The 44,635-nt window shown below is 64.0% G+C and carries 39 protein-coding genes; 33 read left to right on the top strand and 6 right to left on the bottom strand.

Features of this window, described 5'->3' with window-relative positions; translation table 11 throughout:
- Positions 1-410: 410 nt before the first annotated feature.
- From ENJ37_04385 to ENJ37_04280, 22 genes are all read left to right on the top strand, one after another.
- Positions 411-2,957 (top strand): TIGR03960 family B12-binding radical SAM protein, encoded by a 2,547-nt coding sequence (locus ENJ37_04385; GenBank protein ID HHL39721.1) that lies wholly within the window; start codon positions 411-413, stop codon positions 2,955-2,957.
- 185 nt (positions 2,958-3,142) lie between these two features.
- Positions 3,143-4,633 (top strand): Rne/Rng family ribonuclease, encoded by a 1,491-nt coding sequence (locus ENJ37_04380; GenBank protein ID HHL39720.1) that lies wholly within the window; start codon positions 3,143-3,145, stop codon positions 4,631-4,633.
- A gap of 291 nt (positions 4,634-4,924) precedes the next feature.
- Complete coding sequence (locus ENJ37_04375; GenBank protein HHL39719.1) at positions 4,925-6,535, top strand: hypothetical protein; 1,611 nt, start codon at positions 4,925-4,927, stop codon at positions 6,533-6,535.
- A 106-nt stretch (positions 6,536-6,641) separates the two neighbouring features.
- Positions 6,642-7,112, top strand: coding sequence for a hypothetical protein (locus ENJ37_04370; GenBank protein HHL39718.1), 471 nt, complete (start codon positions 6,642-6,644; stop codon positions 7,110-7,112).
- 150 nt (positions 7,113-7,262) lie between these two features.
- Complete coding sequence (locus ENJ37_04365) at positions 7,263-7,892, top strand: cytochrome b6 (GenBank protein ID HHL39717.1); 630 nt, start codon at positions 7,263-7,265, stop codon at positions 7,890-7,892.
- A 53-nt stretch (positions 7,893-7,945) separates the two neighbouring features.
- The gene (locus tag ENJ37_04360; GenBank protein HHL39716.1) at positions 7,946-9,274 is read left to right on the top strand and encodes a DUF1565 domain-containing protein; all 1,329 of its coding nucleotides are present in this window, start codon (positions 7,946-7,948) and stop codon (positions 9,272-9,274) included.
- A gap of 2 nt (positions 9,275-9,276) precedes the next feature.
- A complete protein-coding gene (locus ENJ37_04355; protein ID HHL39715.1) occupies positions 9,277-9,981 on the top strand; it encodes a hypothetical protein in 705 nt (234 codons plus the stop codon).
- Positions 9,982-9,990: 9 nt separating this feature from the next.
- On the top strand, positions 9,991-11,187 hold the full coding sequence (locus ENJ37_04350; GenBank protein ID HHL39714.1) for a hypothetical protein: 1,197 nt from the start codon (positions 9,991-9,993) through the stop codon (positions 11,185-11,187).
- Positions 11,187-12,293, top strand: a complete 1,107-nt coding sequence (locus ENJ37_04345) for a hypothetical protein (GenBank protein HHL39713.1) — start codon at positions 11,187-11,189, stop codon at positions 12,291-12,293. The genes ENJ37_04350 and ENJ37_04345 overlap by 1 nt, the downstream gene beginning before the upstream one ends.
- A 174-nt stretch (positions 12,294-12,467) precedes the next feature.
- Complete coding sequence (locus tag ENJ37_04340; protein ID HHL39712.1) at positions 12,468-13,142, top strand: c-type cytochrome; 675 nt, start codon at positions 12,468-12,470, stop codon at positions 13,140-13,142.
- Between the two features lie 74 nt (positions 13,143-13,216).
- Positions 13,217-13,555, top strand: coding sequence for a cytochrome c (locus ENJ37_04335; protein HHL39711.1), 339 nt, complete (start codon positions 13,217-13,219; stop codon positions 13,553-13,555).
- Between the two features lie 102 nt (positions 13,556-13,657).
- Positions 13,658-14,620: a cytochrome c gene (locus ENJ37_04330; GenBank protein ID HHL39710.1), complete on the top strand. Its 963-nt coding sequence runs from the start codon at positions 13,658-13,660 to the stop codon at positions 14,618-14,620.
- A gap of 77 nt (positions 14,621-14,697) precedes the next feature.
- Positions 14,698-15,231 carry a hypothetical protein gene (locus ENJ37_04325; GenBank protein ID HHL39709.1) on the top strand — a complete coding sequence of 178 codons (534 nt, stop codon included), beginning with the start codon at positions 14,698-14,700 and terminating at the stop codon, positions 15,229-15,231.
- Positions 15,232-15,327: 96 nt separating this feature from the next.
- Positions 15,328-16,287 carry an ABC transporter ATP-binding protein gene (locus ENJ37_04320; protein ID HHL39708.1) on the top strand — a complete coding sequence of 320 codons (960 nt, stop codon included), beginning with the start codon at positions 15,328-15,330 and terminating at the stop codon, positions 16,285-16,287.
- A gap of 204 nt (positions 16,288-16,491) precedes the next feature.
- Positions 16,492-17,271, top strand: coding sequence for an ABC transporter permease (locus tag ENJ37_04315; protein HHL39707.1), 780 nt, complete (start codon positions 16,492-16,494; stop codon positions 17,269-17,271).
- 35 nt (positions 17,272-17,306) lie between these two features.
- Positions 17,307-18,863 (top strand): hypothetical protein, encoded by a 1,557-nt coding sequence (locus ENJ37_04310; GenBank protein HHL39706.1) that lies wholly within the window; start codon positions 17,307-17,309, stop codon positions 18,861-18,863.
- Positions 18,864-18,909: 46 nt separating this feature from the next.
- Entirely contained in the window at positions 18,910-19,875 is a 966-nt protein-coding gene (locus ENJ37_04305; GenBank protein HHL39705.1) for a DUF4340 domain-containing protein, read from the top strand.
- Positions 19,862-21,100, top strand: a complete 1,239-nt coding sequence (locus ENJ37_04300; protein HHL39704.1) for a hypothetical protein — start codon at positions 19,862-19,864, stop codon at positions 21,098-21,100. Before ENJ37_04305 ends, ENJ37_04300 begins: the two co-directional genes overlap by 14 nt.
- 67 nt (positions 21,101-21,167) lie before the next feature.
- Positions 21,168-21,362 carry a DUF2065 domain-containing protein gene (locus tag ENJ37_04295; GenBank protein HHL39703.1) on the top strand — a complete coding sequence of 65 codons (195 nt, stop codon included), beginning with the start codon at positions 21,168-21,170 and terminating at the stop codon, positions 21,360-21,362.
- A 485-nt stretch (positions 21,363-21,847) separates the two neighbouring features.
- The gene (queA, locus tag ENJ37_04290) at positions 21,848-22,906 is read left to right on the top strand and encodes a tRNA preQ1(34) S-adenosylmethionine ribosyltransferase-isomerase QueA (protein ID HHL39702.1); all 1,059 of its coding nucleotides are present in this window, start codon (positions 21,848-21,850) and stop codon (positions 22,904-22,906) included.
- Positions 22,907-23,076: 170 nt separating this feature from the next.
- On the top strand, positions 23,077-23,607 hold the full coding sequence (locus ENJ37_04285) for a hypothetical protein (protein HHL39701.1): 531 nt from the start codon (positions 23,077-23,079) through the stop codon (positions 23,605-23,607).
- 191 nt (positions 23,608-23,798) lie between these two features.
- Positions 23,799-24,023: a DUF433 domain-containing protein gene (locus ENJ37_04280; protein HHL39700.1), complete on the top strand. Its 225-nt coding sequence runs from the start codon at positions 23,799-23,801 to the stop codon at positions 24,021-24,023.
- Positions 24,024-24,167: 144 nt separating this feature from the next.
- On the opposite strand, the gene ENJ37_04275 is transcribed toward ENJ37_04280, so the two are convergent.
- From ENJ37_04275 to rlmN, 3 genes are all read right to left on the bottom strand, one after another.
- Positions 24,168-24,911 (bottom strand): hypothetical protein, encoded by a 744-nt coding sequence (locus ENJ37_04275; protein HHL39699.1) that lies wholly within the window; start codon positions 24,909-24,911, stop codon positions 24,168-24,170.
- A 571-nt stretch (positions 24,912-25,482) separates the two neighbouring features.
- On the bottom strand, positions 25,483-27,153 hold the full coding sequence (locus ENJ37_04270; protein ID HHL39698.1) for a polysaccharide deacetylase family protein: 1,671 nt from the start codon (positions 27,151-27,153) through the stop codon (positions 25,483-25,485).
- A 174-nt stretch (positions 27,154-27,327) separates the two neighbouring features.
- Positions 27,328-28,356 carry a 23S rRNA (adenine(2503)-C(2))-methyltransferase RlmN gene (gene rlmN / locus ENJ37_04265; GenBank protein ID HHL39697.1) on the bottom strand — a complete coding sequence of 343 codons (1,029 nt, stop codon included), beginning with the start codon at positions 28,354-28,356 and terminating at the stop codon, positions 27,328-27,330.
- 102 nt (positions 28,357-28,458) lie between these two features.
- Between rlmN and ENJ37_04260 the strand changes: the two genes are divergently transcribed.
- The 6 genes from ENJ37_04260 to ENJ37_04235 all read left to right on the top strand — a co-directional run bounded on the left by ENJ37_04260 (position 28,459) and on the right by ENJ37_04235 (position 33,566).
- Entirely contained in the window at positions 28,459-29,154 is a 696-nt protein-coding gene (locus ENJ37_04260) for a GntR family transcriptional regulator (GenBank protein ID HHL39696.1), read from the top strand.
- Positions 29,147-29,413: a hypothetical protein gene (locus ENJ37_04255; protein ID HHL39695.1), complete on the top strand. Its 267-nt coding sequence runs from the start codon at positions 29,147-29,149 to the stop codon at positions 29,411-29,413. Before ENJ37_04260 ends, ENJ37_04255 begins: the two co-directional genes overlap by 8 nt.
- A gap of 7 nt (positions 29,414-29,420) precedes the next feature.
- Positions 29,421-30,392 (top strand): RluA family pseudouridine synthase, encoded by a 972-nt coding sequence (locus ENJ37_04250; GenBank protein HHL39694.1) that lies wholly within the window; start codon positions 29,421-29,423, stop codon positions 30,390-30,392.
- Complete coding sequence (gene pgeF, locus ENJ37_04245) at positions 30,254-31,129, top strand: peptidoglycan editing factor PgeF (GenBank protein ID HHL39693.1); 876 nt, start codon at positions 30,254-30,256, stop codon at positions 31,127-31,129. Before ENJ37_04250 ends, pgeF begins: the two co-directional genes overlap by 139 nt.
- 45 nt (positions 31,130-31,174) lie before the next feature.
- Positions 31,175-31,798, top strand: a complete 624-nt coding sequence (locus ENJ37_04240) for a dephospho-CoA kinase (GenBank protein HHL39692.1) — start codon at positions 31,175-31,177, stop codon at positions 31,796-31,798.
- 520 nt (positions 31,799-32,318) lie between these two features.
- Complete coding sequence (locus ENJ37_04235; GenBank protein ID HHL39691.1) at positions 32,319-33,566, top strand: transcription termination factor Rho; 1,248 nt, start codon at positions 32,319-32,321, stop codon at positions 33,564-33,566.
- Positions 33,567-33,941: 375 nt separating this feature from the next.
- Here ENJ37_04235 and rffA read toward each other — a convergent pair whose 3' ends face one another.
- The 3 genes from rffA to ENJ37_04220 are packed head-to-tail and all read right to left on the bottom strand — an operon-like array spanning position 33,942 to position 37,324.
- A complete protein-coding gene (gene rffA / locus ENJ37_04230; GenBank protein ID HHL39690.1) occupies positions 33,942-35,075 on the bottom strand; it encodes a dTDP-4-amino-4,6-dideoxygalactose transaminase in 1,134 nt (377 codons plus the stop codon).
- 54 nt (positions 35,076-35,129) lie between these two features.
- Positions 35,130-36,227: a dTDP-glucose 4,6-dehydratase gene (gene rfbB, locus ENJ37_04225; GenBank protein HHL39689.1), complete on the bottom strand. Its 1,098-nt coding sequence runs from the start codon at positions 36,225-36,227 to the stop codon at positions 35,130-35,132.
- Between the two features lie 29 nt (positions 36,228-36,256).
- Positions 36,257-37,324: a glucose-1-phosphate thymidylyltransferase gene (locus ENJ37_04220; GenBank protein HHL39688.1), complete on the bottom strand. Its 1,068-nt coding sequence runs from the start codon at positions 37,322-37,324 to the stop codon at positions 36,257-36,259.
- 212 nt (positions 37,325-37,536) lie between these two features.
- Here ENJ37_04220 and ENJ37_04215 point away from each other — a divergent pair, with 212 nt between their 5' ends.
- The 5 genes from ENJ37_04215 to ENJ37_04195 all read left to right on the top strand — a co-directional run.
- Complete coding sequence (locus ENJ37_04215; protein ID HHL39687.1) at positions 37,537-38,259, top strand: ABC transporter ATP-binding protein; 723 nt, start codon at positions 37,537-37,539, stop codon at positions 38,257-38,259.
- A gap of 11 nt (positions 38,260-38,270) precedes the next feature.
- Positions 38,271-40,646, top strand: a complete 2,376-nt coding sequence (locus ENJ37_04210) for an ABC transporter permease (protein HHL39686.1) — start codon at positions 38,271-38,273, stop codon at positions 40,644-40,646.
- Between the two features lie 75 nt (positions 40,647-40,721).
- A complete protein-coding gene (locus tag ENJ37_04205; protein HHL39685.1) occupies positions 40,722-41,852 on the top strand; it encodes an efflux RND transporter periplasmic adaptor subunit in 1,131 nt (376 codons plus the stop codon).
- Positions 41,853-42,725: 873 nt separating this feature from the next.
- The gene (locus ENJ37_04200; GenBank protein HHL39684.1) at positions 42,726-43,385 is read left to right on the top strand and encodes a c-type cytochrome; all 660 of its coding nucleotides are present in this window, start codon (positions 42,726-42,728) and stop codon (positions 43,383-43,385) included.
- Positions 43,386-43,401: 16 nt separating this feature from the next.
- The coding region (locus ENJ37_04195) for a twin-arginine translocation signal domain-containing protein (protein HHL39683.1) at positions 43,402-44,635 on the top strand (1,234 nt) is incomplete at its 3' end.

The following is a 44,635-nucleotide window of genomic DNA, read 5'->3' as shown; positions in this document are numbered from 1 at the left end:
CCGGACCCCCTTCAAAGACTTTTAATTCCCTGCGGATCACCCCGATTTTGCTTGCAAAATCGGGGTGATCCGCAGGGCGTTAAAAGTTTTTGGAGGGAGTCTGAGGGAACCTTTTTACAAAAAGGTTCCCTCAGGGTAATTAATCAGAGTTTCCTTAAGTATTGTGTCCCCAGAATTTCCTGTCCCCAGAATTTCCCCAGAATTTTCACTCGGGGGGGCTGTGCCGGGGGGTTCGGGCCGCAAAGGCGTAAAAATCCCGCCTGGCGCGGGCCGAACCCCCCGGTACAGCCGAAGATCCGAATAACATACGATGGGACAGGGGGATCGGCTCGATACCCCGCTAATTTGCTCCGCAGGCGGCAAAAACCGGCTTGTAAGGGTGAGGCTTCGGGTGTTATACTATCCTGCTTATGGACGAGAGGGAGTGGAACGACATACTGCGCCGGGTCAGGCGGCCGAGCAGGTACATAGACCGGGAGCTCAACGCCGTGCGCAAGGACCCCTCGGAGGTGGAGCTGCGCGTGGGGCTCGCCTTCCCCGACGCCTACGAGGTGGCCATGAGCCACCTGGGCATACAGGTCCTCTACCAGATACTGAACGGCATGGAGGGGGTGGCCTGCGAGCGGGTCTTCACTCCCTGGGCCGACATGGAGGCGCAGTTGAGGAGCAGGGGGCTGCCGCTTGCGACGCTCGAGACGTCGGTGCCGCTCTCGGAGCTCGACGTGCTCGGCTTCTCGCTCCAGTACGAGCTCTCATACACCAACGTGCTCGCCATGCTCGAGCTCGGCGGCGTGGCGCTCCTTGCGGCCGAGAGGGGCGAAGGTGACCCGCTCGTCATAGGCGGAGGCCCCTGCACGGCCAATCCCGAGCCCATGGCCCCCTTTTTCGACGCCTTCCTCGTGGGCGACGGCGAGGAGGCGGTGGTCGAGATGGCCCGCGCGCTCATGGAGGCAAAGAGGGGCGGGGCCGACAGGGCCGGGCTCATCGAGAGGCTCGCGGAGATCGAGGGCGTCTACGTCCCTTCCTTCTTCGACGTCTCATACAACGACGACGGCACGGTGGCCGAAATAAGGCCGCTGCGCGAGGGCTGCGGCGTCAGAAGGCGCATGGTGGCCGACCTCAACTCGCTGCCCCTCCCGGTGCGTCCCGTCGTCCCCTACGCCCAGGCGGTCCACGACAGGCTCGCCGTCGAGGTGGCCAGGGGATGTACAAGGGGGTGCCGCTTCTGCCAGGCCGGCTACACCTACAGGCCGCTGCGCGAGCGAGACCCGGCGCTCGTGGAGCGCATCGCAAGGGAGGCGCTCCACAACACGGGCTACGACGAGGTCTCGCTCCTGTCGCTGAGCACGGGCGACTACTCGGCCGTGGAGGAGGTGATGTGCTCGCTCATGCGCGGCTTCGAGCGCGAGCGCGTGGCGCTGTCGCTGCCCTCGCTGCGGGTGGGCACGCTGGGGACGGCGCTCGCCTCGGAGATCAAGAAGGTGAGGAAGACGGGCTTTACGCTCGCCCCAGAGGCCGGCACCGACAGGCTCAGGAGGGTCATAAACAAGGGGATAGACGAGGCCGATCTCATACGGTCGGCGCAGGAGATATTCAGGCTCGGCTGGCGGGCCGTGAAACTCTACTTCATGATAGGGCTGCCCACGGAGAGCGACGAGGACGTCGAGGCCATAGCCGCTCTCGCCGGCGCGGTGCGCGAGGCGGGCCGCCGTGTTACGGGCGGGCGCGCCCCGCAGGTAAACGTGAGCGTCTCAACCTTCATACCCAAGCCCTTCACCCCATTCCAGTGGGAGCCCCAGGTATCGAGGGCGGAGAGCCTCGACAGGCAGGCGAGGCTTCGGGCCCTTGTGCGCCGCCGCAGGCTCAACTTCAGGTGGCACGATGCGCGCATGAGCGAGCTCGAGGGGGTCTTTTCGCGGGGCGACCGCAGGCTCGCTCCCGTGGTGCTGCGCGCCTTCAGGAAAGGCTGCCGCTTCGACGGCTGGAGCGACGAGCTGCGCTGGGAGCTCTGGGAAGAGGCCTTCGCCGAGGAGGGGGTTGACAGGAGCTTCTATACCACCCGCCGCCGCGCAAGGGACGAGATACTGCCCTGGGACCACATAGACACGGGCATAGACAAGGACTTCCTCCTCGACGAGTACGACAGGGCCCTCGCCGTCGAGCAGACGCCCGACTGCCGCTCCGAGCGCTGCACCATGTGCGGCGTCTGCGACTTCAGGACCGTAAAAAACGTGCTCGCCGCGCCAGGAGAACGCGGCGGCGCTCCGCGGCGGCGGCAGCGGCCCGCGAGGGAGGGGGGCGAGCCCCTGCGCGCAAGGCTGCGGTTCAAGAAGACGGGGCCCATGCGCTTTCTGAGCCATCTCGAGCTCGTCGCCGCCGTGCTCCGCGCCGTCAGGAGGGCCGCCCTGCCGGTTCGCTACTCAAAGGGCTTCCATCCGCTCCCCAAGGTCTCCTTCTCCAACCCCCTGCCCGTGGGCATGGAGAGCCTCTGCGAGTACGTGGACATGGAGCTCGACGCCTCGGTCGCCGTCTCTTCGCTCTGCGCAAGGCTCAACGCCGAGATGCCCGAGGGCATAGAGTTCACCATGGCCAGGGTTATCCCCTTGCAAACTCCGGCTCTCTCTGCTATGATCAAAGCCTTTGAGTACCGCGTTCATTTGAAGGAAGGCCTGCAGGGCTTGGATATAGAGTCGGAAGAACTTGCCGGATTTGTCAAGGACTTCATGGAGATGAAGAGCAAGTCGATGCTGCTTGAGAGGGGGAGCAAGACCCGCGAGGTCGATGTCAGGCCCCTTGTCATGCGGCTCGAAGCGGTGGAGGACGAGCAACTCGTGATGACCATAAGGTGCGGCGACGGGGCGAGCGTCCGGCCCCACGAGGTGCTCGCCGCCGTCCTCCATCTCTCCGTGGAAAGGGCCTCGGCGATGCCGGTCGTCAAGACCGGGACCCTGCTTTAGACCCGACCGAATCCTTCCGACCGGCGACCTCCGTCCGGCGGCGCGCGGGAGACCGCGCGCCGCCGCCGGTCCCTGTTCGCATCCCGTATCCATGTCTCCGCCTCCCTGTCGACAAGGCAGCGGTGCGCCCTCGTTATGTTTTTTGATTTCCTTTTTGCCGCCAGCGGCGAAGCCGAGACATGACTATGAAGAAACCGAAGATAGAGATGCTCGTCAACTCCTGTCCCTTCGAGACACGGCTTGCCGTGCTCGAGGACAAGAGGCTCGTCGAGTTCTACGTGGAGAGGAAGAAGGACCGCGGCATCACGGGCAACATCTACAAGGGGAAGGTGGTGCGCGTGCTGCCCGGCATGCAGGCGGCGTTCGTGGAGATAGGGCTTGAGAGGACGGCCTTTCTCCATGTCTCGGACATCAAGAGTTTCTTCGACGACATAGAGGAGGTCGAGGGCGAGGGCGAGCGCGCAAGGGGCGGCTCCCAGGGCGCGCCGACGAGGATACAGGACGTGCTCAAGGAGGGCCAGGAGGTGATGGTGCAGGTGGCCAAGGAGCCCATGGGGACCAAGGGCGCGCGCGTCACGTCCTACGTCTCGCTTCCGGGCCGCTACCTGGTGCTCATGCCCACCTACGACAGGCTCGGCGTCTCCCGCAGGATAGCGGACGACAAGGAGAGGAGGCGGCTGCGCGAGATCGTGGCCTCCATGCGGCCCAAGGGGATGGGCTTCATCATAAGGACCGTCTGCGAGGGGATGCGCAAGGCCGACGTCAAGGCCGACATGGACTACCTGCTCAAGCTCTGGAAGGGCATAACGAGGAAGATGCAGCGCGGGCCGAACCCGTCGATCCTCTACGAGGAGCTCGATCTGACGCTGCGCACCGTGCGCGACAGCTTCTCGGCCAACGTCTCCCGCTTCCTCATAGACGACCGGGCCGAGTACGAGCGGGCGGCCCGCTTCATAGCCGAGTTCATGCCCAACCTCAAGGGACGCATCGAGCTCTACGAGGGCAAGGACTCCATATTCGACGCCTTCGGCATCGAGATCGAGCTCGAGAACGCCCTCAACAAGCGCGTGTGGCTGCGCTCGGGCGGCCACATCGTCATCGATCAGATGGAGGCCCTGACGGCCATCGACGTCAACACCGGCAAGTACGTGGGCCGGCGCAACTCGGAGGAGACGATAGTCAAGACCAACCTCGAGGCGGTGCGCGAGATCGTCACCCAGCTGAGGCTGCGCAACATCGGCGGCATCATCGTCATCGACTTCATCGACATGGCCAAGCAGTCCGACCGCGAGCGGGTCTACAACCTGCTCAAGGAGCTTCTGAAGGCCGACAAGGCGCGCAGCAACATACTCAAGATATCGGAGCTGGGCATAGTGGAGATGACGCGCAAACGGGTGCGCGAGAGCCTGGGACAGTCGCTCTGCGAGCCCTGCCCCTACTGCGACGGCAACGGCATCATAAAGGGCAAGGAGACGGTGGTCATGGAGATATACCGGGACCTGCTCAAGGAACTCCCCGCCAAGCGCCGCAAGGCGGTGGTCTACGCCAATCCCGCCGTGGCCGAGCGGCTCCTCGGCGACGAGGCCGTCATAGGCGAGCTCGAGGAGCGCTTCGGAAAGCGCGTCGTCGTCAAGAGCGTGGACCTCTTCCACCGCGAGCAGTACGAGATAATATGACACTTTTGTCCTTAATATCCGCCCTCCCTCGAAGTGCCCATCTCCGTGGCGGAAAAGGCGTCTCTTTTTTCCTTGACAAGCGTATGTCTATGGTCTATTCTTTGCGCTATCCGCTATTGTCTGTTTTGTTATAGGAAGGAAAAGGAGGTGAGACTGCCGAAAAAGAGGCGCTCCAGATATTAACCACTACATTACGTACGAGGAGGTGAAAAGAACGTGCGAACGAGAGTATTAAGTTATATATTTGCCGCCGCCGCGCTAACGGGGCTCGCTGTCGCTCCGCAGGCGGTCATGGCCGACAGCAGGGACTGGCACGTCACCGAGTCGAGTCCCAACGACGCTCCTCTCAAGGACTCGCAGCTCATGTACAATGCCGGCGGCCTTGACGGGCAGGTGGCGGTCTTCGGCATCCCGAGCATGAGGACCTACCGTCACATCCGCGTGGGCGTGGACCTCCACGAGCCCGTCTTCAGCGCACCGAGCAACGCGGGCAACAAGAACCTCAAGCCCGACGGAAAGTACCTCTACGTCAACGACAAGGCCGCCAACACCATCGGCGTCATCAACCTGCAGCTCGGTACCCTCGAGAGGCTCATATCCCTGCCGTTCCCCTTCGGCGTGCATCACATATCGCTGAGCCAGGACGGCAAGACCCTCTTCGCCACCGGTGAGCTCACCGGCAAGATGGCCAAGATCGACATAGCCACCGGCAAGGCCCAGGTCATCGACTGGGGTCCGGCGCCGAGCGCGCCCGACTACCTGGACGTGAGCAAGGCCGGCAAGAGCGACAAGGAGTACGTCTTCGCGGGCAACTACTACCACTCCACGGTGGGTGTCTTCACGACCAATCCCTTCAAGCTCGTAAAGGAGATACCGGTCGGCAAGAACCCCCACGGCGTGGACACCGAGCCCACGGGACGCTGGGTGCTCGTCAGCGACAAGCTCTCGGCGACGATGACCATCATCGACGCCAAGAAGCTCGAGGTCAAGAAGGTCATACCGACCGGCGCCGGTCCTCTCCACACGGTCATGGACAACGCCGGTGACTTCGCCTACGAGAGCTGCTTCGTCGCCGACTCGGTCGTCAAGGTGGACCTCAACAAGCTGCAGGTCGTCGACGAGTTCCCCATCCACTACAGGATAGGCCACATAGCCATAAGCGCCGACGACAAGTACGTCTTCGCGCTCAACAAGTTCTCGACGGGACTGTTCAGCCCCACCGGCATCCGCTGGCCCGTCAACCACGAGATGCTCGACGTGGATCCCAAGAGCCCGACCTACGGAAAGTCGCTCAAGATCATCCCCGTCGACGGAGAGCCCCACAACGCGAAGGTCATCTTCGCCAACAAGATCAAGCAGTGGGACATGGGGCAGGCCGGTCAGATCGTCAAGGGTGAGCGGAAGGACATCCATCCCCGCCACCATGCCGGCGCCAAGGTCGCCTTCATACCGAGGGATACGGCCAGGCCCGGCATCGTCGAGAAGAACGGCGTGAAGGAGGTCCACATAAAGGCCTTCAGCTACGGCTATGTCCCGAGGAACATCAGGGTCAACAAGGGTGACAAGGTCAGGCTCATCGTCACCAACATCGACAAGGCGGCCGGCATCACCAAGAACCCCGACGTCATCATGGGTCTCACCATCTACGGCCCCTACGGCCTGAGGACCAACCTGACAGCGCCCAGGGGCATCTCGGTGATGAGCGAGTTCGTGGCCGACTACGCCGGTGAGTACGAGATCTACTGTCAGCACTTCTGCGGTCCGCTCCATCTGGAGATGAGGGCGACCTTCTTCGTGGACGGCCCCGAGGGTCCCGCCAACCTCGATACCGGCGACTACCTCGAGGCCCACAAGCAGAAGGAGCTCACGGAGCCCGGTCTCGTCGAGACGCCGGAAATCTAAGAGCGGAAAGAGGCTTATCCCCTTGGTAAGCCACTCTTCGACAGTCAGGCGTGTCCCGGTCCCCAAAGGGCCGGGACACGCCTTTTTAAGAGAGGAAAAAGGAGCCTTGAGTCGACTTTGCCTCTTTTGCCTGGCGCCTTTTCTTCTGCTCGCCGTCACGGCCTGCACGGAGACGAGGACCCCGCCGGTGGAGACGCCGGAGCAGGTGGTCGAGCGCTTCTACGCCTATGTGGCCGAAGGAGGCGGCACCACGCTGGGCGAGGCCTACCGGCTCGTCAGCTCCAAGCACTACAAGCTCGACGAAGAGATATTCAAGAACCTCGTCTCCCGGTACCCGAAGAACATGGGCGTCAGGGTCGTATCCAGCGACGTCAAGGATGTCACCGCCGTGGTGACCATAGAGTATGACCTCGAAAGCTCCTTCGGCGGCACCTTCACCACCCAGACGGACGTATACCTCGAGCTCGACGAGGAAGAGAACGCCTGGAAGATAGACTTTACCGGCGAGAGCACCGACGAGGGGCCCGAGAAGTACGTGGGCCAGAAGGTCGGCGGCGCTCCGGCGATCCCCAGGTAGCGCCGCGCCGGCGGCGGCCCGGCCGCAGGGTCTCCCCCTGCCGCGCGTAGCCCCCGGGCCGGCGGCGACGCCGCCACATCACCCGGATGCGCGGGCTTGCTGCCTTCGACCGTCTCCGTCTCGAAAACATAAACTCTCAGGGGTGCAAAGATGTCATTAGGCGACTGGCTCGAAGAGAGGGCCGGCTTCAAGAGCTGGCTCAGGGCGAAGAAGAACCTGCCCATCCCGAAGCACGTCAATCTCTTCTACTGCTTCGGCGGCATAACGCTCGTAATCCTCCTCCTCCAGGTCCTTTCGGGCTTTTTCATGCTCTTCTACTACGTGCCCAAGCCGCAGGACGCCTTTGAGAGCGTCCTGCGTCTCAGCAACGAGGTCCCCTACGGCTGGTTCGTGCGCAGCATGCACCGCTGGGGCGCGACGCTCATCGTCGCCACCCTGCTCACCCACCTCTTCTCGGTCTTCTACCACAGGGCCTTCCAGAAGCCGAGGGAGCTCAACTGGCTCACCGGTGTGGCCATGTTCCTCATCGTCTGGCTCTTCCTCATCACCGGCGCCATACTGCCATGGAACTGGCGCGGCTACTGGGTGCTCGTCATCTGGACCGACTACATCACCACCTGGCCGCTCATAGGCCCGCTCCTCGAGGGTCCGATCCTCAACACCTTCACCGTCGGCCGCAGCTACGTCACCCACGTGTGGCTGCTGCCGCTTCTGAGCCTCGTTGTCCTCTTCTTCCACTTCAAGATGGTGAGGCGCCACGGCATATCGGGGCCCCTGTGACCGGGGGACCTGCGCGTTCGGCCGAACCAAACACGCAATCGGGAGGGCTGTCAATGATTCTTGTGGCAAAGCGTTTTTTATGGGGTCTGGCGGTGTCGGCGGTCGTCTTGAGCGCCGCGGCGGTCCACGCGGCGGTGCTCAACGTGCCCGGCGACCACAGGACCATCCAGGAGGCGGTCGACAGGGCCGCCCCGGGCGACACGGTGCGTGTTGCGCCCGGCACCTACAGGGGGAACGTGGTCCTCGGGGAAGGCGTCGTGCTCCAGGGCGCAGGCGCCGCCGAGACCACCATAGTCGGCGACGGCACGGGCTCGGTCATAGTCGGCGCCAAGGGGGCCGTCATAGAGGGCTTCACCATAACGGGCAGCGGCACCAAGGGCACTACAGGCACCATGATGGACGCCGGCATATCGGGCAACAACGCGCCCATGACCATAGCCAACAACATCATAAAGGGCAACAACACGGGCATAAAGCTCTATTACTCGCCCTCCTACGTGATAAACAACGTCATCGCCTCTTCGAGGGTCCACGGCGTGTACCTCTCCTACAGCGACGCGAGGGTGCGCAACAACATAATAACCGGAAACGGCGGCTACGGCGTCTACGTCTCCTACTCCACGCCCGAGCTCACGAACAACACCATCTGGGGCAACTCCTTCGGCATCTACAGCGAGGTCTCCTCCGTCGCGGTGAAGAACAACATCGTCGCCCGCAACGAGAAGGCCGGCATATCCTGGGCCGAGCTGCCCGAGGCCCAGGAGGGCGTGGAGCCCCGCCTCTCCCACAACCTCGTCTGGGGCAACGGCACCGACTATGTCAACGTAAGCGCCGGTCCCGGCGGACTCAGCGCCGACCCACGCCTGAAGGACCCCTCGGGCGGCGACTTCCGCCTCGCCTCCGGCTCACCTGCCGCCGGCGCCGGTGAGAACGGCGCGGACCTGGGCGCCTACGGCGGCGAGGAGGCCCAGGCGCATCTGCCCCTCCCGCCGTCGCAGAAGAGCTACGCCTCCCTCAAGCCCGACTTCGGCGCCACCAAGGAGCCGGACTACATGAGCGCCGCCGCGTGGAGCGAGGGCACCGGCTCGGGCCGGGGAAACTTCGACAGCTACTGCGTGACCTGTCACGGCCCCGGCGGAGCGGGAGACGGCATACTGGCCGAAACCCTCGACGTCCGGCCCCGCGACCTGACGAACAAGGAGCTTCTGAGCCAGCGCACCGACGAGTTCCTCTTCAAGGTCATACGAAACGGCGGAGCCAGCGTCGGCTTCTCGGAGAACATGATGCCCTTCAGCAACACGCTCAGCGACGACGAGATAAGGGCCGTCATCTCCTATATCAGGAGCGAGCTCTGCAAGTGCAAGTACGAAGGGGGTGAGTGAGGTTGGCCAGGGAAGAGAGACAGGAAGAGCAGCAGCTTTCGGATCCGCGCTACGCGCCGCCCTATCCGCAGGAATTCTACAGGTTCTGGCCGAGACACGTCCTGACGACGGGCCTTATCGTAGTCGTGCTCATCGCCGTGCTCGCCGGGCTGTCGGCCAAGTTCTACGTGCCCACGGACTTCAACATGGCCTTTCCCGACGACGGCATGTACATACCCGGGCCGGAGTGGTACTTCCTCTTCCTCATGCAGCCCTTCTGGTACTTCGCCGGCGAGTCGCAGGGCTACGCCGTGCTCGGCACCTTCTACGCCCCCCTGCTGATAGTGCTCCTGCTCGTGCTCACGCCCTTCATCTTCAGCAAGCGCAGGCGCCGCAAAAAGGGTTTCCTGGCCGCGGCCCTGCGGCTCGTGCCTCCGGTGGCGCTCTTCGCGGCCATCTTCGTAAGCATATACCTGGTCGGCTCGCCGGCCAAGGTCACGGGCTGCATCGCCTGCCATACGCCCCAGTACGGCATGCGCCAGTACCTGCCGCCCATGGACGTGGCCGCGTACTACGCCACCGAGCGCCAGCGCCAGATAAAGGTCGGAAAGTTCAGGGCCGGCAAGCTCGACAGCGAAGGGGCCGTCGACTTCAGCAGGGCCGCGCAGACCTACAAGGACGCCAACTGGCAGCTTCGTCACTTCTACGAACCGACGTTCACCTGGTAGGGACGGCGTATGGGCGAGGGGCCGAGAGAGGAAGCACTGACGAGGCCGCGGCGCCGCGGCGCCGCCCGCCGGAAGGGGGCCTTTGCGGCCCTGCCGGCCGCGGCGGCCCTCATCGCCGCCTCGCTGCTCGCGCCCTCGCGCAGCGCCGCGGCCGTCATCTCCCATCCGCTGCCCACAGACTTCTCCAACCCCGTCTCCATCGTCGCGGGCGGGGACGGCCGCCTGTGGTTCACCTGCCAGAACGTCCACAAGGTGGTCGCCTTCGACCGGGCGACGGGAGAGTTCACCGAGTACGCCGTCCCCGATGGGGGCAGCCCGGCGGGTATCGCCGTCGGAGCTGACGGCACCGTCTGGTTCGCCCTCGGCGACGAGCGCGTCAACGCCTTAGGAGAGCTCGACCCGGCCACCGGCGCCGTGAAGCTCCACACCGTGCCGCGCCGCGCCGCAGAGCCCTACGACGTGGCCGTGGCCCCCGACGGCGCGGTCTGGTTCACGGGACGAAACGCCAACATCGTGGGCCGCTACCGGGACGGCGCATTCACCGTCTACGACGTGCCCACTCCCAACAGCCAGCCCACGGGCATCGCCGTGGCCCCCGACGGCACGGTCTGGTTCGTCGAGACGACGGCCGCAAGGCTCGCCTCCGTGGACCCCGCGGACGGAAAGATCACCGAGCACCCCCTCGGCGATCGCCTGGCCAACCCCATAGACGTGGCCGTGGCCCCGGACGGTGGGGTGTGGATCGTCGAGTCGCTGGGCAACAGGCTCGAGATGTTCGACCCCCGCACCGGCATCTTCTTCGAGGCCGTCGTGCCCACGCCGGGAGCCGTCCCCGTCTCGCTCGACATATCGGCCGACGGTATCGTATGGTTCGTCGAGAACCGGGGCAACAAGGTCGTAAGCTTCGACCCCGGGAGCGCCCGCTTCGAGGGCCATGAGATACCCACGCCCCGGGCCCTGCCCACGGCGGTGACCGTGGACGCCGACGGCAACCCCTGGTTCCTGCTCTCCGACCGCGACGCAAACAGCCTTGCAACGCTCGGAGCGTCGGCGCGGGTCGCGGCCGAGGAGGGCCGCGGCGAGGCCGCCGCGGCGGTGGAGGAGCCTCAGGCGCGGCGCTCCTCGCCGAGCCCCTGGGCGCTCATCGCCGCCGTCGCGCTCCTTGCGGCGGCGGCCTGGTACATCATCACGAGACAGAGGGGCTGATGACGATGGCCATTAAAACACTGCCGGCCAGGAACGCAGGCCCGCGGACCGCGCCGGTCCCGACGAGGCTGCGGTGGCTGAAGGCCGCGCTCGTTGCGGCGGCACTTGCCCTGTGGGGCGGCCCGCTCCATGCCGACACGGCCGTCACCCTCCACGAGATCCCCACGGCCAAGGCCTTCGCCGTGGCCGTGGCCACCGACTCCAGGGGCGATGTCTGGTTCGTCGAGTCGTCGGCCAACAAGCTCGGTGTCTTCAGGAGGGCGACCGAGAGCTTCGAGGAGTTCGACATCCCCACCTCGCGCAGTCTCCCCGTGGACATAGCCGTCGACGCCGACGACGTCGTCTGGTTCGTCGAGCAGGACGCCAACCAGATAGGCTCTTACGACCCGCGCACGGGGAAGTTCGACGAGTACGAGATACCGACGCCCTACAGCCAGCCCTACCGGCTCGCCATAGACCGGCGGGGGAGGATATGGTTCACCCAGTTCCAGGCCGGCAAGATCGGCCTCTTCGACCCGGCCACGAAGCGTTTCAGGGAGTACGACATCCCCAGCAGGGGCAGCCAGCCCATGGGCATAACGGTGCTCGACTCGGGGCTCGTGTGGTTCGTCCAGGCCTACACCAACAAGATCGCCTCGCTCGACCCCGAGACGGGACGCTTCGAGGAGCACGAAATCATCATTCCTCTGGCCGTGCCGAGCACCCTGGTGAAGGACGGCGAGGGAAGACTCTGGTTCGGCGCGCGCAAGGACAGGAAGCTTGTGAGCTTCGACCCCTCGGACGGAAGCTTCAAGACCTATGACCTGCCGGGCAAGCGCCTGCCCGAGGGGCTTGCCGTAGACGCCTCCGGCTCGGTGTGGTACTGCGACTTCTACGGCGGCAAGATCGGCAGGCTCCACGTGCCGACGGCGACCTTCACGGAGCTTGACCTGCCGGGCTCGGGCAAGCCCTTTGCCGCCGCCATGGACGGAGAGGGTAGGCTGTGGTTCACCGAGGTGCTGCTGAACAGGATCGGCGTCGTCGACACGGCGCACTTCGGCGGGAAGAAGGGCGACAAGCTCGAGATCAGGCTCGGTGTCGGCGAAAAGAAGCTGCTGGGCAGATAGGGAGCCGGGGGATTCAAGACACCCCAATCCTTTTTCGGGCCGCGCAGGCATAGACGTTTGTAATTCAAGGAATATCGGGGAAACAAAGTCCTTGACAAAGGTGTGGTGCTGAGGTAAATTCATCCATGCGTGAGAAAGCGGACATACGGCTACTAAACTCAAGGAGGTCGATGGATGACTCGTAGCGCAACTATCTCGTTTTTTGCGGCCATGCTTCTGGCCGTACTGGCTCTGGGCGTCGGCACGGGCCATGCCGGCTCCGGCGAGGGTCAGAAGATATTCAACGCCAAGAAGTGCGGCGACTGCCACCAGACAAAGGGGCCTGCCGCCGAGAAGACCATATATGACGTGTGGGCCAAGAAGGGCCCCGAGCTCTGGTACGCGGGCAGCAAGTTCAAGGAGGGCTTCCTCAAGAAGTGGCTCGCCGACCCCAAGCCCATCCGTCCCATGCAGTTCTATTCGCTCACCGAGAAGAACAAGGGCGACCACCCCAAGCTCTCGAAAAAGGACGCTGAAGAGGTGGCCGAGTACCTCATGACGCTCAAGAGCAGCGACGTCAAGACGGGGGTCATCAAAAAGCCCAAGAGAAGCGCCAAGGCGAGGATCGTCTTCGAGAAGAAGCAGGCCTGTTACGGCTGCCACCAGGTGAAAAAGCGCGGCAAGGTCAGCGGAGGGCTCACGGGCCCCACCTTCATCGGCGCCGCCAAGCGTCTCAACCCCGACTGGATATACGCCTATCTCTCCAATCCCAAGGTCTTCAAGCCCGTAAAGGACATGCCCGTATATGTCGGGATACTGAACAACGCGGACTTCAAGGCCCTGGCCGCGTATATCGCCACCATGAAGTGAGGCGCACACCAAAATTCTTCTGAAAGGAGCAAGAGATGATCCGCAGGGTTTCATATACGGCAGGGGCCGCGGCCATGCTGGCGGCCGGGCTCTTCGTCTTCAGCGTCGCTGCTGCTACCGACGCCTTCTCTGCCACGGCCGAGGACAACTACAAGTTCTACTGCGCCCAGTGTCACGGGCTCACCGGTGAGGGCAACGGCCCCAACGCCACCAAGGATCAGCCCGTAAGCCCCCGCAACCACACAAACACCAAGGAGATGAAAAAACTCTCCGACCAGGATATAATCAACGTCATCAAGGGAGGGGGCGCGGCCACGAGCAAGTCCACCCTCATGCCCCCCTTCGGCAAGACCCTTACGGAAAAGGAGATCAACGACCTGAAGGATTACCTCAGAAAGCTCTGCAAGTGCTGACCGCAAGGGCAGCGTGGCTGTGGAGACCATGCAGTCGTACCCGAACACTGTTAGTGGCGCAGAACAGGCAATAGCGGACCTTTTCTGGCCATCAAAAAGGAGGTGAAAGGAATGATAATCAGGCTATTGGTTTTGCTGCTCGCCTGCGGCGTGTTCGCCATGCCTGCGGCCGGCCTTGCAGCCGAGAAGAGATGTAAGATCGGCAACAAGAAGGTCGAATGTCCCACCCGGACCAAGGCCGAGCTCGAACAGTCGCTCAACAACTTCGAGAACGAGGCCCTGTCCATGATGCAGGGCAAGGCGGGCTCCACTTACGGCATCACCGGCTTCGACTACCTGACCGGTGTCGGCAAGAGGACCAAGCGCGGCCAGGCGGGCAAGGCCACCCTCGCCGAGGGAGACAGCGGTTACGGCTCCGGCACCGGCAAGACCGAGGTCTGGGACAGGATCAAGAAGCCGGCGGCCGGCGAGGCCATCTACAACCAGTGGACCAACAACTGGTCGCCGACCTTCAAGAAGAGCCTCGTGCCCGGCGCCGACCCCAACGAGGGCAAGCAGTGGTACTACGTCTACTGCGTGGGCTGCCACGGCTGGCTCCTCAAGGGCGACGGACCCAACGCGCCCTTCCTCGATCCCTACCCGAGGGACCTTACGGCCGGCAAGAAGTACATGAACCACAAGACCAACGTCGAACTCTTCGCGGTCATCAAGGGCGGCGGCTCGGCCGTGGACCTCTCCGACGCGATGCCCGCCTGGGGCAACCTGCTCCAGGACCAGGACATCTGGAACGTCATCGCGTGGATAAGGGCCAACGCCGACGCCAAGAAGCCCACGAACCTCGAGGAGTACCTCAACCCGAAGTCGAGCTTCGACCCCAACTCTCCGGCAAACGCCGTAACCCCGCTTAACGCCTCCAAGAGCGCCGAGTTCCTCGATGTCCAGGAGCTGCTCGAAGGCGGCATGGTTGCCGGTCGCGGCAGCAACCTCGTAGGCGGCCAGTTCGTCGAGGGCGGACTTCGCAAGCGCCCCGAGGAGACGGCCAGCAAGGTGAAGAAGGGATATTAAGCATCGGCTTGCAGAGATGCTGACACTTGAAAGGGGCACGGCCTTTTGTCTAAAAAGGCCGTGCCCTGTTTTTGTATATGGCTTCGAAGAGTAAGGGTCTTCTCAAGACAGGCGGCGCCGCCGCTGCAGTCGCCGTCGCGGCCGTCGCGGTCCTCGTCTTCTACGGCGACGCGGTCCTCGGGCGTCTCAAGGCCGACGGCTACCTCCCCTACACGGCGGAGGAGGCGCAGGTCCTGGCCTACGACCTCTGCAGCCAGTGCCACAGCACGGAGAAGATCACCAAGTATTGTTCACGGTGCGGTCCTCCCATAATAGTGGTCGTACACAATATGAAGACCATCACCAGGCTCGACCAGGGGCGGGGCAAACGGGTGGAGAACATGACCGACGCCCAGGCCGTCGCCATAGCCCAGGTCTGGAACGCCCTTGTGGGCAACTGGGAGGACACCTGGAGGAGAAAGGACATCGTCAAGCTCCTCGAGGGGGACGAGGCCCTGCTGGAGCTGCTCGACACCCCCCCCGACTCCCGTCCCATAGAGTCGGCTCTGCGGGAGAAGACCGCTCCCGGCGCCTACAAGGAGGTCCAGGGCGCGCCGCCGTCCTCCAGGTAGCCGGTCCGCCGCGGTGCGGCCCCGTTGCAGGGCGTCCCTCCCGGCGCCTGCGCCGCCGCCGTGCGCCCAAGCTTTCACCGGACACAGGTTCTTGAGATGATCGAGGTAGAAAACCTTACCAAATCATACGGCAATTTCCAGGCCCTCAGGGGGATCTCCTTCACCGTCGGAAAGGGGGAGATCCTCGGCTTTCTCGGCCCCAACGGCGCCGGCAAGACCACGACCATGAGGATCCTCACCTGCTTCTTTCCCGCCACGAGCGGAAAGGCGCGGGTCGCGGGCTTCGATGTCTTCGAGGAGTCGCTGGAGGTGAGGAAACGGCTCGGCTATCTCCCCGAGAGCGTCCCCCTCTACAGGGACATGGCCGCCGAGGACTACCTGCGCTTCGTGGCCGGCATCAAGGGGGTGGCCGCCTCGGAGGTCAAGGGTCGGGTCGAACGTGTCATGGGCGAGGTGGGCATAACCCACATGCGCAGAAAGCTCATCGGACACATGAGCAAGGGCTACCGCCAGAGGGTGGGCCTTGCCCAGGCCCTCATAAACGACCCCGAGGTCCTCATACTCGACGAGCCCACCATCGGCCTCGACCCGAAGCAGATAGTGGAGATACGCGACCTCATAAAGGGGCTTGCCGGCACGAGGACCGTCATCCTCTGCACCCACATACTGCCGGAGGTGAGCATGACCTGCAACAGGGTGCTCATCATAAACGAGGGCCGCGTGGTGGCCGTAGACACGCCTAAGGGGCTCACCGACAGGCTCCAGGGCTCGAACAGGCTCAAGCTCCGGGTGGACGGTCCGGCCCGCGACGTAAAGAGCGCCATAGCGGCCATGGCGGGCGTCAAGGCCGTCGAGCCCGCCGCCGGAGAGGGCGGCCGCCATGGCGGGCGCGGAGCGGACGGCGCCTGCGAGTTCTACGTGGACCTCGAAAAGGGACGGGACGTGAGAAGAGATATCCCGGCGCTCATCGTGAAGCAGGGCTGGGGACTCCTCGAGATGAGGCCCATAGAGCTGAGCCTCGAGGAGATATTCGTGAAGCTCGTTACGAGGGAGTAGGCCGGGGGCGGAGGCCCGCAAGGTCGGGGGGGTCGCCCGAAGAGGCCCGCGAAGAGTCGCAGGCCCGGCCACGACGTTGCTTGCAATGCGGCCCGGCAAGGGCTGCGCACCTGCGAAGAAGCAGAAACCGCCTGCCCGGAAGGACCGCGCCCGACGGCCTTCCCCGCACCGGCCGGGCGGCAGACGAGAGACAGGGAATCGGAGATGAGGAACATATATCTGCTGTTCGTCAAGGAGCTCAGGAGTTACTTCAGCTCCCCCATAGCCTACGTGGTCATAGCCATGTTTCTGGCCATCACGGGCTATCTCTTCTACGGGCTCTTCGCCTACTTCTCGAAGCTGAGCTTCCAGGCCCAGATCGATCCGACCCTTGCCAGGCAGGCGAACCTCCTGAACGTGACCGAGAGCGTCATCCGTCCGCTCTTCGGCATCATAAGCATGATAATGCTCATCATGACGCCGCTTATCACCATGCGCCAGTTCTCGGAGGAGAAAAAGAGCGGCACCATTGAGCTGCTGCTCTCCTACCCCGTTACGGACACGCAGGTGCTCGCGGGCAAGTTCCTCTCCTGCCTCGGGGTGCTCGGGGCCATGCTCCTTGCCTCGCTCATCTTCCCGGCCCTTGTCATGTACTTCGGCGAGCCGGAGACGGGGCCCATCATCACGGGCTACCTGGGGCTCTTTTTGCTGGGCGCCTCGTTCATCGCCTTGGGGCTCTTCGCCTCGTCGCTCACCGAGAACCAGATCATCGCCGCCACGATCTCCTTCGGCGTGCTCTTCCTCTTCTGGATGCTCAGCATGTCGGTCCCCTTCGTCACGCCCGGGATCGGCAGGTTCCTCGCCTACGTCTCCATCACCCAGCACGTGGAGAGTTTCGCCAAGGGGGTCATCGATACGGAGGACGTAATATACTACGCCATCTTCATCTTCCTCTTCCTCTTCCTCACGCTGCGCATGCTCGAGTCTAAGAGGTGGAGGGGCTGAGAGGGTCGACCTGACTGACGGAGGGGTTTGAGGCGTTGAAGCGATACATACTCATTGCAGGACTTGCGGGACTGGTCTTGATGGTGGTCGGGGCGGTGGCCTACATGGTGACGGGCGACATGTCGGCCCCGGTGGCCGGGCTCATCTGGGCCGGCGTGCTCCTGTCGCTGCTCTTCGTCTACGTCAACTTCCCGGAGATAAGGGCCGCGCTCACGGGCCGGTCCGCCAAGTACGGGGCCAACGCGGTGCTCATGGTGCTGGTCTTCACGGTCATACTCGTCATAGTGGCCATGATGAGCATGAAGTACAAGATGCGCCTGGACCTGACGGCCACCAAGCGCTATACGCTCTCGGACCAGACGCTCAAGATACTGGACTCCCTCGACCGCGACGTGGAGGCCATAGCCTTCTACCGCACCGACGAGCGCACGCGCCAGGCCATGGAGGACCTTCTCGAAAGCTACGCCTCCGAGTCGCCGCGCTTCACCTACTGGTTCGTCGATCCCGACAAGAAGCCGGCGCTGGCCGAGAAGTACGGCGTCACCTCCTACAGGACCACGCTTCTGCGCAGCGGCGGGCGCGAGGAGCGCATAGGCTACGAGAGCGAGGAGAAGATCACGAACGCCCTTCTCAAGGTCACGCGCGACTACATGAAGAGCGTCTACTTCCTCAAGGGGCACGGCGAGAACAGCATCTCAAGCGACCGGCAGGACGGCTACAAGGCCGTCAAGGAGTCGCTTGAAAAGGAGAACTTCAGCGTAAAGGAGCTCCTGCTGGTCGAGGAGGAGGCCGTGCCCGAAGACTGCGCCGTGCTCGTCGTAAGCGGTCCCAAGCGCAACCTCCTGCCCTCGGAGCTCGACAAGATTACGGCCTACATCGACGGCGGCGGGAGCGTGCTCTTCATGCTCGACCCTGGCACGGTGCCGGCCCTCGTCGACTACCTCGGCGGCTACGGCTTCCACGTGGGCGACGACATCGTGATAGACACGCTCTCGCAGGTCTTCGGCGCCAACTACCTCGTGCCCGTCGTGACCGCCTACGAGAAGGACCATCCCATAACGGCCGAGTTCAACCTCATGACCTTCTTCCCCCTCGCCCGCAGCGTGGCCGTGCAGCCGAACCCGGAAGCAGGCATCTATATGCTCGCGAGCACGGGAAAGTCGAGCTGGGCCGAGACCGACAGAAAGAGCCTCGAGGACGGCAAGGCGGAGTTCGACGAGGACGAGGACAGAAAAGGTCCGGTGCCGCTCGTATCGGTGGTCCTCGTGGAGACGAAGGTCGAGGGCGCGAAGGAGACGCCCGAAGGCGAGCGCAAGACCTACGCGAAGCTGATAACGGTGGGAGACTCCGACTTCGTGAGCAACACGCACATAAACCTGGCGGGCAACCGCGACTTCTTCCTCAACATCGTCTCCTGGCTCGCCGAGGAGGCCGACCTCATATCGATCAGGAAGAAGCAGGAGGGCATAACCCCGGTCATCCTCACGGCCACCCAGGGGCGGCTCATCTTCTGGGTGGCCGTCGTCATGCCGCCCACCCTGGTGGGCATCGCCGGTCTGGGCGTCTTCTTCAGGAAGAGGCTCGAGAAGTGACCTCCATGGAGGCTCGGAGCGGGACGCGGCTCCGCCCGGATATGCGATGAGATTCTTCAAGAAGACGATCTTCTGGGTCATCATCCTCGCGGCCATTGGAGGCTCCTTCTACATCTTCGACCGCAAGATGGAGGACAAGAAGGCGCAGGAGGAGCTGCAGAGAAGGCTCTTCCTCTTCAGGCCCTCCGATGTCGTATCCTTCACGATAAAGCGCCGCGGCGAGGACGTGGTGAAGCAGGCCCGGCGCACGGAGGACGGCTGGGTCGTCACCGCCCCGGTCGAGGCCGCCGGCGACGGCGAAGAGATCGAGGCCTTCCTCCGCAACCTCGTCGACGCCAGGATGGACGCCGTGCTCTTCGACGAGGCCCCTGCGGAGAAGCTCGAAGAGATGGGCCTTGCCGACCCCTACCTCGTGGTCGAGCTGCGCACCGACTCCTTCACCAGGACGGTGCGCTTCGGCGACAAGGGGCCGACCCACAACGTGGCCTTCGCCATGATAGAGGGGGACCCCAGGGTGCTGAGGATCCACTCGGACATCATGACCGACTCGGACCTCGACCTCTACGACCTGAGGGACAAGTCCATAGTCCGTTTCGAGCCCACGAGGGTGAAGAGCTTCGACGTGCGGTGGCGCGACGGCACGAGGGTCTTTGTCGAGCATCCGAAGGAGGGCGTGTGGAACGCCCTCGAGTTGCCCGAGGGGAGGACGGACTTCGTAAAGGTCATGGAGCTTCTCGTGCAGCTCAAGAAGGGCAAGGTGAAGGCCTTCGTCGACGAAGCGCCTGAGGACCCGGCGGCCTACGGCATGGACGACCCGAGGGTGCGCATCGTCTTTCACGACGAGCACGGCGTGCGCCACACCCTCGAGATCGGCGCCCGCGACAAGGTCAACAGGGGCTACTACGCAAGGCGCGGCGGAGAGCAGGCCGTCTTCTCCGTGGAGGAAGTGCTCTACAACGCCATACCGCGGAAGGTGACGGACCTCGAGGTGAAGGACGATGAAGAGTCGTAGCAGCGTCTTTTCGGCCGCGGCGGTCCTCTCGCTCGCGGTCCTTCTCGTCTTGTCCGGCTGCTCCAGTGAAGAGGAAGAGGAGAAGGGCCCCCAGAGCTTCGAGGAGCTCGTGGCGCAGGTGGTGGTAAAGCCCGAAGAGACGGGGGTGGGCGAGCCGGAGCAGGAGCGCGAACGGCTGCTCAAGGTGGGCGTGCTCGGTCCCAAGACGGGCGAGGACTCGGCCTACGGACTCATGACCTTCGAGGGCGCAAGGCTCGCCGCCGAGTCCTTCAACGGCGCGGGCGGTGTCGACGGGGCCCCCATCGAAATAGTGGAGTACGACAACAGGAGCGAGCAGGGCGCAACGAGGACCGGCATGGACGAGCTCATAAAGCAGGGGGTCGTGGCCATCATAGGCTCGCCGACCGGCTGGTCGACCTTCGCGCCCGTGTACATGGCCAACGAGTCCTCGACGGTCTTCATATCGGCCGGCACGCGCCGTCACATAGGGAGAAGCGGGCCGTTCGTCTTCAGGACCAGCCTGCCGGGCCAGAAGGCGGCCGACGAGCTCATGGAGTACGCCACGGCCGAGGCGGGCCTCAAGCGCTTTGCGCTGGTGACGGTCATGGAGGACGAGGCGCTCAGCGTGGCCAGCTTCTTCAGGATGGCCGCCGCCAAGACGGGCGCCGAGATCAAGGCCGAGGGACACATCTTCACGGCCGACGACGTCGCCGCGGCCGTCGAGGAGATAAAGAGCGCGATGCCCGTGGACGCCGTCATCTTCGCAGGCTCGGACCGCTCGGCCATCGACTTCCTCGAGGCCGCAAGGGCCGCCGGGCTCAGGCTGCCGCTTGTGGGAGGCGAGGAGCTCGGCACCGAGACTTTCCTCGCCGGCGGCGATATCGTGGTGGGCACCCTCCTCTACGCGGGTTTCTCCCCCCTCGCTGATGAGCCGATGGTGCGGGACTTTGTCGAAGGCTACCGGAAGAGGGAGGGACGCCCGCCCGCCACGTTCGTGGCCGAGGCATACGACGCGTTCATGCTCATAGCCGAGGCCCTGAAGGCCGCTGGCACCACCAGGCCCTCGGCGGTGCGCAAGGCCCTTCTCGATATCGAGGGCTTCCACGGTCTCACGGGTCTCATCTCCATGGACGAAGAGGGAGAGGTGGTCAAGAGCCCCTATCTCCTCGAGGTGGTCGACGACGGCGGCTCTCCGGCCTTCTCCATCGTCCGCTCACCGTTCTGAGAGGCGTTCCCTTTCCGTCGCACCGGGTCTTGCGCAGCCGCCGGAGCTGTGCTGCAATGGAGGTGTCGTGGTCTTCGCCTTCACAGTGCTGGCCGTGGTCCTCATCGTCGAGGGCATACCGTACTTCGCCTTCCCTCACAGGGTGAAAGAGTGGGCGCGGCTCCTCGAAGAGATACCGGAAAAGAACCTGAGGGCGATGGGCCTGGCGGCCATGGTCTTCGGGCTCGTCCTCCTCTACGCCCTCAGCTTCTACAGGCATTGACCGGGGGTAACGATCCCCTCCACGGCCGACGGGATAGAGGGGGGAGCCTCTCTCCGGCGAGTCCTCCCAGGGTGGTCCCCCCTGTGGGGCCGAGAGTCTTCTTGGGAAACTCTGATTTATTGCACTGAGGGAACCTTTTTGTAAAAAGGTTCCCTCAGACTCCCTCCAAAAACTTTTAATGCGACTTGGTTTCCCCCTGTTTTGCTTGGCAAAACAGGGGGAAACCAAGTCGTATTGAAAGTCTTTGAAGGGGGTGTCTTTGTCCGCATTGGCTGCCCGGGGTGGCGGTCCTCTGGAGGTTCGGGCCGCAAAGGCGTAAAAATCCCGCCTGGCGCGGGCCGAACCTCCAGAGGACCGCCAAACATCCGAATAGCATACGAGGGGGGTCTTGGGGAGACGTGGGCCTGTGGCCCTTCTACAGAAAGTCTCCCCCAGGGTAATTAATCAGAGCTTCCCTTGTCGTGCGTCATGGAGGTGGCGCAAATATGGGGCCGCAGGACTTCGACTACCGGCTGCCCGCCGAACTCATAGCCCAGCGTCCGGCCCCGGAGCGCGGCGCTTCGCGGCTCATGGTGCTCGACAGGCGCGGCGCAAGGCTCTTCCACCGCAGCTTCGGTGACGTGGGCGAGTGGCTGCGCCCCGGCGATGTGCTGGTGCTCAATGATACCCGCGTCATGCCGGCGCGGCTTGTGGGGCGCAAGGCCACGGGCGGACGGGTGGAGCTACTGGTCGTGGAGCCCGATGCCGCTAAAGGGGGCGAGGGGCCCGGTCTCCGGCGCTGGCGCTGCCTTGTGGGTTCGTCGCGGCCCGTGCGGGAGGGGACGGTGCTCTTCTTCGGCGACAGGGGCGACGTTCTCACGGCGCGGGTGCTCCGGGGCCGGGACGCCGGCGGCCTTCGGCTGGTGGAGTTCGAGGACGGCGATGTGAGGGCCGCCATGGAGCGCGTCGGCCGGGTGCCGCTTCCTCCATACATAAGGCGCGAGCCCGACGGCGCCGACGCCGAGCGTTACCAGACGGTCTTCGCAAGGAACGACGGCGCCGTGGCCGCTCCCACGGCCGGCCTCCACTTCACGGCTGAGCAGATCGAATCTCTCAGGGCGAAGGGGGTTGAGGTGCGTTTCCTGACGCTCCACACCGGGCCGGGCACCTTCATGCCCGTCAAGGCCGACGACGTGAGGGAGCACCGTATGGCCGGCGAGCGCTATCACGTGACGGCCGAGGTCCTCGACGCCCTCAGGAGGGCCCGCGCCGAGGGACGCAGGGTCGTGGCCGTGGGCACGACCGTCACGAGGGCCCTCGAGACGGCCGTTCTCGACGGCTTCGACGAGCCCAGGCTCTCGGGCGTTACGGACCTCTTCATCTATCCGGGCTTCGAGTTCAAGGCCGTAGACTCCCTGATAACCAACTTCCACCTTCCCCGCTCGACCTTGATCATGCTCGTCTGCGCCTTCGCCGGAAAGGACCTCGTAATGGAGGCATACGCCGAGGCGGTCCGCCGCCGCTACCGCTTCTACAGCTACGGCGACGCCATGCTCATACTCTGAGACGGCCGGAAGGGTCCGGCCTCGTCTGGAAAGGGGCGCGGCCCCGGGGCTGCCGCAAGACTCTCAGGCGCGTCGCTTCTGCCGGCGCGGCGCTCTCCGGGAGGTGGGGGCGCGCCAGGCGGGACTTTTACGCCTTTGCGCCCCGACCTCCCGGAGAGCGCGGCAAGGGCGTGCCTGCCGGGAGACTCCATCCAAGGACGTTCAACGCAAGGCGCACGATGGTCGAAGGCGGCAGGTTCATAGCCGACTCCATGCTCGGCAAGCTCGCCCGCTGGATGCGCACCCTCGGCTTCGACGTGGCCTACGAGCGCGCCATAGACGACGCCGTGCTCGTAAGGAGGGCCGTCGAGGAGGGACGCACCATCCTGACGCGCGACAGGCTGCTCATAAGGCGCAGGCTCGCCCGCGGCAGGTCGTTCCTCGTCGAAAGCGACCACGTGGACGCACAGCTCCGGAGCGTGGTGGAGCGCTTCGGCCTGCCGCAACGGGGTTTTCTCACAAGGTGTCTTCGCTGCAACGTCCTTCTTGAGAGGGTCGGGAGGTCGGAGGTCGAGGCGGTCGTGCCGGCCTATGTCTTCGAGACCTGCCGGAGCTTTGCGCGCTGTCCCGGCTGCGGCCGCATCTACTGGGGCGCTACCCACAGGGAACGGATGATCGAGGAGATAGAGAGGATGCTCGGCAAGGGAGCGGTCGACTTCTGAGGAGACGGGGGAAGACTTTCTGTCAACAAGTTCCCGCCTGGCGCGCCCCGCCCCTCCGGGCCACCGCCGGGCAAGCAAAAAAGAGGGCCTGGCGGAACTTCCGGTTTGCCCCTTTCCTTTGCGCATCCTGATTGAGTTTGGGGGAGGGTATGGTAAAATCAGGAAAGACCGCGCAGAGGGGGTGATCTGTTATGGAAATAGCTCCGAGAATAGAGGCGGATGAAAAGGTGCGTTTCGGGAAGCCTGTGATAAAGGGTACCCGCGTTCCGGTTGATCTGGTCCTTGGCAAGCTCGCCGGAGGGATGACTTACGAGGAAGTGATGGCTGAATACGACATTACAAAGGAAGACATCCTGGCGGCCTTGAATTATGCTTCAAAACACCTCTCCGATGAGGAAGTCAGGGTTGTAGGCTGAGATGCCGAGGGGGCAGGGCTGTTAGGTTTTTTCAGTTGCTCAAATCCAAATATTTCCTGAACTTTTCTTTTGCGGGCTCAAACTGCTCTAATAACCATGTTAGTTCTTTTCAGGCGGTCAGATGCAGCGCCTTGTTATACACTACTATGGATCCATAAAGACGAACACTATGCCAAGCACACCAATTGCTGGATAAATAGATCCCCCAACAGAAAGGACGACTCCAATGAAGAACTTGGTCGCCCTCCCACCGTGAAAACGAAATAACTGACCAGTAATTTCTTGCTTTTTTATTACTACATCATCAAACCTTTTTGGTAACTCTATACTTACTATTTTTTCTCTTAGCAAGTTCGCAAAGTTTCGAGTTTTACAGAGAATCGGGACGCCAGTTTTTTTGCTAAACCCGATAATTGTTGCTATTACATCACCCAAAAGATTCAATTTTGGACTCATAGAAATATAGAATTGACGATTTCGAAACATTGAGAGAATAGCATGGTATTCTTGTTTGTCCTCAACATCTTCATCAGAAATTTTCGTGAAAGAAATTTTTTCGATATTATCATAAAATCTCTCCCAGTTACATTGTGACATCTCAGAGTTTCTTCGATTTCGATGACGATAAGGTGAATAAGAGAAATAAAAAAGAAGCTTGCTTAAAAACGCTTTGTATTCATCACTATCTTTAGATAAGGATATTAGTTTATACAAGCTATTTGGGATATACACTTGATAGTTATTATTATATTTTAATTCATGGCTCATTAAGTAATGCAGTACCGAGGGGTCAAATATCAGCTTGTTTGGCGGAATCTCCACATTGCCACGTCCATGAATATGGAAATGCCCACTGCCTCCAGAAAGCATAACTTCAAAATCCATCATGACTTATCCTTTTTGTGTATAACTCTTTATTCCACCCAAAGTCTCCGTTTGTCTTCGTTCCCAAACAAAAACACGCCAAAATTATACATCAACCTCCAGGAAAGTCAATGAAACCTGGCTTTCACCGTCCATAACACTGATATTCCATACTTCTGGAGCTTTGGGGCAGGACAAGGGGGCGCTTCTTTATCGCTGACAATCCTCCTCTATCCGCTCCACCGGAGAGCGGATTTTGCGTCTTCTTTCACCCTTCTTCTTGACCGCTTTCGTGATACGCGGTGGCCCGGGGGGGCGCGCCAGGCGGGATTGTTACGCCTTTGCGCCCCGAACCTCCAGAGGACCGCCCCCCTGGCAGCCAATGCGGACAAAACACCCCCTTCAAAGATTTTTAATTCCCTGTGGGTCATCCCGATTTTGCTTGCAAAATCGGGATGACCCGCAGGGCGTTAAAAGTTTTTGGAGGGAGTCTGAGGGAACCTTTTTTCAAAAAGGTTCCCTCAGTGCAATAAATCAGAGTTTCCAAAAGGTTTCCTCGGGCGAGCGCCCCCTTCGGCTTCCTTCGTACTCTTTGTCAGGAAGGCTCCCTCCAGGGCAGGAGCAGGGTCTCTTTGAGCGGCGGCAGGTAGCCTGGGGTCATGAGGAGGGCGGCCGCGGCGGGCGGTTTCGGACTTCGCGCGACGATTGTCGAGCCCTTTCTTTGTCTGCGGTCCGCCTTCTCCCTCACCCACGCCAGGGCGCGGCCGCCGTCCTTTCTCTTCATCAGTTCCGTCACTCTTACGAAGCGGTAGCCCCGTGAAGCGAGCTCATCGAGGAGCGGGGCCAGCACCGAGGTGAGTCTGTCGTCGCTTCGGGCCGTGCCCAGGTGCATGAGCGCCACGCCTCCGCGAAGCCCTTTTCCCGTCCAGCCGAAGGAGAGCAGGCGGCTCTTCATCTCGAAGGCGCTGCGGTAGAAGGGCGAGCCCCTGTCGGCCACCCAGTCGAGGGTGTCGAGGCTTTCGCGGCTTGCATGGTCCGTCGTCCAGCCGACGTGGACGTAGCCTTCGCCGGCGGCCCACTCCATGAGCTCGTCGTTTATCTCGCCGTAGGGGGCGCGCCAAAGCGGGACCATCTCCTCGCCCGTCGTCTCGCGGAAGAGGCGGGCGGCCCCTTCGAGCTCCCGTGCCAGAAACTCCCTGTCAACGCCGGCGAGGGTGGTATGCCTGAAGGTGGCGGCGTAGTCGGTCAGGTGGGGGTGCGTCATCGTGTGGTTGCCCACCTCGTGTCCCTCCCTCACCATGCGACGCACGAGTTCCGGATAGAGTCTTATGAACCGTCCCGTAAGGAAGATGGTGGTCTTTATCGAGCGTTCTCTGAGGATATCGAGGATCGTCACGGCCTCGTCGGCCTGCGAGCCGCCGTCGAAGGTGAGGGCGAGCTCCATCCTGTCGGTGCGCCCCCTGGTGAAGTGGAGCGACGGCGGCGGCTCCGCCCCCTCCGTCCCGGCCGGCCCCCGGCCTTGGGGCGGCGCCGGGCGCTGCGGCAGCGGCCGGCCGTAGAGCCACGGCGCAGCCGCCGTCGTCAGGACCGGGGAGCCGATGGAGGCGACCCCGGCGGCTGTCGAAGGCGTTATTTCCGTCCCGGCCGCAACCGCGGGCTGGCGCCCGGGAGGAGCCGGCGTGTCGAGACTTGCGGCCGTCACTATGAAGAGGGTCGAGAAGGAGGCGAGTCCCGGCAGGAGAAGCCCTCCAAGGGCTGGCCCGGGGCGAAGCGCATGTTTCAGGGCATGGAGCAGGTGTGCGAAGGAGCGCTCCAGCGAGAGCTCCACTCTGTCGAGGATGCGTCCCGCCAGCCGCATCGCAGAAGCGCCGCGGCATCGCAAGAGATATATCCTGTAGGAGAGGGCGCGCTCAAGGCGCAGCACTGCGGATAGAGAGCCCGCCGCAGCCATGAACGGCAGCAGGCGCGCTACGGCAGCCACCCCGCCCATGGCCTCTGCGGCCCGCACTCTCAGCCCATGGACAGGGGGCGCACTCAGGGCGGCGCGCCTGCACAGGGCGGCGAGGCGGCGGCCCGTGGCGCAAAGAAGCGAGACGGTTGCAAGCGCCGTCAGAGCAAGCCCTACGGTGGCAAACCATATGCGGGGACTCCACCGCAAGCTGCGGCCCGTCGAGTAGGCATCTTCCACCGCGGCTCTCCGACCCGGCCCGCGGGCGGGCGCGCCGTCCAAGCCGCGGCGCCTCTGTGCTGTAGGGCTGCGACCCATCTCCACTTCCCCGCACTTACACGCAAAGCGGCTATTGCGTCCCTCTCCACCAAGTTTACCACCGTCCCACGGGGCGCGTCAAACCCGAAGAAAAGAGCCGGGGGGAACCTTTTACCCCTTTACGCCCGGCCCCCCGGCGACCGCCCTGCCGCCAAGCGGCACGAGCGGCTGTGCTCAAGGATGGAGCGGCCTTGCCGCAAGCTGGCCGCAGGCGGCGTCGATGTCCCGGCCCCTGCTCTCCCGCGTGAAGACGGCATAGCCCGCGTCGAGGAGGCGTTTGTGGAAGGAGGCGACCCGGCTGGGCCGGGGCGGCCTGAAGCGCGAGCCCTCGAAGGGATTGAAGGGTATGAGGTTCACCTTGCAGGGTATGGGACGCAGCAGTCTTGTGAGCCGCGCGGCGTCGTCGTCGCCGTCGTTTACGCCGTCGATCATGACGTACTCGATGGTGATGCGCCGGCCCCGTTTGAGGGGGTAGCGCCCCAGCGCGGCGATGAGCTCGCCTATGGGGTGGCGTCTGTTGACGGGCATGAGGCGGCTTCGCACCTCGTCGGTCGTTGCGTTGAGCGAGACGGCGAGGTTCACCTGCGAGATGGCGCCGAGGCGCTCGATTGCGGGTACGAGTCCCACGGTGGAGAGCGTTACCTTGCGGGCGCCGAAGGCCATGCCCCTCGGGTCGGTGAGCACCTCGAGCAGCCTCGCCACGTTGTCGAAGTTTGCGAGCGGCTCGCCCATGCCCATGAGCACCACGTTGGTTATGCGAAGTCCCTCGGGCGCGAGGCGCTCGGCCTCGAGGACCTGTCCCGCCATCTCGGCGAGCGTGAGGTTGCGCCCCGGCCCCATGGCCGCGGTCCTGCAGAAGAGACACCCCATGGCGCAGCCCGCCTGCGTGGAGACGCACAGTGTTGCGCGGTCCTTCTCCGGCATGAGCACGCTCTCCACGCAAAGGCCGTCGTCGAGGACGAAGAGTATCTTCCTCGTGCCGTCGCCGGAGGCGAGGACCCGGGCCGCCTCGGGCCTTGCGAGGGTATACTCCCGCGAGAGCCTCGCGCGAAGCGCCTTTGATATGTCGGTCATCTCCTCGAAGCCTCGAGCGCCGCGGCGCTGTATCCATGCGTAGAGCTGGTCGGCGCGGAAGCTTCGCTCCCCCATGGCCGAGACCTCGGCGGCAAGTTCGTCGTATGTGAAGTCGAGGAGGTTCTTCATGGGCGTCTTCTTTTGAAAACTATGTGAAATTATTAGGGAAATGGATTCGGTCCCTTTCAAAAGACCTTGACTTTGCCTCCGTTTGAGTGTATACAGTATATCATGGAAAAGGTTAAACTGCTCGACTTTCCGGTGAGCAAGCCCCAGACGCTGCGCGAGCGTATCGTCGACTTCGTAAAGGACGCCGTCGTATCCGGCCGCCTCAAGCCCGGCGACCGCGTGCCCGAGGCCGAGCTCGCCGAGACCTTCGGCATCAGCCGCACGCCCATACGCGAGGCCTTCCGCCAGCTCGAGAGCGAGGGGTTCCTGACGGTCACCCCCCGCAAGGGCGCGGTCATAACGTCCATAACCGACCGGGACGTGCGCGAGTTCTACGCCATCAAGAGCATCCTCGAGGGTTACGCCGCCCGCGTGGCCTGCGAAAGGCTCACGGAGCGCGACATACGGCGTCTTGCTTCGCTCAACGTCCAGATGGGCCGCTGCGCCGACCGCGACGACGTGAAGGGCTTTTTCAGGCTCGACAACCTCTTCCACGAGATATTCCTCCGGGCCTGCGGCAACGAGAAACTCCTGACGCTTCTCGGCCAGCTCGTCCAGCAGTTCGAGCGCCTGCGCATCGCCTCGCTCTCGGTCCGGGGGAGGATGCACACCTCGGTCAGGCAGCACGGCGAGATAATAGATGCCTTCAGGTCCCGCGACGCCGACCTCGTGGAAAGGCTCGTGCGGGCCAACGCCGAGATGGGCGGCGAGATACTGGTGCAAGAGATACTGAGGGAGCAGGAAGACGCCAATGGCTAAGATCACCTCGCCCGAGGCCGCCAAGAGGCTGGCCAGGACCATCATCTCCGACATCGCCATATACAACAGACAGAAGATCCTCGACGGCATAAAGAACGACAACCTCTTCGACCTGCTCAAAGAGGAGCTCGACGAGGGCTACGAGCTCTACTGCGAGCGCGTGGACCAGAGCATCGTCAGCTCCAGCAACTACTACAACAACGCCATCGTCGACATCCTCGTGAAGCGGAGCGGTGACATAGAGAGCGGCATCTGGTAGGGCCGCCATGGAGTCCGTCTCCCGCTTCGAGGTCGGGGCGGCCGAGGCCGGCGTCCGGCTCGACCTCTTCGTGAGCGAGAGGTTCGAGGCCCTCACGCGCACCGCCGCCGGGCGTCTCGTAAGAGAAGGGCTCGTGCTCGTCGACGGCGCCCGCTCCAAGCCGGCCCGCAGGCTCAAGGCCGGCGAGCGCGTCGAGGTGACCATCCCGCCGGCCGTCGAGCCCTCCTGCGAGCCCGAGCAGATACCGCTTGATGTCCTCTACGAGGACCGCTTTCTCGTCGTCGTAAACAAACCGCCCGGGCTCGTGGTGCATCCGGGCGCAGGCCGCACTACGGGCACGCTCGTAAACGCCCTGCTGCACCGCTTCGGCTCGCTCTCCTCGGTGGGGGCGCCGCTTCGGCCGGGCATAGTGCACAGGCTCGACAAGGACACCTCCGGTGTCATGGTGGCGGCGCGCGACGACGCCGCCCACCACGCCCTTGCCGCGCTCTTCAGGGCGCGCCGCGCGCGCCGCCGCTACCGGGCCCTCGTCTGGGGCGACGTGAAAGACGACGAACTCACCATCGACCTCGCCATCGGCCGCGACAGGGTGCAGCGAAAAAAGATTTCACCGCGCTCGGCGAGGGCGAGGAGGGCCGTGACCCACCTGCGCGTGCTCCGCCGCTACGGTCCGGTCACACTCGTAGAGCTTCGCCTGGAGACGGGCAGGACCCATCAGGTGCGCGTCCACCTCTCGGCCATAGGCCATCCCGTGGTGGGAGACCCCCTCTACGGCAGGCGCGCCGTCTGCGCTGGGCTCGACAAACCGGTCTTCGATGCGTTGCGGGCAATGAAGCGCCAGTGCCTCCATGCCGCGAGCCTCGGCTTCGTCCATCCCGTCACGGGCCGCGACATGGAGTTTCACGCCCCCGACCCGCCCGACATGGCCGCCCTCCTCGACCTGCTCGAAGAGCGCTGCGCCCGCGGAGGACGTCGGTGAAGGACGGCGCCGTAGTCTCGGCCGTCCTCGCCGGAGCCAGCGGCACGCGCCACGCCTTCCTGACGGCCCGTCACGCCGTGCGCCGCGACGGCGGGGAGCCGGTGTTCACCGACGCCGCCTCGCTGGACCGGCTCATGGGCGGAAGGCTTCACCTGCTCGTTACGCCGAGGCAGGTCCACTCGGCCTCGGTCCTCGTTGTCGACGACGCCTCCGACGCCGGCAGGGCCGCCCTCTCCGGCGCCGAGGCCGACGCCGTGGTCACGGCCCTGCCGGGCGTTCCCGTAGGCGTACTCACGGCCGACTGCCTGCCGCTGCTCCTCTACGACCGGACAAAGAGGGTCGTGGCCGCCGTCCATGCGGGCTGGCGGGGCGTGGCAAAGGGGGTGGTCGCCGCGGCGCTCGCGACGATGGAGGAGGTCTTCTCATCGCGGCCCTCCTCCATTCTCGCCGCCCTCGGACCGGCCATCGGCCCCTGCTGCTTCGAGGTCGGCTCCGACGTGGCCGCCGCGTTCGGCGAGGCCGGCCTCGGTCCCCGCTTCTTCTCGCCGGCAGGGCGAAGCGGGCGCTTCATGTGCGACCTCGCCGGGGCGGTGAGCGACCGCCTCGCCGGGGCCGGCGTGAGCGGCGGCGCAATCTCCGTCGAGCGGCGCTGCACCTGTTGCGGGCGGGACTTCTTCTCCCACCGCCGCGACGGAGCGGCCATGCGCCAGCTCAGCTTCATCATGATCGACCCATGAGCCCGCCAGCCCCTTGCGGGCGGCCGGGGCAGCGGAGCCCATACCATGGTGCTGGGAGTCACGGGAGGCATGGCCACGGGCAAGAGCCTCGTAACGGCCATGCTCAAAGAGCTTGGAGCCGAGGTCGTCGACGCGGACGCCATCGCAAGGGAGATCGTCGAGCCGGGACGGGAGGCGCTCTCCGAGATCGTCCGCCGCTTCGGCGACGGCGTCATCGCCGCCGACGGCGCGCTCGACAGAAAGGCCCTCGCGGAGATCGTCTTCGCCGACGCCCGAAAACTCGCCGCGCTCTGCGAGATAACCCACCCGAGGATCAGGGCCGAGATAAGAAGGCGCATAAGAGAGCTGAAAAAGAAGGACCCGCAGGCCCTCATCGTCGTCGACGCCCCCCTGCTCTTCGAAACGGGCCTCGACCGCGAGATGGACAAGGTCCTCGTCGTCTGCGCGCCCGAACACCTGCAGCTTGAGCGGGCCCGCTCAAGAGACGGCCTCACCGAGGAGCAGGCCCGCTCCCGCATGAAGGCCCAGATGCCGCTCGAAGAAAAGCTCAGGCGCGCCGATTACGTGGTGGACAACTCCTCAACCGTGGAGCGCACCAGAGAGCGCGTCGAGGAACTGTACAGGGAGCTTGCGGCAGCCCCCCGCCCGCCCGACGCACTCCGCCCTTGAGGTTCCAAATGTCCGAATTCGGTTGACAGGACCGCGAAAGCGTGGTAGAGTAGAAACACCATTCAATCCGAACGGAAAAGACGAACACCTCTGTCAAAGGTTTTCTTGACATCCCCTAACAAACAATCCGACAAACGAAAAGTCCAGAGGTAGAACTCACAAGCCCCAGATTACCTTGATTACCCTGGGGGAAACTTTCTGTAGGAAGTTTCCCCCAGACCCCCTTCAAAGACTTATAATTCCCTGCGGATCATCCCGATTTTGCTTGCAAAATCGGGATGATCCGCAGGGCGTTAAAAGTTTTTGGAGGGAGTCTGAGGGAACCGTTTGTTTGCTCTTAGAGCCGCGTTTGCTCTGATCGTCCAAGGAAACGAGGTTTCTTGGCTCAAGTGAAAAGTCTTGGTACGGGGGGCCGGGGGAAACTTTCCTCAAGACAGCTTCCCCCCAGCGGTCTTGCCGTCCCCGCCGGTCGGGGGGACCTGTTGGCCGTATTATTCCATTCAGCCCAGGAGTGTCCGTAATGAATCTCAAGGAACTAAAGGAAAAGAAGATAAACGAACTGACCGCCCTCGCCAAGAAGTACAACATCGAGGGCGCGACGAGCATGAGAAAGCAGGACCTCATCTTCTCGTTGCTCCAGGCCCAGAGCGACCAGAACGGCCTCATCTACGGCGAGGGCGTTCTCGAAACCCTGCCCGACGGCTTCGGCTTCCTGAGGGCGCCGGACTACAACTACCTGCCCGGCCCCGACGACATCTACGTCTCGCCGTCGCAGATAAGGCGCTTCAACCTGAGAACGGGCGATATCGTCTCCGGCCAGATCCGCCCGCCCAAGGAGGGCGAGCGCTACTTCGCCCTGCTGAAGGTCGAGCAGGTCAACTACGAGGCCCCCGAAGTGGCCCGCGAAAAGATACTCTTCGACAACCTCACCCCCCTATACCCCCAGGAGAAGATAAGGCTCGAAAGAGAGCCCGGCAACATGTCCATGCGCATCATGGACCTCTTCACCCCCATCGGCAAGGGGCAGCGCGGCCTCATCGTATCGCCGCCGAGGGCGGGCAAGACCATACTGCTCCAGCAGATAGCCAACTCCATAACGACCAACCACCCGGAGATCGTGCTCCTCGTCCTCCTCATCGACGAGCGCCCCGAGGAAGTGACCGACATGGAGCGCTCCGTCAACGGCGAAGTCATAAGCTCCACCTTCGACGAGCCCGCCCAGCGCCACGTCCAGGTCTCGGAGATGGTCATCGAAAAGGCCAAGCGCCTCGTCGAGCACCAGAAGGACGTGGTCATCCTCCTCGACAGCATCACGCGCCTTGCCAGGGCCTACAACACCGTCGTCCCACCCAGCGGAAAGGTCCTCTCCGGCGGCGTCGACTCCAACGCCCTCCACAAGCCCAAACGCTTCTTCGGCGCGGCCCGCAACATCGAAGAGGGCGGCAGCCTCACCATCATCGCAACGGCACTCATCGACACGGGCAGCCGCATGGACGAGGTCATCTTCGAGGAGTTCAAGGGCACGGGCAACATGGAGATAGTCCTCGACAGGAAGCTCGCCGAAAGGCGCATATTCCCGGCCATCGACCTCAACAAGTCGGGCACGCGGAAGGAAGACCTGCTCCTCACAAAGGAAGAGCTCAACCGCATCTGGATACTCCGCAAGGTCCTCCAGCCCCTTAACCCCATCGAGAGTATGGAGTTCCTCCTCGACAAGATGCAGCACACCGACTCCAACAAGGCCTTCCTCGACTCCATGAGCCGCTGACCTACTTTCTTTTTTGTAAAAAAGAAAGTAGGCAAAGAAAAAACAATGGCCAAGTTGAGCTCCGTAGCGTTGTGCGGTCTATGAGCGGCCCGTCGCCGTCCTGCTTTCTTTTTTTGTAAAAAAGAAAGTAGGCAAAGAAAAAACAATGGCCAAGTTGAGCTCCGGAGTGTTGTGCGGTCTATGAGCGGCCCGTCGCCGTCCTGCTTTCTTTTTTGTAAAAAAGAAAGTAGGCAAAGAAAAAACAATGGTCAAGTTGAGCTCCGGAGTGTTGTGCACTCCGTGAGCGGTCCATCGTCGCCTCTCCCATAGCTCCTTCTCATTCCCCTGTTGTCGAAAGCGTGGACGGCGTAGCCCGTCGGGCTCCGTGCCGGAGGGTCAGGCGCCGAGGAAGGTCTTTATCTCCCGCGCCACCTCGGCCTGTTCGGCCTCGGTTATGGAGTAGAAGAAGGGCAGGCGCACGAGCCGCCTGCTCAGGTCCTCGGTCACGGGCAGCATGCCCTCGCGGTAGCCGAGACGGCGGCCCACCTTCGAGAGGTGGAGCGGCACGTAGTGGAAGACGGCGAGGATGCCCCTTGACTTGAGGTGGGCGATGAGGCCGTCCCTTGTGGTCTCGTCCTCGACGATCAGGTAGAAGAGGTGGTGGTTCGGCGCGCACTCGGCGGGGAGGCGCGGAAGGCGGGCGAGCCCCTTCGCCTCCAGCACCGAAAGCTCCTGCTCGTAGAAGCGGTATATGGCGCCGCGCCTTGTGGTGATGGCGTCCATGTTCTCAAGCTGCGCGTAGAGGAAGGCCGCCTGCAGGTCCGAGGGCAGGTATGACGAGCCTATGTCGACCCACGTGTACCTGTCCACCTCCCCCCGGAAGAAGCGGCTGCGGTCCGTCCCCTTCTCGCGCAGTATCTCGGCCCTCTCCACGAACCGCCCGTCGTTTATGACCAGCGCGCCCCCCTCGCCGCAGATGAAGTTCTTCGTCTCGTGGAAGCTCAGGGCGCCGAGGGCGCCTATGGTCCCCAGGGGACGGCCCCTGTAGCTTGCGCCCAGGGCCTGGGCCGCGTCCTCTATGACGTGGAGGCCCCTGGCCGAGGCGGTCTCGGTGATGGCGTCCATGTCGCAGCCCACGCCGGCGTAGTGGACCGCCACCACGGCTTTCGTCCTCTCGGTGACGGCCTCTTCCACGAGAGCCGGATCGATGTTGAGCGTATCGGGCCTTATGTCCGCGAAGACGGGCCTTGCGCCGCGCAGGTGGAAGGCGTTGGCCGTGGATACGAAGGTGTAGGAGGGCATTATCACTTCGTCGCCGGGACCGGCATCGATTAGCATGGCCGCCATCTCGAGGGCCGCCGTGCACGAGGGGGTGAGCAGCACCCGCGCCGCGCCGAGACGCCCCTCGAGCAGCTCGCCGCACTTCCTCGTGAATACCCCGTCGCCCGCAATGTGGCCGCTTGCGACCGACTGGGCGATGTAGTAGAGCTCCTTGCCCACTATGAAAGGCTTGTTGAACGGTATCCTCATCTCTCTTCCCGCGGCGACGGCGGCCGGGCCGTCATACGAAGAGACGGACCGGGGTCAGGCGTTCGTCCTCGATGCGTACTGGAGCTCGTAGTAGCGGCGGTACTCTCCCGAGACGACCCGCTCCCACCAGCGGCGGTTGTCGATGTACCAGGCCACGGTCCTGCGCAGCCCTTCCTCGAGCTCCGTGCGCGGCGTCCATCCAAGCTCGTCTCTGATGCGCGAAGAATCGGTCGCGTAGCGGCGGTCGTGGCCGGGCCTGTCGGCTACGAACCTTATGAGCCGCCGCCTCGGCCCGTCGAAGGGGTGGAGGCGCCGCAGCTCCCCGCAGGCCGCAACGGCTTCGTCGACGAGGTCGCACAGCAGCCTTACGAGCTCGATGTTCTCCATTTCGCGGCCCGACCCTATGTCGTAGGTCCGTCCCGCCTCGCCGCGCTCGCAGACAAGCTCCACCGCCTCGCAGTGGTCGGCCACGTGGAGCCAGTCGCGCACGTTGCGCCCGTCGCCGTAGACCGGGAGCTCGCGGCCCTGAAGGGCGTTTATTATCATCAGCGGAATCAGCTTCTCAGGGAACTGGTAGGGGCCGTAGTTGTTGGAGCAGTGGCTTATCACCACCGGCAGGCCGTATGTGCGGTGGTAGGAGCGCGTCAGGTGGTCCGAGGCCGCCTTGCTCGCCGCGTAGGGCGAGTTCGGCCTGTAGGGCGAGTCCTCGTTCGAGCGTTCTCCAGCGGCCAGCGAGCCGTAGACCTCGTCGGTGGAGATGTGCACGAACAGGCGTCCCTCCCCGCCGGAGCGCCAGTGCCGGCGCGCGGCCTCCAGGAGCGTGAACGTGCCCGTCACGTTGGTCTCGACGAAGGCGCGGGGGCCGAGGATGGAGCGGTCCACGTGGCTCTCGGCGGCGAAGTTGACCACCCGGTCGAAGTCCTCTTCGGCGAAGAGGCCGTCCACCAGTGCCTCGTCGCAGATGTCGCCCTTTACGAAGCGGTAGCCGCCGGGACCAGGCGACTCGACCAGCTCGGCGAGGTTCTCGGGGTTGCCGGCGTAGGTCAGCTTGTCGAGCACCGTCACGCGCACGTCCGGCCGCTTCGCGCGCAGCATCCTGATGAAGTTGCTCCCTATGAAGCCCGCCCCCCCTGTAACGAGTATCTTCCTCATCGCTCGATTCCCCGCGGCTCAAGGGGGCTTCAGACCTCGACTATCGAGTCCTCGCCTATTATGAGACGGTAGGCGCGATGCCGCTCCCCGGCCCTCACCACCCTGGCGTTCATTCCGACCAGGCTGTCCTCCATGCGGTCGATGTCGCTTATGACGGCGCCCGTCATGACCACGCAGTGCTCGATGGCCGACCTCTCCACCCGCGCCTTCTCGGCGATGGAGGTGTAGGGTCCCACGAAACTGTCTCTTATGACCGCGCCGGCGCCCACGACCACGGGACCGCGAAGGGTGCTGTTGGTGATGACGGCCGTCTCGTCTATCTCGCACCGTCCGCTTATGCGCGAATCCGAGGCGAGCCCGGCGGGCACCTTCCTCCCTATGAGCTCGTCGAGCACCGTGGTGTTGGCCGCCAGGAGATCGTCCTTCTTGCCCGTGTCGAGCCACCACGTGTCTATGATGTGGCTGCGCACGGTCGCGCCCATTTTCATGAGCTCCTTCACGGCGTCGGTTATCTCCAGCTCGCCGCGCCACGACGGCTTTATGGCGTCGACGGCCTCGTGGACCCTGGGCGAGAAGAGGTAGATGCCCACCAGCGCAAGATCGCTCTTCGGCTCTTTCGGCTTCTCCTCGAGGCCTGTGACGTGACCCTCATCGTCGACCTCCGCCACGCCGAACGCGCAGGGGTTCTCCACGGACTTGAGGAGGATGAGGGCGTCGGCGTGCTCCTTCTCGAAGCTCTCGATGAAGCTCTCGATGCCGCAGCCGATGAGGTTGTCGCCCAGGTACATGACGAATGGCTCGTCACCGAGGAAGCCGCGGGCCGTCTTGACGGCGTGGGCGAGCCCCAAGGGCTCGCTCTGTACGATGTAGGCGACCGATACGCCGTAATCCGAGCCGTCTCCGATGACCCGCCTTATCTCGTCGCCCGTCTCGGGAGAGATGATCATGCCCACGTCCCTTATGCCGACGCGCGCGATGTTGGTGAGCACGTAGGCCAGTATGGGACGGTTGGCCACGGGGATCAGTTGCTTGGGGCCCGTGTAGGTTATGGGATGGAGCCGGCGGCCGCGGCCGCCGCTCAGTACAAGCGCTTTCATTCGCCCTCCGCAGGGAATTAAAAGTCTTTGAAGGGGGGCCGGGGGAAACGTGGGCCCATGGCCCTTCTACAGAAAGTCCCCCCCCCAGGAACATACTATATCGAAAAAACTCCGGGAACACAATATCGTAAAAGCCGCAGCGCCGGGGTCCGCGCCCCGGGGCCGTGTAAATGGGCTTTCACAAGCCCCCCGGTTGCTGTATATTTACATACATGAACAGCGGCGGCGACTACGGGACGGTCTTCGAGGCCAGGGGGCTCACCAAGGTATACAGGATGGGCGAGGTCGAGGTCCATGCCCTGCGGGGCGTGGACCTCGACCTCTACGCCGGCGAATTGGTCGTCCTTCTCGGCCCATCGGGCAGCGGCAAGTCCACGCTCCTGAACATCCTCGGCGGCCTGGACAGGGCGACGGCGGGCCGGGTGAGCTACCACGGCAGGGACCTCACGAGGGCCACCGAGCGGGAGCTCACGGCCTACCGCCGCTACCACGTGGGCTTCGTCTTCCAGTTCTACAACCTCATCGCGAGCCTCACGGCCCTGGAGAACGTGGCCGTCGTGACCGAGATAGCGAAGGACCCCATGCGCCCGGAGGAGGCGTTGGAGATCGTAGGGCTCGGAGCAAGGCTCAACCACTTCCCGGCCCAGCTCTCGGGCGGCGAACAGCAGCGCGTGGCCATAGCGCGGGCCATCGCCAAGCGTCCGGCCGTGCTGCTCTGCGACGAGCCCACCGGCGCGCTCGACTCGGCCACTGGCGTCGTGGTCCTCGAGGCCCTGGAGCGGGTGAACCGCGAGCTCGGCACCACGACGGTCCTCATAACCCACAACATCGGTATCGCCGCCATGGCCGATCGGGTCATACGCCTCGCCGACGGCCTCGTGGCGGGCATAGAGCGCAACAGCAGCAGGAAGAGCCCCCGCGAGCTCGCCTGGTAGGGAGGTCCCCGGTGAAGGCCGTAGACAGAAAGCTGCTGCGCGACCTCTGGAAGATGAAGGGCCAGGCCCTGGCCATCGCCGTCGTCATGGCCGGCGGCGTGGCCATGTTCGTCATGTCGCTCTCCACCCTCGACTCCCTCTACCTCACCCGCGAGACCTACTACCGCGACTACCGCTTCGCCGACGTCTTCGCCTCGCTGGGGCGCGCGCCCGATACTCTCAAAGGGCGCATCGAGGAGATAGAGGGTGTTGAGCGGGTGGAGACGAGGATCGTCTCCGCCGTCAACGTCGATGTCGAGGGCTTTGACGAGCCCGTAATAGGGAGGGTCGTCTCCCTGCCCACAGACGGCCCCGGCGGAGGCGGGCCCGAGCTCAACGCCCTCTTCTTCAAGGCCGGCCGCTACGTAGACCCCCTGCGCGGCGACGAGGTGGTCATAAGCGAGACCTTCGCCCAGGCCCACGGACTCGGCCCCGGCGACACGGTGACGGCCGTCATGAACGGCAGGAAGAAGAGGCTCAAGGTCGTCGGCGTGGCCCTTTCGCCGGAGTACATATACCAGATAGCCCCGGGGGCGATGCTGCCGGACTTCAAGCGCTACGCCATCATGTGGATGGCCAGGCGCAGCGTGGCCGCCGCCTTCGACATGGAGGGGGCCTTCAACGACGTGGTCATAAGGCTTTCACGGGGCGCCGACGAGGAGTACGTCCTGGATCGCCTCGACGAGATACTCGACCGCTACGGAGGGCGCGGCGCCTACGGCAGGAGCGAGCAGCTCTCGCACCGTTTCCTCGACGAGGAGTTCAAGCAGCTCGCCACCGTCGCCACCATGTTTCCCGTCATATTCCTCGGTGTGGCCGCCTTCCTCCTCAACGTGGTCGTCACAAGGCTCGTCGGCACCCAGCGCGAGGAGATAGCGGTGCTCAAGAGCTTCGGCTACGGCAACGGGGCCGTGGGCCTCCACTACCTCAAGCTCGTGGTGCTGCTCACGCTCGCCGGCATGGCCGGGGGCATGCTTTTGGGCGTCTGGTTCGGCAAGGGGCTTAGCGGGATATACGGCGGCTTCTACCACTTTCCTTACCTCCACTACGTGCTTGCGCCGTGGATCCCGGCGGCGTCGCTTCTCGTGAGCCTTGCGGCGTCGCTTCTCGGCACCTTCACGGCCGTGCGCCGGGCGGTGAAGCTTCCGCCGGCCGAGGCCATGCGGCCCGAGCCGCCGGCCGTCTACAGGGAGACGATCCTCGAGCGCATGGGGTTTAAGCGCCTGCTCGCCCAGCCCACACGCATGATAGCCCGCCACCTTGAGCGCCGTCCCGTAAAATCGATGCTCTCCGTCGTGGGCATATCCTTTGCCTGCGCCATCATGGTCTTCAGCGGCTTTCAGGAGGACGCCGTGGACTTCATGGTCCGCGTGGAATTCGGGCTCTCCCAGCGCGAGGACCTGGCCGTGAACTTCGTGGAGCCCATCTCCAGGACGGCCCTCCACGAGCTCTCGGCCATGGAGGGCGTGACGGCCGCCGAGCCCTTCCGCCGCGTGCCCGTGAAGCTTCGTTTCGGCCACCGCGACTACCGCACCTCCATACAGGGGTTCGAGCCGGGCGGTGACCTCCACCGCGTGCTCGACAGGCGTCTCGATCCCATAGAGCTCCCCCCCTCTGGCCTCGTCCTGACCGACTACCTCGGCGACATCCTCGGGCTCCGTCCCGGCGATGTGGTGACGGTGGAGGTGCTCGAGGGGAGCCGCGCCGTGCGCCGCGTCCCCGTGGCGGCGCTCGTGACCCAGTACATGGGGCTCGGCGGTTACATGGACCTCAGGGCCCTCAACCGCGTGAGCGGCGACGGCGACGTGGTCAGCGGCGTCTATCTCGCCGTGGACTCCGCCCGCGAGGGTTCCGTCTACGCAAGGCTCAAGGACATACCGCGCGTGGCCGGCACGGTCGTCCACAAGACGGCCCTCGAGAGCTTCAACGAGACGATGAACAGGATGATACTCTTTTTCACCTTCATCGCCTCGCTCCTTGGCGGGGCCATAGCCTTCGGCGTGGTCTACAACAGCGCCCGCATCACTCTCTCCGAGCGCAGCCGCGAGCTTGCGACCCTCCGGGTGCTGGGATTTACAAGGGGCGAGATTTCGTATATCCTCTTGGGTGAGCTCGCGGCGCTCACCATCGCCGCCCTTCCCCTGGGCTTTGTCATAGGCAAGGGGCTGTGCGCCCACATGGCGGCGAGCCTCCAGACCGAGCTCTACCGCGTCCCGCTCGTGCTCGAGCGCGACACCTTCGCCACGGCCGCCGTTGTCGTCATGGTCTCGGCCGTATTCTCGGGGCTCATCGTGCGCCGCCGGCTCGACGGGCTCGACCTCGTGGCCGTTCTCAAGACCAAGGAGTAGGGTGTGAAGCTTCGCCGCTGGATAGTGCTCGTCTTCTTCGCCGCCGCCGCGGCCGCGGCGCTCGCCTACGGCTTCATGCCGGCTCCGCTTCCCGTCGAGACCGCCTCGGCGGTGCGCGCTCCGCTGCGCGTGACCGTCACCGAGGACGGAAAGACGCGGGTCGTGGACCGCTTCGTCATCTCGGCTCCCGTGGCGGGCTTTGTGAGGAGGCTGAGGCTCGATGTGGGCGACAGGGTGTCCAGGGGGCTGGTGGTCGCCGAGATGGAGCCTCTGCGCCCGCAGGTGCTCGACCGGCGCAGCCGCGCCGAGTCGCGGGCCAGAGTCGAGGCGGCCCGGGCGGCGCTCAAGGCCGCCGTGGAGAAGGCGGCGGCCGCGGCCACCGACAGGGACCTCGCCCGCACCGAGTACGAGCGCATTGAGCGCCTCCATGCCGGGGGCTACGCGCCCCGTGATATGCTCGACCGCGCCGGGGCCGATCTCGACCGCGCCGAGGCGGCGCTGCGCTCGGCCCGCTTCTCCGCCGACGTGGCCCGCTTCGAGCTCGAGGCGGCGCAGACGGCGCTGCGCTACTCGGCGGCGGAAGGCGACGCCGCAGATGCCGGCGAGGTGGTGACCCTTCGCTCGCCCGTTGCCGGAAGCGTCCTCAAGGTCTTCAGAAAGAGCGAAGGGGTCGTGGCCGCCGGCCAGCCCCTCCTGGAGGTGGGAGACACGGCGGCCATCGAGGTGGAGGTGGACGTCCTCTCCGAAGACGCCGTGCGCATCCGGGAGGGTATGGCCGTCGTCATAGAGCGATGGGGCGGCGCCGTGGCTCTGGAAGGAAAGGTGCGCACCGTGGAGCCCGTGGGCTTCACCAAGGTCTCGGCCCTCGGCGTGGAGGAGCAGCGCGTGCTGGTGATTGTGGAGATCACGTCGCCTCGCAACAGGTGGGAACGACTGGGACACGGCTACCGCGTGGAGGCGTCCTTCGTACTCTGGGAAGGAAGCGACGTGCTCCAGGTCCCCGCAAGCGCGCTCTTTCGCCGCGGCGAAGGGTGGGCCTGCTTCGTGGTGGAAGAGGGGCGCGCACGACTTCGCATGGTGAAGGTGGGGCACCGTAACGGCCTGGCCGCCGAGATACTATCGGGCCTGCGTCCCGGGGAGATCGTCATCACTCACCCGGCCAACGAGATCGACGACGGCGTGGCCGTCGAGCCCTCGATCCCTTGAGGGCGGCGCCCGCAGGTGCGAACGGGGCCCTCCCTGCAGAGGGTTTTTCAGGGCTGCCGCGCCGGTTAAAGAACGTTCATTTTTATCTTGACAGCCATGTCCGCTTCTATTAATGTATACAAGCGTGAAGGAAGTGAAGGGGGCAACATCAGCATCAGGCGGCCGGTCCCGAACCAGCCGCAGGCCGATTCATCGACCGCTGTCGGATCCGTTTGGTGTGCGGGTCCGCGCTGAGAGGCACTGTCGCAAGGGCACAATCGACTCGGATATACATCTATAGCCAGCACGCTTCATCGTGCCGCGAGTGAAGACCATCCGTCCTTTACGAGCGGCGGCCCTTGGCCCTGGATGAGGCGACGCGGCCCTGTGGCCGACCTCCGCCGGGTCCTCTCCCGGTGACAGTCGCTTCAAGGACTGCGTCCCCTCCTGTCAGGGTCTCCCCAGATCGATCCCTTCCACCAGAAAAAAATCAGCCACCTCGATCAAACAGTCGCCGGAGTGCGGCGGCCTGTAGAGAAGACCTCCATGCCTGCAGGCGGAGGCGGCGGGTGAAGGCGGCCCGGAAATAGCGCTGCAGACCCGCCGATACCGCCTAACGGCCCCTCGTCCACCGTCCCGGAGGCGAGTGCTGGCAGTCGGTGCGGGCAGTCAGGTCCTTTGCCGCCGTCTTCTGCAGCCATCTTTGTTCGATCAGGCCGGCGCCGCTTCCGGTGCACATACGGCGCCCGCTACGGCACCGACGCTCTTTATTCGCGGCCGATGCGGCTCCGGGCGCCGCCGCGGCCGCCCGCCGGCATAGTGACAACGACGATGAAAGGAGGTGAGTCAACGGGCAGCTTTGTTCGACAAATCACCTGAATTCGAGGAGGAACGATGAAGAGTTTTTCTCACCAAAAATTTGTTTTGTTGGCCTCCGGCTTCCTCGGGGCGTTCATGCTCCTGTCGTGTTCCATGCTGTCGGTCAACGCCAGGGCGGGCAACGACCTGGTGAGCAGAGGGCGCAAGGTCTTTCTTGAGAACTGCCAGGCCTGTCATCAGAAGGACGCCGAGGGTCAGCCGGGGGTGGCGCCGTCGCTGACCAACAAGGAGTTTCTCAGCATAGCCTCCGACCGCTTCCTGACCGAGACGATACGCAACGGACGTCCCGGCACGGCCATGGTGGGCTTCGGCGACACGGTGGACATCAAGGCCATCATCGCCTATCTCCGCAGTTACGCGCAGCTCCCCTACAGGGGCGACATCATAGACGATCCCTCCAAGGCGCAGGGCGACGCCGAGATCGGCGAGGTCATCTTCCGCAGGGTCTGCGAGAACTGCCACGGCGTCAACGGCGCCGGCTACGAGACCGGCGGGTCGGGACCGGCCATAGGCAAGAAGGGCTTCCTCGACGTGGCGACCGACTCCTTCATACGCGCGACCGTCAAGGAGGGACGCTCCAACACGAAGATGAGGGGCTTCAGCGGACCCGAGGGCCTGGCCAACCTCACCGACCAGGAGATAAACGACGTCATAACCTATATGCGTACACTGTAACCAAGGGAGGAGCAGCATGAAGCGAATCAAGATAGACAGGCGCCAGTTCATAAAGGGGACGGCCTACATCGGCGCGGCCGCGGCCGGGGCGAGCCTCTTCTCGCCGGCAAACCCCGAGCTCGAGGCGGCCACGGCCAAGGAGGGCAGGTCGGCGACCCGCACCACCGCACTGGCCCAGTGTCCCTACTGCGGCGTCGGATGCGGGACCATAATACAGGCCGAGAACGGCAAGATCGTCTCCATGAGGCCCGACCCCGATCATCCCACCAACAAGGGTCTCCAGTGCATCAAGGGCCTCACGGCCGCCGAGCCCCTCTACGTGGACCGCATGGAAGGCGACCCCTACGTGCGCAAGGACGTCTGGGAGGAGTGGAACAAGCCGGGCCACGGCGACCTCGAGTACATCACCAAGAGCAAGGGCCGCTTCGACGAGGAACTCTTCGTCAGGGTCCCCTACGAGAAGGCATCGGAGATGGTGGCCCACAAGATAGCGCACTTCGTCAAGAAGTACGGCGGCAACTCGGTGGGCCTGTACGGCTCGGGCCAGCTCACCGTGGAGGGCCAGTACCTCGAAAACCTCTTCATGAAGGGTGTTCTCGGCTCCAACACCATCGAGGCCAACGCCCGCATGTGCATGACCTCGGCCGTCACCGCCTACTTCGCCACCCTCGGCTCCGACACGCCTCCGCTCGCCTACGAGGACATCGAGCTCAGCGACATGGTCATGCACTTCGGCCACAACCCCAGGGAGTCGCACCCCATCATCTTCTGGCGCATAGCCGACCACAAGAAGAAGACCGACATCCCCACCGTCGTCGTCGATCCCCGTTACACGGGCACGAGCCAGGGCTACGACGCCATCAACTCCAAGAACCACACGCACGTGCCCATACTCAACGGCGACATAAGCTTCCTCAACTCGCTGGCCCACGTGCTCCTCAAGGAGCATCCCGACGTAATCGACTGGGACTTCATGAAGAAGCACACCACGGGCTGGAAGCAGTACACCGACGGCGTGCTCGCCAACTTCAGCCCCGAGCAGGTGCAGGACCGCATGGGCGGCACCCAGTACCCCTACGGCGTGGGCGAGAAGGCCAACGTGCCGCCGGAGATGATCCGCAAGATAGCCGCCCAGTTCGCCGACGCCACGAGGAAGCGTCTCGCCCGCGGCCCCAACGGCCACGGCGGCGTCATCATCATGTGGGGCATAGGCTACAACCAGCACATCCACGGCCAGCACAACGTCATAT

Source organism: Deltaproteobacteria bacterium, from assembly GCA_011375175.1.
GTDB lineage: Bacteria > Desulfobacterota > GWC2-55-46 > GWC2-55-46 > DRME01 > DRME01.
The sequence above is the reverse complement of the archived record's forward strand: the minus strand, read 5'-3'. Positions and strand labels throughout refer to the sequence as shown.

What these genes read in the sequence shown, in the direction of transcription:
- ENJ37_04275 (HHL39699.1), bottom strand. Translation starts at nt 24,911, where the DNA reads ATGATGGATTTTGAAGTTATGCTTTCTGGAGGCAGTGGGCATTTCCAT.
- ENJ37_04215 (HHL39687.1), top strand. Translation starts at nt 37,537, where the DNA reads ATGAACAGCGGCGGCGACTACGGGACGGTCTTCGAGGCCAGGGGGCTC.
- ENJ37_04320 (HHL39708.1), top strand. Translation starts at nt 15,328, where the DNA reads ATGATCGAGGTAGAAAACCTTACCAAATCATACGGCAATTTCCAGGCC.
- ENJ37_04280 (HHL39700.1), top strand. Translation starts at nt 23,799, where the DNA reads ATGGAAATAGCTCCGAGAATAGAGGCGGATGAAAAGGTGCGTTTCGGG.
- ENJ37_04300 (HHL39704.1), top strand. Translation starts at nt 19,862, where the DNA reads ATGAAGAGTCGTAGCAGCGTCTTTTCGGCCGCGGCGGTCCTCTCGCTC.
- ENJ37_04250 (HHL39694.1), top strand. Translation starts at nt 29,421, where the DNA reads ATGGAGTCCGTCTCCCGCTTCGAGGTCGGGGCGGCCGAGGCCGGCGTC.
- ENJ37_04365 (HHL39717.1), top strand. Translation starts at nt 7,263, where the DNA reads ATGTCATTAGGCGACTGGCTCGAAGAGAGGGCCGGCTTCAAGAGCTGG.
- rfbB (HHL39689.1), bottom strand. Translation starts at nt 36,227, where the DNA reads ATGAGGAAGATACTCGTTACAGGGGGGGCGGGCTTCATAGGGAGCAAC.
- ENJ37_04305 (HHL39705.1), top strand. Translation starts at nt 18,910, where the DNA reads ATGAGATTCTTCAAGAAGACGATCTTCTGGGTCATCATCCTCGCGGCC.
- ENJ37_04205 (HHL39685.1), top strand. Translation starts at nt 40,722, where the DNA reads ATGCCGGCTCCGCTTCCCGTCGAGACCGCCTCGGCGGTGCGCGCTCCG.
- ENJ37_04220 (HHL39688.1), bottom strand. Translation starts at nt 37,324, where the DNA reads ATGAAAGCGCTTGTACTGAGCGGCGGCCGCGGCCGCCGGCTCCATCCC.
- ENJ37_04315 (HHL39707.1), top strand. Translation starts at nt 16,492, where the DNA reads ATGAGGAACATATATCTGCTGTTCGTCAAGGAGCTCAGGAGTTACTTC.
- rlmN (HHL39697.1), bottom strand. Translation starts at nt 28,356, where the DNA reads ATGAAGAACCTCCTCGACTTCACATACGACGAACTTGCCGCCGAGGTC.
- ENJ37_04260 (HHL39696.1), top strand. Translation starts at nt 28,459, where the DNA reads ATGGAAAAGGTTAAACTGCTCGACTTTCCGGTGAGCAAGCCCCAGACG.
- ENJ37_04340 (HHL39712.1), top strand. Translation starts at nt 12,468, where the DNA reads ATGACTCGTAGCGCAACTATCTCGTTTTTTGCGGCCATGCTTCTGGCC.
- ENJ37_04255 (HHL39695.1), top strand. Translation starts at nt 29,147, where the DNA reads ATGGCTAAGATCACCTCGCCCGAGGCCGCCAAGAGGCTGGCCAGGACC.
- ENJ37_04380 (HHL39720.1), top strand. Translation starts at nt 3,143, where the DNA reads ATGAAGAAACCGAAGATAGAGATGCTCGTCAACTCCTGTCCCTTCGAG.
- ENJ37_04350 (HHL39714.1), top strand. Translation starts at nt 9,991, where the DNA reads ATGGGCGAGGGGCCGAGAGAGGAAGCACTGACGAGGCCGCGGCGCCGC.
- ENJ37_04240 (HHL39692.1), top strand. Translation starts at nt 31,175, where the DNA reads ATGGTGCTGGGAGTCACGGGAGGCATGGCCACGGGCAAGAGCCTCGTA.
- ENJ37_04235 (HHL39691.1), top strand. Translation starts at nt 32,319, where the DNA reads ATGAATCTCAAGGAACTAAAGGAAAAGAAGATAAACGAACTGACCGCC.
- ENJ37_04270 (HHL39698.1), bottom strand. Translation starts at nt 27,153, where the DNA reads ATGGGTCGCAGCCCTACAGCACAGAGGCGCCGCGGCTTGGACGGCGCG.
- ENJ37_04200 (HHL39684.1), top strand. Translation starts at nt 42,726, where the DNA reads ATGAAGAGTTTTTCTCACCAAAAATTTGTTTTGTTGGCCTCCGGCTTC.
- ENJ37_04385 (HHL39721.1), top strand. Translation starts at nt 411, where the DNA reads ATGGACGAGAGGGAGTGGAACGACATACTGCGCCGGGTCAGGCGGCCG.
- ENJ37_04325 (HHL39709.1), top strand. Translation starts at nt 14,698, where the DNA reads ATGGCTTCGAAGAGTAAGGGTCTTCTCAAGACAGGCGGCGCCGCCGCT.
- ENJ37_04335 (HHL39711.1), top strand. Translation starts at nt 13,217, where the DNA reads ATGCTGGCGGCCGGGCTCTTCGTCTTCAGCGTCGCTGCTGCTACCGAC.
- ENJ37_04360 (HHL39716.1), top strand. Translation starts at nt 7,946, where the DNA reads ATGATTCTTGTGGCAAAGCGTTTTTTATGGGGTCTGGCGGTGTCGGCG.
- ENJ37_04345 (HHL39713.1), top strand. Translation starts at nt 11,187, where the DNA reads ATGACGATGGCCATTAAAACACTGCCGGCCAGGAACGCAGGCCCGCGG.
- ENJ37_04375 (HHL39719.1), top strand. Translation starts at nt 4,925, where the DNA reads ATGGCCGACAGCAGGGACTGGCACGTCACCGAGTCGAGTCCCAACGAC.
- rffA (HHL39690.1), bottom strand. Translation starts at nt 35,075, where the DNA reads ATGAGGATACCGTTCAACAAGCCTTTCATAGTGGGCAAGGAGCTCTAC.
- queA (HHL39702.1), top strand. Translation starts at nt 21,848, where the DNA reads ATGGGGCCGCAGGACTTCGACTACCGGCTGCCCGCCGAACTCATAGCC.